Here is a 57,671-nt window from a genome sequence, read left to right on the forward strand (position 1 = left end):
CGTGGCCGATGAATGGTGTAACACCTATCAGGATATCGTCGACTTCACCGATGCGGGCAGTTGCCACATGGTGCAAATCAAGACCCCGGATCTGGGTGGTGTTCACAACATCGTTGATGCAGTGCTGTATTGCAACAAACACGGAATGGAAGCCTATCAGGGCGGCACCTGTAACGAAACCGAGATCAGTGCACGTACCTGCGTACACGTCGCGCTGGCCGCGCGTCCAATGCGCATGCTGATCAAACCGGGTATGGGTTTCGATGAAGGTCTCAACATCGTGTTTAACGAAATGAACCGCACCATCGCGCTGTTGCAGACTAAGGATTAAGAGATGGCACGCACATTTAAGATCTTATCGCCTACGGCTATCCTGGGTTATGGCTTCCCGGAAGAAAGTTTTCGTAAAGCCATGGAAGAGTTACCGGATCTTATTGCTGTTGACGCGGGTTCCTCGGATCCTGGCCCCCACTACCTCGGGGCAGGTAAACCGTTTACCGACAGGGCCGGCGTAAAACGCGATCTGCGCTATATGATCGTAGCAGGCGTTAAGAACAACATCCCGGTGGTCATCGGCACAGCCGGTGGTTCAGGTGCTGCTCCGCATCTGGAGTGGTGTCGCCAGATTATCCATGAGATTGCGCAGGAAGAAAAACTGTCCTTCTCTATGGCGCTGATCCCGTCTGATGTTGACAAAGAGGTCGTTCATCAGGCGCTGGATAACGGCAAAATCACCGCCCTGGATTTTGTCCCTGAACTGACTCACGAGGCGATTGAAGAGAGCACCTACATCGTCGCACAGATGGGCGTTGAGCCTTTCCAGCGTGCGCTGGAAGCCGGTGCGCAGGTGGTACTGGGCGGACGAGCCTACGATCCGGCCTGCTTCGCCGCACTGCCGATTATGCAGGGCTTTGATGAAGGTCTGGCGCTTCACTGCGGTAAGATCCTTGAGTGTGCTGCTATTGCCGCCACCCCGGGCTCCGGCTCAGATTGTGCGATGGGGATCATTGACGACAACGGCTTTACGCTGAAAGCGTTCAATCCAAAGCGTAAGTTCACTGAAACTTCCGCCGCAGCGCACACTCTGTATGAGAAGTCCGATCCGTACTTCCTGCCGGGACCGGGCGGCGTGCTGAACCTGAAGGCGTGTACCTTCACGCAGGTAAACGACGGCGAAGTGTATGTCAGCGGCTCACGTCATGAAGAGACGCCGTATGCGCTGAAACTGGAAGGTGCACGTCAGGTTGGCTTCCGCTGCCTGACCATCGCCGGGACACGCGACCCGATTATGATTGCCGGAATTGACACCATTCTTGAAGAGGTACAGGCAAGCGTAGCACGTAACCTTTCACTGAATGATGACAGTATCCGCATGACGTTCCACCTGTACGGGAAGAACGGTGTGATGGGCAATCATGAGCCGATTAAAACCGCCGGTCACGAACTGGGGATTTTACTGGACGTGGTCGCACCGACGCAGGATATCGCCAACAGCGTCTGCTCGCTGGTGCGCTCTACCCTGCTGCACTACGGCTATGAAAATCGCATTGCGACTGCGGGCAACCTCGCTTTCCCGTTCTCGCCATCTGATATTCAGAGTGGTCCGGTGTATGAGTTCTCAATCTATCACCTGATTGAAGCAAGCGATGCACTGCGTTTTGATTTCCACATTGAACAGGTCACGCCAGAAGGAGTTCAGGCATGAAACACTCAATTTGTTCACTGGCGCAGGTCATCCGTTCCAAAAATGCCGGACCGTACGAACTGGTTTTAGATATTTTATTTAAAACCAAGGAAGACTATCAACGAGTAAAAGCGTCCGAGCAATTAACACCGCAACTGATTGCTGGATTATATAATGTCGAGCCTGACTTTATTCATAACATTGTCTGGTTTGACCCGGCAAATGCGGTAAAGATCGTCATGCCTCGCGATATTATTTCCGGCAACGTCGGTGACAATGATGTTTATGGCGCGCAGCAACATGCTCCATTATTAAGTATTGAGTTCGATTTGTAATAAAAAACAAAATAACAACCATTGGAGCACAGAATTCAGCAGTATCACAGTGCTTCGAAGTATTCATGCGGTTGGTCACAACAGGCGTGCGCCTGAGCTACTGTTCCAGCTCAGGTGCCCGCCACCCTACACAATTTTCATTACCAGCCTTTATCCGATGGAGTACACATGAAGAAAATTAGTTTAACGAAGATGATCATATTAGGCCTGATACTCGGCATGATTGCCGGGGTGGCCATAAATAATATGGCCGCGGCTGAAACAGCAAAATCTTATGCAGCGGATATTTCTATTTTCACCACTATATTCTTACGTATGGTGAAAATGATTATCGCGCCATTGGTTATCTCCACACTGGTTGTTGGTATTGCCAAAATGGGCGATGCCAAAACGCTGGGACGTATATTTTCTAAAACCTTTTTCCTGTTTATTTGCGCCTCTCTGGTGTCAATTGCGCTGGGTCTGGTTATCGTTAACATCTTCCAGCCAGGTGCGGGCATCAACTTTGTTCCGCATGACGTCGGTGCTGTCGCAGCCGTTAAGTCAGAGCCGTTCACGCTGAAAGTATTTATCTCGCACGCGGTACCGACCAGTATCGTTGACGCGATGGCACGTAACGAAATCCTGCAGATCGTGGTGTTCTCAATTTTCCTCGGTTGCAGCTTGGCCGCCATTGGCGAAAAAGCCGATCCTATCGTGAAGGTACTGGACTCGCTGGTACACGTGATGCTGAAGCTGACTGGCTACGTCATGCTGTTCGCACCGCTGACCGTTTTTGCTGCGATTTCCGGTCTGATTGCCGAACGTGGTCTGGGTGTGATGGTGAGCGCCGGGATCTTCATGGGTGAGTTCTACCTGACGCTGGGTATGCTGTGGGCCATCCTGATTGGCCTGTCGACAATGATTGTCGGCCCATGCATCAGCCGCCTGACTAAATCCATTCTTGAACCGGCTCTGCTGGCCTTTACCACCTCCAGTTCTGAAGCCGCCTTCCCAGGCACGCTGGACAAACTGGAGAAGTTTGGCGTCTCTTCCAAAATTGCCAGCTTCGTACTGCCTATCGGTTACTCGTTTAACCTGGTCGGCTCCATGGCCTACTGCTCCTTTGCCACCGTCTTTATTGCCCAGGCATGCAACATCGAACTGAGCATGGGTGAGCAAATCACCATGCTGTTGATCCTGATGCTGACCTCTAAAGGGATGGCGGGTGTACCGCGTGCGTCCATGGTAGTTATCGCCGCTACGCTGAACCAATTCAACATTCCGGAAGCCGGTCTGATCCTGCTGATGGGCGTCGATCCGTTCCTCGATATGGGTCGTTCTGCCACTAACGTAATGAGTAATGCCATGGGTGCTGCCATCGTGAGCCGTTGGGAAGGTGAACACTTCGGCCAGGGTTGTCGCGGAACTGCACCAGTGAAAACCCCGGAACAGGATCGTCCGGTTACTGAAACGGAAGTTGCTTTGTCTTAATCATTTGATAACTGCGATCTGTAGACCGGGTAAGGCGTTTACGCCGCTATCCGACAAGAGAGCCACACCTGATGGCGACGCGAAGCGTCTTACCAGGTCGATAAGGTTTTTCCGGTCTACGGATCTTTTTTCACAACACCACCAGGAAAACACAATGAATAAAACACTTCTCGGCGTAAGTCTCTTTTCTTTCAGCGTCTTGTTTAGCGCAACCACGTTCGCGCAAACCACGCCGGATTACGCCAAACTGATCGAACAGGCACACCAGAAATTTAAAAGTAACAATGACGGAAAAGTCGCCGACTATATCCCTGCTCTGGCGACCTATAGCCCGAAAAATTTTGCCATCACCATTGCCACCGTTGACGGCAAAATCTACCAGGTTGGCGATGTCAACAAACCCTTCCCGATGGAATCCCTGAGCAAAGTCTTCACCATGGCATTGGCTATGGAGCAGCATGGCCCACAGGTGGTTCTGGATAAACTCGGCGCCAATGCCACCGGCATGCCATTCAACTCAGGCTTAGCCGTTGAACTGACCAAAGGCGCACCGGAAAACCCGCTGGTTAATGCCGGCGCAATGAGCACCGTTAGCCTGATTGAAGCCAAAGACAAAACCGATCGCTGGAACAAAATCCTCGATAACCTGAACGTCTGGGCAGATGCCAAACTGACCGTGAACGAACCGGTGTTCAAATCTGAAATGGATACCAACCAGCACAACCAGGCGCTGGCGAAGCTGATGGAATCCTACAACAGCTTCTATGGCGACACCGACGAAGCCGTTGAAATTTATACCCGTCAATGCTCAGTCGATATCACCGTTGAGCAACTGGCCAAAATGGGTGCTGTCCTCGCCAACAAAGGAAAGTCTCCGTTTAACGGCAAGCAGTTGTTGAACGAAAAATATGTGCCGCAAGTATTGGCTGAAATGGCGATTGCCGGGTTGTACGACGGCAGTGGCAAGTGGCTGTATACCGTCGGCCTGCCGGCGAAAAGCGGCGTTGGCGGCGGAATGGTTGCTGTTGTCCCGGGTGAATATGCGATAGCTGTTTATTCTCCGCCGCTGGATGAAGCCGGTAACAGCGTTCGTGCCCAGAAAACTATCGAATATGTCGCCGAAGCGACAAAAGCCAACATCTTTTTAGCGAAATAAGCCCGTGCCGGATAGCGCTAACGCGTATCCGGCCTCCTCGCTAAAACTTCTCCGGCCAGCAAAGTTTGCTTTTTTGTTGGCCGGAACCGACGTTACCTAAAAACCTAAAGGTGAGAAGTAAAAATGTCTAAACCATTTGTCTGGCAGGAACTCTTTGTTCAGAGTAAAGATAATACAGAATATGAATTACTCACTAACCAATACGTTACGGTAACTGAGTTAGACGGAGAGGAAGTGATCAAGGTGGCGCCTGAGGCGTTAACCTTGTTGGCACAGCAGGCATTTTATGAAGCGTCCTTTTTCCTGCGCGCCGGACATTTGAAGCAAGTAGCCAGCATTTTGCACGACCCGCAGGCCAGCAGTAACGATAAATATGTCGCACTTCAACTGCTGCGCAATGCGGAAGTTTCCGCCAAAGGCGTACTGCCCAACTGCCAGGATACCGGCACCGCAACGATTGTTGCCAGCAAAGGACAGCAGGTCTGGACCGGCGGCGATGACGCGGAAGCATTAAGCAAAGGCGTGTATACCACCTTCACGGAAAATAACCTGCGCTATTCGCAAAATGCCCCGTTGGATATGTACACCGAGGTCAATACCCAAACGAACCTGCCTGCGCAAATCGACATCAGTGCAACTCCGGGTAACGAATACCGCTTCCTGTTCGTCAATAAAGGCGGCGGCTCGGCCAACAAAGCGGCGCTGTATCAAGAAACCAAGTCCATTCTGCAGCCAGAAAAACTCACCGCCTTCCTGATCGAGAAAATGAAATCACTGGGCACCGCTGCCTGTCCGCCGTATCACATTGCGTTCGTCGTGGGCGGGCTCTCTGCCGATCAATCGCTGAAAGTGGCTAAGCTGGCTTCAACAAAATATTACGATAACCTGCCAACCAGTGGCAACGAACTGGGTCAGGCGTTCCGCGATACCGCACTGGAGACGGCGTTGCTCAATGCCAGCCGCGAGTTTGGTATTGGCGCACAGTTTGGCGGTAAATACTTCGCGCACGACATTCGCGTCATTCGCCTGCCACGCCACGGTGGCTCCTGCCCTATCGCCATGGCCCTCTCCTGCTCTGCAGACCGCAATATTAAAGCCAAAATTAATAAGCACGGTATTTGGCTGGAGAAACTTGAACATAATCCGGGAAAATTTATTCCCGATTCTCAGCGCGTAGAAAACAGCGGTCAGACCGTACAACTGAATCTGGATCGTCCGCTGCGCGAGATCATGCAGGATCTGTCCGTACTGCCGATTGGCACCCGACTGTCACTCAGCGGCCCAATTGTCGTTGCCCGCGATATCGCCCATGCCAAGATCAAAGAACGTCTGGATAACGGCGAACCGATGCCGGAATACATGAAAAATCACATTGTGTATTACGCCGGTCCCGCCAAAACGCCTAACAATCTGGCCTGCGGTTCAATGGGCCCCACTACCGGCGGGCGCATGGACGGTTATGTCGATGCTTTCCAGGCAGCAGGCGGCAGTTTGATCATGTTGTCAAAAGGCAATCGCAGCAAGCAGGTGACCGATGCTTGTCAGAAGCATGGTGGATTTAACCTTGGCAGCATCGGCGGCGCAGCGGCCCTGCTGGCCCAGCAGTATGTGAAGAGCCTGCATTGTCTTGAATATCCTGAACTGGGTATGGAAGCGGTGTGGATGATGGAAGTGAAAAATATGCCCGCCTTTGTATTAGTGGATGACAAAGGCAACAACTTCTTTAGTCAGTTTGAGCAGCAGCATCGCTGCACAACCTGCCCTGCAGGACATTAAGGAGCAACAATGGAAGTGCGAGCCAATGACGACAGGCACCGCCAGCGTCAGCAGAAACTGAAAGATCAGGTTGATACCCGCGTGGCGGCGGCAACGGAAAAGAAAGGGATTTTGATTGTCTTCACCGGCAACGGTAAAGGAAAATCCACTGCCGCCTTTGGTACCGCGACGCGCGCGGTCGGCCATGGAAAAACCGTTGGCGTCGCGCAGTTTATTAAAGGCCAGTGGGATAATGGCGAATACAACACGTTACAACCGCTCGGCGTTGAATTCCATATTATGGGCACCGGCTTCACCTGGGAAACCCAGAACAAGGAAGCGGACATTGCGGCAGCAACGGTGGTCTGGCAGGAAAGTAAGCGCATGCTCGCCGATGCGCACTACGATCTGGTCGTACTGGATGAACTGACGTATATGTTGGCGTATCACTATCTGGATACTCAGGAAGTGATCGCTGCCATCGAGAATCGTCCAGCCGAACAGAGCGTAATTGTCACGGGCCGCGGATGCCACACGCTTTTACTGGAACTTGCCGATACGGTCAGTGAGATGCGTCCGGTCAAGCACGCGTTTGATAGCGGTATTCAGGCACAAGTTGGGATTGACTGGTAGGAAAAACACGCTGGCCTACAATATTGTAGGCCGGCGTTGTCATCACGTCACTGACACCACAGATTTACCGAGTAACCAGTTACGGAAAGTCTGTAAATGCGGAGATTCCGCCTTCTCTTCACGCCACGTCATAATGAACCGGTTGCCGGTACGCATCGGGACATCGCAGGGAATCACCATATCACCGCAGTCCAGATCGTGCTGAATAGCAAATCGGGGTAACAACGCGACGCCCAAATTCGAGCGTACCGCCGCGATCAGCATCGAGAGCAAATCAAAGCGCGGACCTTTATTGACTAACGGACTGCTGACATCAGACAACGCAAACCATTCCTGCCAGCCTTTGATACGCGTACTTTGGTGCAACAGAGGAAACTCATTCAGCAGATCGGTTACCGCCAGCTTGCGATCGGCTTCGTTCAGCAGGCATCTGCTGCATACGGGTAAAATTTCCTCTTCGAAAAGGTACTCGACCCCAGACCATGGCGAGTAAAAATCTTCCCGCATGATTGCCGCGTCGTATTCGCGATTGAGAAAATCGCCGATATTCGCCAAAGAGTGAATATTAACGATAATATCAGGGTTAAGTTTATTGAACTCACGTAAGTTAGGAATCAGCCAGTGCGTACTAAACGTAGGATTAACCGCCAACTCAATAACCTGCACGGTCGGTTGCCAGGTCATTATGGTGGTGGTGTCACGTTCCAGTTTGTTAAGCGTTTCCTTGACGATAGTTAAATAATGCTTCCCTGCCGCATTTAAGAAAATTCGCTTTTTGGCATGATTAAATAGCGCTGTATTTAGAAAGTCCTCCAGCGCATTCACCTGGCGAAAAACAGCACTTTGTGTCAACGCAAGCTCTTCTGCTGCCCGGGTATAACTTTCGTGACGCGCAACTACTTCAAAAGTTACCAGCAACTCCGTCTTCGGTATTTTTCCTCTCATAACCTCTTCCATATGCAGCGTACAAAATAAGTTTAATTTATAAAATAAATTTCATTACACCCAGACAAGCATCGAAAGTTATATTTTATTTTGTCCATTGATGTCATTGATCCAATCCATGATTTACTCACACTGAGGCGGATAAATATTAACCAATAATACGCAAGCCGGGCAGTAAACACAATTTAAATAAGGTTAAATATGGGCAAATAGTGCTTATAAGTTCTTAATAATTTTTCAAATGATCTTGTTTATTGCAGAAAAAACTATGCGAGTTTAATCAATATTATTGCTGCGATATTTTAGGATAATTTAGTGTTATAACCACCCGGCAAACGACTGCTTTTAATCATTCCTTGATGTAGTTTCTGCCATTCTAATGTTAGACGTGATAAAGGACACAATGTGAAAACTTTCGGAAAGGTCTGGCTCGTTGGCGCCGGTCCCGGTGATATATCGTTACTCACCCTCAAAGCAATGATGTGCATTAAGCAAGCCGATGTCATTATTTACGACAGGCTGGTCAATCCTAAAATTTTGGAATGGGCGGTACCTGATTGCAAGCTCATCAATGTCGGCAAAAATCCGGGCTTTCATTGTGTGCCACAGGATGAAATCAACGCGCTGCTGGTCCAGTATGCTGAAACCCATCACCATATCGTGCGCTTAAAAGGCGGCGATCCTTACGTGTTTGGCCGGGGGGCTGAAGAAGTTGAGGACCTCGTGGAAATCGGCATACCTTTTGAAGTCGTACCCGGCATCAGTTCCACTATTGGCGGCCTGACCTGCGCCGGTATTCCAGTCACGCATCGCGATTATGCTTCAGGATTTCACGTGGTCACCGGTCATACGCGTGAAGGAAATCAGCAGCAGGACTGGCGTCAGCTGGCCAAACTCAACGGTACGCTGGTTATCGTGATGGGGATCGCCAATCTGGCGTTTATTTGTGAAGAGTTGCTCATGGGGGGAAAATCTGCCGACACCCCCGCCGCTATTATCATGTCCGCTACGCGGGAGAATCAGCGCCGACTGACTTGTACATTGGGGTCATTACTGAACAAAGCGCAGGAAGCGAACATCGTGCCACCCGCGCTGATCGTTATCGGTGAGGTTGTGACCCTAAGCGACAGACTGTCTTTTATTCCTGCAGCCCTCGCGCTACCGGAAAGCTTCTACTGCGAAAGTCTCGCGTGACGAAAAGACTGGGGTGACGTTTGATGCGCCGCCCGGAAAACACGGCAAAAGTAACTAGTTTGCGCGTACTGAAGTTTCCGGGCAATGCTGTCTATTGAATGCACAGGATCATGCAATAATTCGCCCGCTTTTTGCATTTTCTTCTGATTCACCCATGTTTTAAAATTCACTCCCTGACGTTTCTTAAAGAAGCGGCTAAAATAGTTAGCACTCAAACATACATGCGCTGCCACGGATTCAAGAGATAGCTCACTATATAAATTCTCATCAATATAACGTAGCGCTTCCATGAGTTTCTTTTCATGCCGGGAAAGCTCAGTAAAATAAATCTGCGGGGCGCTTACTTTAGGGTTATTAACCATTTCATCTACCGTATTCTTTCGTTCATAATTATTAACAATAAAGTTCAGTAAGTTTGCCGACGCGGTCAATATATTATTATCCACAACAATCACGCGATCCCATGCAGCCTTTATTTCAGGGTCGTTCATCCATTGTGATTGCTCATCTATAACTATCGTTTTATATTCCTGATATTTGGCTCGTACTTGGCCACAGATAATAAAACCGCAAAGATTCCCTTCATTAATGAGTGGCATTGAGAAGAGGCTTAATCCTGCATAACAGCAGAGTATTCTTGGTTTTAGCTGTTTTAACCCTTCAAAAGCGCAATACTTATCACACTTTTGACAACTCGCTCGGTACTGTTCATTGGTACGCATGAGTGTACAGAATGCGTTAAAATTATGGCAATCCGATATCACCTTGCCTGTAACATCAATCACTACCGTCGCTAATCCTGTCGCTCTGGCAAAAACATCGGCGATGGAGAAAAAACACTGTAAGTCGTCATCCTTAATTTTCAGCGGCACGCCATCCTCCGGCAATGTTGATATTAAAGCCGGTAATATGCAGAATTTAGTCTAAAGAAAGAATGATGCTGACCGCAAAAAATAATCTCATTTGTGAAGATGATTGTGATCAAATTTCAAGATAGTGGATTGCAGAAAATAAAAAAGGCCATCATCAGATGGCCAACCATGTCGAAACGGGAACAGCCCTTGACCATATTGATAGTCAGGGCTGTTTTTTTACTTATTACTTAATCACGGTCTTCAGCGCTTCGCCGATATCAGCCAGGCTGCGTACGGTTTTCACACCAGCGGCTTCCAGTGCAGCGAACTTCTCATCCGCTGTCCCTTTACCACCAGAGATAATCGCGCCCGCATGACCCATACGTTTACCTTTCGGCGCGGTCACGCCAGCGATGTAGCCGACAACCGGTTTGGTCACATGATCTTTAATGTAGGCTGCGGCTTCTTCTTCCGCGCTGCCGCCGATCTCACCGATCATGACGATCGCTTCGGTTTGCGGATCTTCCTGGAACAGCTTCAGAATGTCGATAAAGTTAGAACCAGGGATTGGATCCCCACCGATGCCCACACAGGTGGACTGGCCGAAACCGTAGTCAGTGGTCTGCTTAACCGCTTCATAGGTCAGCGTACCGGAACGGGAAACGATGCCCACTTTGCCCGGTTTGTGAATGTGACCCGGCATGATACCGATTTTGCATTCGCCCGGGGTGATAACGCCTGGGCAGTTCGGGCCAATCATACGCACGCCTGCTTCATCCAGCGCTACTTTCACGGTCAGCATATCCAGCGTCGGAATACCTTCGGTGATGGTGATGATCAGTTTGATGCCCGCGTTGACAGCTTCCAGAATGGAGTCTTTGCAGAACGGTGCCGGTACGTAGATAACTGACGCAGTCGCGCCGGTCGCTTCTACCGCTTCACGTACGGTGTTGAACACCGGCAGACCCAGATGGGTGGTGCCGCCTTTGCCCGGCGTAACGCCGCCGACCATTTGTGTACCGTAAGCAATCGCTTGTTCTGAGTGGAATGTCCCCTGGCTGCCGGTGAAGCCCTGGCAGATTACCTTGGTATCTTTATTAATTAAAACGGACATTATTTCCCCTCCACTGCGGCAACAACCTGCTGAGCTGCATCCGTCAGACTTTTCGCTGCAATAATATTCAGGCCGCTGTCAGCCAATTTTTTCGCGCCGAGTTCGGCATTGTTGCCTTCCAGACGGACAACAACAGGTACGTTAACGCCCACTTCCGCTACCGCGCCGATGATACCGTCAGCGATCAGGTCGCAACGTACGATACCGCCGAAGATGTTAACCAGAACGGCTTTAACATTGTCGTCAGAAAGGATGATTTTGAACGCTTCGGTCACGCGTTCTTTGGTCGCGCCGCCGCCAACGTCGAGGAAGTTAGCCGGTTCGCCGCCGTGCAGCTTAACGATGTCCATGGTGCCCATCGCCAGGCCCGCGCCGTTAACCATGCAACCGATGTTGCCATCCAGCGCAACGTAGTTCAGCTCCCACTGTGCTGCCTGCGCTTCACGCGGATCTTCCTGAGACTGGTCGCGCATTTCGCGCAGGTCAGCCTGGCGGAACAGTGCGTTGCCGTCAGCACCCAGTTTGCCGTCGAGGCAAATCAGGTCGCCTTGCTTGGTGACAACCAACGGGTTGATTTCGATCAGCGCCAGGTCACGCTCAAGGAAGATGGTCGCCAGACCCATAAAGATTTTGGTGAACTGCTGAACCTGTTTACCTTCCAGACCCAGTTTGAATGCCAGCTCACGTCCCTGATACGGCATTGGGCCCGCCAGCGGATCCAGTGCGACTTTGTGGATCAGGTGCGGGGTTTCTTCCGCGACTTTTTCGATTTCCACGCCGCCTTCGGTAGAGGCCATAAAGACCACGCGACGGGAGCTACGGTCAACCACAGCGCCGAGGTAAAGTTCTTTACCAATATCGGTCGCAGCTTCAACCAGAATCTGATTTACCGGTTGGCCATTGGCGTCCGTCTGGTAAGTGACCAGACGTTTACCCAGCCAGTGTTCAGCAAAAGCGCGAATGTCTTCTTTGCTGTTAACGACCTTCACACCGCCCGCTTTACCGCGGCCACCAGCGTGAACCTGACATTTTACTACCCATGGACCTGCGCCGATTTTAGAGGCAGCTTCTTCGGCTTCACGCGGAGTAGTACAGGCATAACCCACCGGTGCCGGTAAGCCATAGCGGGCAAAAAGTTGTTTTGCCTGATATTCATGTAAGTTCATGTGTTCTGTCCATCCTTCAGGTAATCGTTATCTTATAACCCGTAGGCCTGATAAGGCCGCAGACCTACGGGGCAGGTGATACTCTTTATAGTTACACGTCTAACAGCAGACGCGTTGGATCTTCCAGCAACTCTTTAATGGTCACCAGGAAGCCCACTGACTCACGACCATCGATCAGACGGTGGTCATAAGACAGCGCCAGATACATCATCGGCAGGATTTCAACCTTGCCGTCTACCGCCATCGGCCTGTCTTTGATGGCATGCATACCCAGGATGGCGCTCTGCGGCGGGTTGATGATCGGCGTAGACATCAAGGAACCGAACACACCACCGTTAGTGATAGTGAAGTTCCCGCCCGTCAGATCCTCGACCGTCAACTTGCCGTCGCGACCTTTCACTGCCAGTTCTTTGATATTTTTCTCGATGTCAGCCATACCCAGCAGGTCAACATTGCGCAGAACCGGAGTCACCAGGCCGCGCGGCGTAGAGACCGCCATGCTGACATCAAAGTAGTTGTGATACACCACGTCATCGCCATCGATAGAGGCGTTGACTTCCGGGAAGCGTTTCAGCGCTTCAACCACGGCTTTCACGTAGAACGACATAAAGCCCAGACGGATACCGTGACGTTTTTCAAACGCATCACCGTACTGCTTACGCAGATCCATGATTGGCTTCATGTTGACTTCGTTGAAGGTCGTCAGCATCGCGGTGGAGTTTTTCGCTTCCAGCAGACGCTCGGCCACGCGTTTACGCAGACGGGTCATCGGAACACGTTTCTCACCACGCGCACCCAGTGCAGGTTGAGCGGCAGGTGCGGCTGCCGGTGCTTTGGCTTCCGCTTTCGCTGCCGGAGCTTTAGCCAGATGTTTTTCAACATCTTCACGAGTGATGCGGCCGCCGACGCCGGTACCATTAATGGCGCTGGCTTCGAGGTTATGCTCACCCAGCAGGCGACGAATCGCCGGGCTCAGGGCATCGTTATTCTGCTCGGAGAGCGAGGCCTGCTGGCGCTGCGCCGGAGTAGAATCTTTTTCTTCAGACTTGGCGCTGGTCTCTTTCCCGGCGCTGTTACCTTCACGCAGGCGACCGAGGATCTGGCGAGACGTGACGGTTGTCCCTTCATCTTCCAGAACCGCATCAAGAATACCGTCCGCTGATGCCGGTACTTCCAGTACCACTTTGTCAGTTTCGATTTCTACCAGCACTTCATCGCGCTTAACGCTATCGCCCGGTTTTTTATGCCAGGTCGCTACGGTTGCGTCAGCCACAGATTCAGGCAGGTCGGGAACAAGAATATCTACGCTACTCATTATTTATCCTTTATTTAATCGACGTTCAGCGCGTCATTTACCAGATCTTGTTGCTGCTTCTGGTGAACGGACATATACCCTACTGCCGGTGAGGCAGAGGCCGGGCGACCTGCGTAACGCAGAGCAGACCCAAATGGAATCACTTCACGGAAATGATGCTGGCTGCAGTACCATGCGCCCTGGTTGAGCGGCTCTTCCTGGCACCAGACAAAATCATGTACGTGAGCGTACTGTTTCAACACGTCCTGCATCGCTTTATGCGGGAACGGATAAAGCTGTTCGATGCGCACAATGGCAACATCTTTCTGACCATTCTTGCGGCGTTGCTCCAGCAGGTCGTAATAAACCTTACCAGAACACATTACAACGCGCTTCACGCCTTTCGGATCCAGTTCATCAATCTCGCCAATGGCTGGCAGGAACGCACCGTTAGCCAGTTCGTCCAGCGTGGACACCGCCAGCGGATGACGCAGCAATGACTTCGGTGACATCACCACCAGTGGACGGCGCATACCGCGCAGCGCCTGACGACGCAGCATGTGGTACACCTGAGCCGGGGTAGACGGGACGCAAACCTGCATGTTCTGCTCGGCGCAGAGTTGCAGATAACGTTCCAGACGCGCGGAGGAGTGCTCCGGACCCTGACCTTCATAGCCGTGCGGCAGCAGCATCACCAGACCACACATGCGGCCCCATTTCTGCTCGCCAGAGGAGATGAACTGGTCGATAACCACCTGTGCGCCGTTGGCGAAGTCGCCAAACTGTGCTTCCCAGATGGTCAGCGTGCGCGGCTCAGCCGTGGCGTAGCCGTATTCAAATGCCAGCACTGCTTCTTCAGACAGAACGGAGTCCCATACGCGGAACGTGCCCTGACCGTTATGCACGTGCTGCAATGGGGTGTAGGTTGAACCGTTCGCCTGGTTGTGGATCACCGCATGGCGGTGGAAGAAGGTCCCGCGACCGGAGTCTTCGCCCGACAGACGAACCGGAATGCCTTCGTCTACCAGCGTGGCGTAGGCCAGATTCTCAGCGCCACCCCAGTCGAACAGCTTCTCGCCGGCAGCCATTGACTGACGGTCACCGTAAATCTTGGCGACGCGCGACTGCATTTCAACCGCTTCAGGTACGGTACTGATGCGTTTTGCCAGTTCCTGCAAACGCTTCATTTCAACCTTGCTCGGGTAGTTCTCATCCCAATCGTGGTTGAGGTACGGTGACCAGGTGAAGGAGTGCATGTTCATTGGACGCCACTCTTTCACCACGCATTCACCCGCATCTAACGCATCACGATACAGGTTGACCATTTCGGTCGCGTCTTCCAGCGTAACAACTTTATCGGTTTCCAGTTTGTCAGCGTAGATTTTGCGCGGCGTCGGGTGTTTTTTGATTTTCTGATACATCAGCGGCTGGGTTGCGCTCGGCTCGTCGGCTTCGTTATGGCCGTGACGGCGGTAGCACACCAGATCAATGAACACATCGCGTTTAAAGGTATTACGGAAATCCAGCGCCAGACGCGTCACGAAAGCGACCGCTTCCGGGTCATCCGCATTGACGTGGAAAATCGGCGCCATCACCATCTTACCAATGTCGGTGCAATACGGCGTGGAACGCGCATCCAGTGGGTTAGAGGTGGTGAATCCGACCTGGTTGTTGATAACGATACGAACGGTGCCGCCGACTTCGTAGCCGCGCGCTTTCGACATGTTCAGGGTTTCCTGAACCACGCCCTGCCCGGTTACCGCTGCGTCACCGTGAATGGTGATCGGCAGAACTTTATTGCTGCTCGGCTCATCCAGTCTGTCCAGACGCGCACGAACGGAACCGATAACCACCGGGCTGACGATTTCCAGGTGCGACGGGTTAAACGCCAGCGCCAGGTGAACGAGACCGCCTTCGGTTTCGATATCCGATGAGAAGCCCATGTGGTACTTCACGTCACCGGTACCGAGGTGTTCTTTATGTTTGCCCGCAAATTCGTCGAACAGTTCTTGTGGACGTTTACCCAGCACGTTCACCAGCACGTTCAAACGACCACGGTGCGCCATGCCCAGAACCACTTCACGCGTGCCGCTGTTGCCGGCATGGCGAATCATCTCTTTGAGCATCGGAATTAACGCATCGCCGCCTTCCAGCGAGAAGCGTTTAGCACCCGGGAACTTGGCCCCCAGGTAGCGCTCCAGACCTTCTGCTGCGGTCAGTTCACTGAGGAAACGTTTTTTCTCTTCGCCACTGAACGCCGCGCGACCGGATTCGATACGCTGTTGAAGCCAGCGTTTCTCTTCGGTGCTGGTGATGTGCATGTACTCGGCGCCAATCGGGCCGCAGTAAGTTTGCTTCAGTGCTTCCAGTAACTCGCCCAGCTTCATCGTATCTTTGCCACCGGCAAAAGAACCGACGTTAAAGCTTTCCTGAAGATCGGCTTCGGTCAGATCGTGGAAAGACGGATCCAGATCGGCCACGTTTTCTTGCTGCCACAGTCCCAGCGGATCGAGATTCGCATGCTGATGGCCGCGGAAACGGTATGCGTTGATGAGCTGCAGGACTTTAACCTGCTTCACATTGGCATCAGGGTCGGAAATAGAAGAAGAGTAACGTGGGGTAGCCAACGCCTGACGACGGAAATAATCACGCGTTTTTGAATGGAGTTGATCCGGTTTGACTCCGGTACCAGGTAACTGCTGGAACGTCGAACGCCAGTTAGCATCTACCGAGTCAGGGTCGGTTAAGAAGTCTTCATAGAGCTGTTCTATCCAACTCTGGTTCGAACCAGAGAGGTAAGAAGAGTCCAACCAGGCTTTCAAAGCGCTGTTCTGCATCGTGATCCCTTAAGCATCTTTTCTGCTTATTTAATACTCTAAATAGTTCACGTTTCAGGAAGGCGGCAAGCTTGCGAATCCCTGGGAGCTTACAGCCAGTAAGTGACCGGGGTGAGCAAGTGCAGCCAACGCACATGCAACCTGAACTATGACGAGTATTTCGCCGTGGATACTACCACGCATACGCGTATGCGTGCCGGGGTTCACTTGCGAGCTCTTTTTGTTTGGCTCGCGAAGGAACCTTTAAAAACTGTCAGAGATAAGAGGCAGTTTTTAGAGGTTTCCTGCATTAACGATTTGCCTGATGGCGCTTCACTTATCAGGCCTACAGGTACAATCCCGTAGGCCGGATAAGACGTTTACGTCGCCATCCGGCAACAACGACTTATGCACTACGCTTCAGCAGCATCGACTTAATATGGCCGATAGCGCGCGTCGGGTTCAGCCCCTTAGGACATACACTGACGCAGTTCATGATGCTATGGCAGCGGAATACGCTGAAAGCGTCACTTAAACCTTCCAGGCGACTGTCGGTCTCGGTATCGCGACTATCAATCAGGAAGCGATACGCAGCCAGCAGACCCGCCGGGCCAACAAACTTGTCCGGATTCCACCAGAATGACGGGCAGGACGTTGAGCAGCATGCACATAAAATACATTCATACAGCCCATCGAGCTTCTCACGCTGCTCAGGCATTTGTAAATGCTCACGAGCCGGTGGATTTTTCCCATTATTCAACAAGTAAGGTTTAATCTTCTCATACTGTGCGTAGAATTGCCCCATGTCTACCACCAAATCGCGCACCACCGGTAAACCCGGCAACGGGCGGATGACAATTTTTTTGCCCGGCTGATTCAGCGCAGAAATAGGTGTGATACAGGCCAGACCATTTTTGCCGTTCATGTTCAGGCCGTCGGAGCCACAAACGCCTTCACGGCAAGAGCGACGGAACGACAGTGACGGGTCTTTTTCCTTCAGCTGCATCAACGCATCCAGCAGCATCATGTCGCGACCTTCTTCCGCTTCCAGGGTGTAATCCTGCATATGCGGAGCATCGTCTACGTCTGGGTTATAACGATAAACTGAAAACTCGAGTTTCATTGTCCTGTCTCCGCATTAATAAGTACGAATCTTCGGCGGGAATGCCGGGCGCAGTTTCGGTTCCATGTTGACCTGACGTCGTGTCATGGATTCCGATTCTGGCAGGTACAGGGAATGGCACAGCCAGTTTTCATCGTCACGTTCCGGGAAGTCGAAGCGGCTATGCGCGCCACGGCTTTCGGTACGGAAGTTTGCAGACACCGCCGTGGCGTAAGCAGTTTCCATCAGGTTATCCAACTCCAGACACTCAACGCGCTGGGTGTTGAACTCGCTGGAGGTATCATCCAGACGGGCATTTTTCAGGCGCTCACGAATCACCTTCAGCTCTTCAAGACCCTTCGCCATCGCGTCACCTTCACGGAATACCGAGAAGTTATGCTGCATACATTCCTGCAGCGCTTTACGGATGACCACAGGATCTTCGCCGTCACGGTTGCCGTTCCAGCGGTTCAGTCGTTCCAGAGAAGCATCAATCTCGTCTTCTGTTGCATCGCGAAGGTCACCCTGCTCGGCGATAGATTCCTGCAGATGCAGACCCACCGCACGACCGAACACCACCAGATCCAGCAGCGAGTTGCCGCCCAGACGGTTGGCGCCGTGAACCGATACGCAGGCGATTTCGCCCACCGCAAACAGCCCAGGAATCACTACGTCTTCGCCCTGCTCGTTCACGGTCAGCGCCTGGCCGGTCACTTTGGTCGGCACGCCGCCCATCATGTAGTGGCAGGTTGGGATAACCGGAATAGGTTCTTTCACCGGGTCAACGTGAGCAAAGGTACGGGAGAGTTCAAGGATGCCCGGCAGACGGGACTCAAGAACCTCTTTACCCAGATGGTCGAGTTTCAGCTTGGCGTGTGGGCCCCATGGACCGTCACAGCCACGACCTTCACGGATTTCGATCATGATAGAACGCGCCACCACGTCACGACCCGCCAGGTCTTTCGCATTCGGGGCATAACGCTCCATAAAGCGCTCGCCGTGTTTGTTCAGCAGGTAACCGCCTTCACCACGGCAACCTTCAGTGACCAGAACCCCTGCCCCGGCGATACCGGTTGGGTGGAACTGCCACATTTCCATATCCTGCACCGGTACACCGGCACGGATTGCCATGCCAACGCCGTCACCGGTATTGATATGCGCGTTGGTGGTGGACTGGTAAATACGGCCTGCGCCGCCGGTCGCCAGCACGGTGGCGCGGGCTTTGAAGTAAACCACTTCACCGGTTTCGATACACAGGGCGGTACAGCCGACCACTGCGCCATCGGCGTTTTTCACCAGATCCAGCGCGTACCACTCAGAGAAAATGGTGGTATGGTTTTTCAGGTTCTGCTGATACAGCGTGTGCAACAGCGCATGACCGGTACGGTCAGCTGCTGCTGCAGTACGTGCCGCCTGCTCGCCGCCGAAGTTTTTCGACTGGCCACCAAACGGACGTTGATAGATAGTGCCATCGTCAAGACGCGAGAACGGCAGGCCCATATGGTCCAGTTCCAGAATCGCTTCCGGGCCGGTCTTACACATATATTCAATCGCGTCCTGGTCACCAATGTAATCCGACCCTTTAACGGTGTCGTACATGTGCCATTCCCAGTTATCTTCATGGGTATTACCGAGCGCAACGGTGATGCCACCCTGCGCGGAAACGGTATGGGAACGGGTTGGGAACACTTTGGAGAGCAGCGCACAGGTCTGGCCGCTCTGGGAAATTTGCAGCGCCGCGCGCATACCTGCGCCACCGGCACCAATCACAACAGCATCAAATTCTCTGACTGGCAGTTTCATTACACACCCCACACCACAACGAATCCATAAATGACGTAAACCACCAGTGCAACGACAATCGCCAGTTGCAGAATCAGGCGCACGGCCAGTGGTTTAACGTAGTCGGTCAACACCTGCCACATGCCGATCCAGGCATGAATCAAGATAGAAAACAGTGCCAGCAGGGTGAAGACTTTGGTGAATGCCGATGAGAAAAAACCGGTCCAGATTTCCCAGGTCAGCGTGCCACTGGTGGCGAAGAAGCCGACCATATAGATGATGTATAACGTCAGAACGATAGCGGTAGCACGGACCAGAATGAAGTCATGTACGCCGTTGCGTCCTAATGCGGAGGCGTTGCTTACCATACGAGGACTCCTGCGAGAAGTGAAAGCACGACAATGATAACAAAAGAAATTTTGGCAGAACGCGTCCCTGCTTCGAGGGTTTCTTCGATGTAGCCAAAATCCATCAACAGATGGCGAATGCCCATGACGGCGTGGTAGGCCAGCGCTATCAGAATTCCCCACAGAATTAACTCCACAAAGAAGTTATTCATAATGGAAGACGCCGCGAGGAAACCTTCAGGGGAGGAAAGGCTGGTACCCAATAACCACAACAGTATCCCGACCGCCACGAAGGTGATCACTCCAGATACGCGATGGAGAATGGACGCTATCGCCGTGATTGGGAACCGAATCGTTTGCAGATCCAGATTGACAGGTCTTTGTTTTTTCACATTTCTTATCATGAATAACGCCCACATGCTGTTCTTATTATTCCCTTTAGACTTCGGGTACAGAAGATGAAGACTCCTGTTGCCTGAAAGACGACGGGATTTCCTTCCTCCGGTCTGCGTGCGGGTCAGACAGCGTCCTTACTATAACTACGCGTCATATAAAACACTGCTTCCAGTTGCTAAAACGACACGTTACAACGCTGGTTGGCTCGGGATTGCAGGGTATTCCGGAGACCTGGCGGCAGTATAGGACGTTCACAAAATCATTACAATTAACCTACATATAGTTTGTCGGGTTTTATCCCGAACAGTGACATAGGTCACGATAACAACATTATTTTAATTTTTAATCATCTGATTTGACAATCATTAAACAAACTTGTTACAAACGACACCAGAAAAAGCATATAATGCGTAAAAGTTATGGGGTCACTCTTTCACCGATGAGTAAGTTATGTAACAGTGTGGAAAGGTTGACCAATGAATTCAGGACAGTTATTAGTGTAGACAGGTTTAATAATTCGGATTGCTAAGTTGTTGATTTGTTGCTAATTCACCATGAGTTAACTGATTTACCTGCAAGCGCCCATTGCTCTGTACCCTGGTTTTCTCCTCTTCGCAGAGCGGCGAGCCGAATAACAAAGTGGTAACGGTTAATTGATGAGTTGAAACAGATCTCACCTGAGTAGTCTTAAGCAATAAGGCGCTAAGGAGACCGTAAATGGCTGATACTAAAGCAAAACTCACTCTAAACGGTGATACTGCTATCGAACTGGATGTGCTAAAAGGCACGCTCGGTCAGGACGTTATTGATATTCGTAGCCTTGGCTCAAAAGGCATGTTTACTTTTGACCCAGGTTTCACCTCTACCGCATCCTGCGAATCCAAAATTACGTTCATCGACGGTGACGAAGGTATTTTGCTGCATCGCGGCTTCCCGATTGACCAGTTGGCAACCGAATCTAACTATCTGGAAGTGTGTTATATCCTGCTGTACGGTGAAAAACCGACGCAGGAAGAGTACGACGAGTTCAAAACCACGGTCACTCGCCATACCATGATCCACGAGCAGATCACCCGTCTGTTCCACGGTTTCCGCCGCGACTCCCACCCGATGGCCGTGATGTGCGGTGTCACCGGGGCGCTGGCTGCGTTCTACCACGATTCTCTGGACGTGAATAATCCGCGCCATCGTGAAATTGCCGCCTTCCGTCTGCTGTCCAAAATGCCGACCATGGCCGCAATGTGCTACAAATACTCCATCGGCCAGCCGTTTGTTTACCCGCGCAATGACCTGTCTTACGCCGGTAACTTCCTGAACATGATGTTCTCCACGCCGTGCGAAAAATACGAAGTGAATCCGATTCTGGAACGCGCAATGGACCGTATTCTGATCCTGCACGCCGACCACGAACAGAACGCCTCAACCTCTACCGTACGTACCGCGGGCTCTTCTGGCGCTAACCCGTTTGCCTGTATCGCTGCCGGTATTGCTTCCCTGTGGGGACCGGCACACGGCGGCGCAAACGAAGCCGCACTGAAGATGCTGGAAGAAATCAGCTCGGTTAAACACATTCCTGAATTTGTGCGCCGCGCGAAAGACAAAAATGACTCTTTCCGCCTGATGGGCTTTGGTCACCGTGTTTACAAAAACTATGACCCGCGCGCCACCGTGATGCGTGAAACCTGCCATGAAGTGCTAAAAGAACTGGGCACTAAAGATGATCTGCTGGAAGTGGCGATGGAGCTTGAGCACATCGCGCTGAACGACCCGTACTTCATCGAGAAGAAACTGTACCCGAACGTCGACTTCTACTCCGGTATCATTCTGAAAGCGATGGGCATTCCGTCTTCCATGTTCACCGTGATCTTTGCCATGGCGCGTACCGTTGGTTGGATTGCTCACTGGAACGAAATGCACACCGACGGCATGAAAATCGCCCGTCCTCGTCAGCTGTACACCGGCTACGACAAGCGTGATTTTAAGGCTGATATTAAGCGCTAATTCTCTGCCGGATGGCGCTATCGCTTATCCGGCCTACGTTTTTATTTCCGTAGGCCGGATAATCCGCATCTTGCTATGCCCGGCACATTCTTTCTTTTTCTTGACTCCCGTTGTTTTCATCCAGCTTTCTCTATGATTTACTGAGTGTTACTTAATTATACTCAGGAGCATGGGATGCCTGTTTTGCAGTGGGCCGCATTGTTTGTGCTGTCATTACTTCTTTCCCTGCTCTTTCTGTTTATCCATCTCCCGGGACCGCTACTGCTCGGTTCAATGATCGTTGGCATATTGTTCAGTTTGCGTGGCATTGCCCTGCACCCGCCTCGCTGTACCTTTCTTGCTGCACAGGCCATTCTCGGCTGCATGATTGCGCAAAACCTCACCGGCTCCATTTTTACAACGCTGGCGGCACACTGGCCGGTGGTGATTGCCATCCTGCTGGCGACCCTTATCTCCAGCACCGCAATAGGCTGGCTGTTGGTTCGCTACAGTAAGCTGCCGGGCAATACCGGCGCGTGGGGATCTTCACCCGGCGGTGCGGCGGCAATGGTTGCGATGGCCCAGGAATATGGCGCCGATATCCGTCTGGTGGCGTTTATGCAGTATCTGCGCGTGCTATTGGTGGTTGGCGCTGCGGCACTGGTCACCCGACTGGTAATGGGCGATCGGGCGCAAGCGGTCAGCGAGCAAATGGTCTGGTTTCCGCCGCTGAGCAGCAATTTGTTCAGCACCCTGTTGCTGGCCGTGGTGGCTGGTACTGCCGGACGCTTACTGCGTATACCTTCAGGCGTGATGCTGCTGCCGATGCTGGCTGGCGCGCTGCTGAACGCAGGCGGCGTGATGGTGATTGAACTGCCGGAATGGCTGCTGGCGATAGCCTATATGGCCATCGGTTGGCAAATTGGTCTCGGTTTTGACAAGCAGATCTTTTTTATGGCGCTGCGCCCGTTGCCACAGATCCTGTTGTCCATTTTTTCACTGATGGCGATTTGCGCCGCCATGGCGTGGGGACTGGCGCATTACATGCAAATAGATTTTCTCACCGCTTATCTGGCGACCAGTCCTGGTGGCGTGGACTCCGTCGCAGTGATTGCCGCAGGAAGCCACGCCGATATGGCGCTGATCATGGCAATGCAAACCCTGCGGCTGTTCAGCATTTTGCTCACCGGGCCGGCCATCGCCCGCTTTATCTCGGCACATGCGCCGAGAAAACCGCCGTCTTAACGCGGGGCGTTAATCCGGGTGACCAATCTCCGTCACGGTCGTTCCGGATTTATCCACGGTAAACATAAACTCGGTCATACCACCCGGAAAATTCTGCGTAATATGCAGATTGTTTTTGCCTTTCCAGACATATTCCACGAGATCCGTATCCCCAAGATTTTCTATTTTACGATCCTTGCCTGGGGTCAACGTGGGTGTCAGGTTTTGACGGTCCGACCGTGCTTTTCTCAGTGCCTGATACGTTTCTTCCAGCGTCATGGCAGGGTAAAAACAACGAGTCTGGGCTCCGTGTTCATAAATATATTCCATATCCCGCGGCCCGGACTCACATTGAGGGGCTACCGATTCAGCAGCACTGGCCGACGTGGCAAAGAAACCGGCTGTTGCGATAAGTAAGGCGGTACAAAAAAAACGATTAACATCCATATTCCACTCCTGCTCATCACCTTGAGAGATTCAGGTGACCTTATTCGACATATCCCTCTGCATCACCGGGACCGCGTCATGTTATGTTATTTCTGACAACCCGGACACCAGTAAAATGGTCTTGACGACAGCATCGTTTTTTCAATAATCCCGCCGCATCGCTCGCAGGCTTCACCGTCGCGGTGAAAGACTTTAAAGCGAAACAGCGCCCCGTGATGCTTATTCTCATCAGCCAGTCCACGAGTGTTATAGGATAAACGCGGAATATCGAGCAGCGCCTGCGCCAGCGCGTCCAACTGTTGTTCGCTTAGCTGCGACGCTTTATGTTGCCCCGTCAGCCCAACCTGCCAGAGGATCTCTACCCGCAGGTAGTTACCCAATCCCGCGAGAAACGCCTGATCCAGCAGCAGGCCGGAAAACTGCCGATTGCGAAAGCGCGGTGACAGCAGACGCGTTTTGACTTCAGCGGGTGTTAAGTGCAGATCCAGCACGTCCGGTCCTACCCGCTGCAGGAAAGGGTGGGTAGTGAGCTGTTCTGGCGTCAGTATTTCGATATCCGACGCGCTATAGAGCAGGATAGTTTTATCGGCGGTTTGCAACCTGACGCGCAACACGCGGGTAGTCTCCGGGATATTCCCCGTGTCCACTACCCGCCAGACGCCGTACAGTTGATTATGGCTATATAACGTCAGACCATTGGAAAAATGGGTGAGTAAGGCTTTACCCCGCGTTTCGAGCTGGGTAATACGCTGCCCAATCAGTTGAGATTGATACGGTTTTAACTGCTCAAAGGCAAACCAGACATCCGTCAACGGTTTGCCTTTGACTGCCGCCTCCAGGGTATCCGCCGCGCGGCGGATCTCCGGACCTTCAGGCATAATACTGTCCTTTGTTAATGTGTTGCACCGCCCGTCACGGCGATATCGCGCTCCACCTGTAACGCCGTGACGATGGCAATTTCCAGCGCGCGACGCACCGTATCACTCGCCATACTTGGCGCACCGGGATGGGCTGCGGCCTGCTGTGGAAGATAAGGGATATGAATGAATCCCCCCTTCACCGTCGGCGTATCTCGCAGTTTGTGCAGCAGCCCATACATCACGTGGTTACAGACGAAGGTACCTGCGGTTTGCGAAACCGATGCCGGAATACCAGCGCTGCGCATGGCCGCCACCATGGCTTTGATCGGCAGTGTGCTGAACCACGCCGCCGGGCCATCGGCCACAATCGGTTCATCTACCGGTTGCTGGCCACGGTTATCCGCAATACGCGCATCGTCCACGTTGATAGCAACGCGTTCAACGGTGATGTCTGTACGACCTCCGGCCTGACCGACCGCCAGCACCAGCGACGGTGACAGCGTATCAATCGCACTATTGAGCACTGCCAGAGATTCACCAAATACGCACGGCAGTTGGCGCGCCACGACGCGGCATCCAGCGATGATAGCATTGTCGAGCCCCGAGACCACTTCCCAGGAAGGGTTAACTGACTCGCCGCCAAAGGGTTCAAATCCGGTGATTAATACCGTTTTCATCCTTCCTCCTTACAGGAACATCAGGAAATACATCAGGAACACATTCACCAGCAACAGCAGGATGCCGGTCGGCACCTGCGCTTTAATCACCGCGTTTTTATCCGGCAGCTCCAGCAGCGCCGCTGGCACGATGTTAAAGTTTGCCGCCATCGGCGTCATCAGCGTTCCGCAATACCCGGAGAACATACCAATTGCCGCCATCACCGCCGGATTGCCGCCGTGCTGCAAGACGAGGATTGGAATCCCAATCCCGGCGGTCACAATCGGGAAGGCGGCAAAGGCGTTACCCATAATCATGGTCAGCAACGCCATACCGATGGTATACACCGCCACCGCAATAAAGCGGCTGTCCACCGCCAGATATTCCTGCGTCAGATACGAAATGCCGCTGCCGACGCCCGCCGCCGTAAACAGCAGTCCGAGCGTGGCAAGAATTTGCGGCAGAATGAACGCCCAGCCGATGGAGTCCAGCAGACGACGCGCTTCCTGAATCGGCTGATGTGCCCGCTCATGGGTCATTTTAACCGCCATTGCCAGACCAATCAGCGAACCGGCGGTCATGGAAAATAGCGTCACCAGCGTGGCGTGATTCCCCGGCCCAAACAGCGCATTCTGTAAACCCGGAATATGATTGAACATCAGCACACCGACAACAGTGACCACCGGGATCGCCAGCGCCGGGAAAAACAGCCGGTTGCCCAGTCGACTGGCGCTTTCTTCACGCTGTTGTTGCGTACGTTGATGGTAGCTGCCGAGCTTCACGCCGCCAAAACCGGCGATCAGCGCCAGTACGACCACCGCGATACCCACCGCGATATGCACCGTACGTTTATCGCCAAACAGTGAATAGGTCCAGTCACCCAGCAAAAACAGTAGACCATACACGCCCCAGAACAGACCGGTGGTTAAACGCCGGGGGTTCGCTTTGTCCTGCCAGGACATCACGGCCACAATCAACAAGACCGCACCCGCCAGCCAGTAGAGATAGCTTTGCTGAAAATTCATTTCGCTTCTCCTTTCGCTGCGGCATTCGCTTTCGCGACTTCTCGTTGCAGATAGCTATCCAGCCGCCACAAGCGCGCACCGTGGATCAGGAAGGCACAAATCGCCGTTGGGATCCCCCACAGGGCAATGTGCAACGGCTCGGTCTGGATCCCGCCGGACTCCAGCATAAAGTTGTGCATGAAGATGATTGCCCCAAAGGCAACAAAGATATCTTCGCCGAAAAACAGCCCAACGTTATCGGTCGCCGCTGACATCGCACGCAGGCGATAGCGTACAGAGCCTGGCAGTTCACCGTGATTTTTCTCAGCGGCCCCTTCTGCCATCGGCGCCAGCAGCGGACGCACCATTTGCGGATGCCCCCCCAGACTGGTTAGTCCCAGCGCGGCGGTCGCTTCACGAATAAACAGATAGACAATCAGCAAACGGCCGCTGGTGGCGCTACGGATTTTCGCGATCCACGCCTGGGCGCGTTCTTTCAGGCCATGGCGCTCCAGCAGGCCGATGACCGCCAGTGGAATCAATAAGATAAACGGCAGGTTGCGGGTGTTGAGAAAACCTTCACCCAGTTTTTCGAGGATAGTGGCGATCGGCATATGCGCCGCCAACCCGGTGACGATCCCGGCAATGATAACCACCAATACCGGGCTAAAACGTAAAAGAAATCCGACCACGATGACGGCGATCCCCGTCAATGGCCAAAGAGAAATTACCTCTTCCATAATTCATTCCTGTTAAAACTCGTCATACTTCAAGCTGCAGGTGCGTTGACTGCCTTCGTTCACCCCAGTCACTTACTTCTGTAAGCGCCTGGTAACTCACTCACTGGTCATCTTCCTGCAACTCGAATTATTTAGAGCTTATGTTGTTGTGTAATATGTTATTGTTTTGTATGGTAAATCTTATGCGCTAATTTCAATATTGCATGCATTAAACGCGCTGCGCAAACGGCGGGAAAAAGCGAGTGCGTGCTCACCATCACCATGAATACAGACCGTCTGTGCCGTGACGTTGGCCCATTCTCCGGTTTGGCTTTTTACTCTCCCGGACTGCACCATTTGTAAGGTTTGCGCCAACGCCTGCTCTTCGTCTTCAATCAGCGCCCCCGGCTGACTACGCGGAACCAGACTGCCATCCGCCTGATAGCCGCGATCGGCAAACACCTCCTGACGCGTCTGCAGACCATAATGCTCGCCGGCCCGAATCAGTTCGCTACCCGCCAGCCCCACCAGCACCAGCGACGGATCGCAGGCATGCACCGCCCTGGCGATGGCATCGGCTAACTGTGGATCCCTGGCGGCCTGGTTGTACAACATGCCGTGCGGTTTGACGTGGCGCATCACGCCACCTTCCGCCCGGGTTATCGCCGCCAGCGCACCGATTTGATACAGCGTCTGGGCGTAAACCGTATCGACGGGCAGGGTCATGGCGCTACGGCCGAAGTTTTCCCGATCCGGAAAACTGGGATGCGCCCCCACTGCCACGTCATTTTTTAACGCTTCACGCACGCTTGCCAGCATGGTTTGCGCATCGCCGGCGTGAAATCCGCAGGCAATGTTGGCAGAAGACACCAGTTGCAGCAGCGCGGCGTCATTTGCGCAGCCTTCACCGAGGTCTGCATTCAGATCAATTTTCATCGTTAAGTCGCCATGTTAATTGTTCCAGATAACGCTGCTGGTCGTGACGCGCCTTTAGCGCTTCCTCCAGCGAGCACTGAACAAAATGAATTGGCTGGCCGAGGGGAATTTGCGCCAGATGGTACATATCCGCCTCAATGATACAGGCGATACGTGGATAGCCCCCCGTGGTCTGGGCGTCGTTCATCAGCACAATAGGCTGGCCGTTATGCGGCACCTGCACCACGCCGGGAAGCAGACCGTGCGACAACAGTTCTCGATCGGTAGTGCGCGTTAGCGGTTGTCCCTGCAGGCGATACCCCATGCGGTTACTCTGCGGGCTGAGTTGCCATGGCGAACGCCAGAATGACGCCTGCGAAGCTTCATCAAACTCATGATACTCAGGTCCGGGTAACGCACGAATGCGGTTCCCCCACATGAGCTGTTTTACCCCCTGCGGTCCGCTGAACCGTCGCGTGGAAACGCCCACCGCCAGCCTGTCTCCATCGCGTAACAGACGCCCTTCCAGACCACCGATGCCGACTTTCAGGTCGGTGCTGCACGACCCCATGACCTCGGGAACATCAATGCCACCCGCTATCGCCAAATAACTGCGCATGCCATGTTGCGGACGTTTTAGCGTCAGGCGTTGCCCAGCCTTCACCGGAAGTCGCCATCCGCTCCACACCGGGTTACCGTCTAAATGTGCATCACACCCCGCGCCGGTCAAGGCAAACCAGCTATCTGCGTTAAACTCCACAACCAACTGACCGAGCGTTATCTCCAGCGCGGCGGCATTTGCATCATTGCCCACCAGCAGGTTGGCAACGTTCAATGCGGGCTTATCCAGCGCCCCACAGTGGCTGATTCCTGACTGGCGAAAACCGTGACGACCGCCGTCCTGGACGGAAGTGTACATACCGGCACGAATGATAGTTAACATACTCCCTCCTTCTGCGGTACAAAGCGCACGGTATCTCCTGGTCGTAACAGGATGGGTTCATCCCGGCGGGGATCAAACAACTTAATGGCGGTATGCCCTATCAGCTGCCATCCCCCCGGTGTGGCGAGCGGATAGATACCGGTTTGTGAGCCGCCGATACCGACCGAACCTGCTGGAACAATCAGACGCGGTTCCGCACGTCGTGGAGTATGCAGTTGTTCCGGTAAGCTCCCGAGATAGGGGAACCCTGGCTGAAAGCCTAAAAACCAGACCACATAGTCAACAGATGCATGCAATTCAACGGCCTGCTTTTCGCTTAATCCACTGTGTTGTGCGACATCGGCCAGATCCGGTCCCTGCTTTCCGCCGTAGGTCACCGGAATTTCAATAAAACGCGACTCCGGCTCCAGTGCTTCACTCTCCTCCCACCAGCGTTGCAGACGTTCAATGGCATCCAGCGCCAGGGTTTGCGGATTACGCAGCGTCACCGTGATATTGTTCATACCCGGGATCACTTCAAGCACATTCGGGGCATCAACCAGGCGCTGAGCCAAACCCCAAATACGTTTCTGGGTCGCCAGCGTAATGGGGGGTTCCAGTTCCAGAACCACCGCAGTTTCACCTAACAGATAACAACGCGCTCGCTGCACTTTCGTCCCTCTTTTTACAACCTGATTCATTAGGCGGGGTTAGGAATATCGATAAACGATACATCCAGCTCGGTATTTTCATTCAGCCATTCACTTAACGCGCGGATACCGCCGCGTTCGGTGGCATGGTGTCCGGCGGCATAGAAATGCAGCCCCTGCTCACGGGCTGAGTGAATAGTTTGCTCTGAGACTTCGCCGGTAATAAATGCATCAACACCAAAACGGGCCGCGCTATCAATGAAGCTCTGCCCTCCCCCGGTGCACCAGGCAACGCGCTGAATTTTTTCCGGCCCGCTATCGCCACACCACAATGGTTTACGCCCTAAACGCGCCTCAATCCACGAGGCAAATTCTAGCCCCGGAACCGGCATGGCAAGTTCACCCCACGGTACCAACAGCTCGATTTCACCCATCACGGTAATGCCCAACAGCGCCGCCAGCTGTGCGTTGTTACCCAGCTCCGGGTGAGCATCCAACGGCAGGTGCCAGCCATACAGGTTGATGTCATTTTCCAGCAGCGTTTTCAGACGATGGCGCTTCATGCCACGAATTACCGGAGATTCGCCTTTCCAGAAGTAACCGTGATGAACGATGACCGCATCAGCGCCCAGGCGCACAGCCTCATCCAGCAATGCCTGGCTTGCGGTCACGCCGGTCACGATTTTATGCACCGTCTCTTTGCCCTCAACCTGCAAACCATTCGGCGCATAGTCGCTAATCGCGGCACTGTTCAGTTTGTCGTTGATCAGTTGTTCCAGCTCGGTGTTTTTCATCATCGCCCTCGTTGTCATAATTTCTGCCTGTCCAATCAGCAATACTGCTTATGTAAAATAGCGTCCCCGCCTCCATTCGTCGATAACCATTTCACTGACACATCAAGAAACACTCACTCGCCGTTTGAACGTAAATTGCTTACCACTACGTGATTTTATTCATGTATATTTATGCAATCAGACAGCATATTGCAAAAATAATCAGATCTGTATCAAAGTTATAACTTCAAGGAAACACGCTCACGCAGTACGTTCATCCTGGCGTGAGGCATTTACTTCGAGAATAGAATGAATAAACACGCATCTCAGCCACGCGCAATTTATTACGTCGTCGCGCTGCAAATTTGGGAATACTTCAGTTTTTACGGCATGCGCGCCCTGCTGATCCTGTATCTCACCAACCAACTCAAGTACAACGATACTCATGCGTATGCGTTGTTCAGCGCTTACTGTTCGCTGGTGTATGTCACGCCTATTCTTGGCGGATACCTGGCGGATAAGGTCCTTGGTAACCGTATGGCGGTGATGATTGGCGCATTGTTAATGGCGGTTGGACATCTGGTACTGGGTGCCAGTGAAATGGCGCCAGCGTTCCTATATTTATCTTTGGCGATCATTGTCTGCGGCTACGGTCTGTTTAAATCCAACATTAGCTGCCTGCTGGGTGAGCTGTATCACACCGACGATCCGCGCCGCGACGGCGGGTTCTCACTGCTCTACGCCGCCGGAAATATTGGTTCGATTATCGCCCCCATTGCCTGTGGCTATGTGCAGGAAGAATACAGCTGGGCGATGGGCTTCGCGCTGGCCACAATTGGTATGCTGGCAGGACTGGTGATTTTCTTGTGCGGCAACCGGCATTTCGCCCATACAACCGGCGTCAACAAAACGGTCCTGTGTGCCAGAACGTTTGTTCTGCCAAACTGGGCCTGGCTGTTAGTGCTGCTGGTCGCCGCACCGCTGCTAATTACCGTTCTGTTCTGGAAAGAGTGGTCCGTATATGCGCTAATCGTCGCCACCGTCATTGGTCTGGTCGTTCTGGCAAAAATTTACCGTCAGGCACAAACGCAAAAGCAGCGCAAAGAACTGGGGCTTATCGTCACGCTAACGTTCTTCAGTCTGTTATTCTGGGCCTTTGCACAGCAAGGCGGCAGCTCCATCAGCCTGTATATCGACCGCTTTGTGAATCGCGATATTCTGGGATATTCCATTCCTACCGCCATGTTCCAGTCGGTTAACGCCTTTGCCGTGATGCTGTGCGGCATCGTGCTGGCCTGGGTAGTCAAAGAAAGCGTCAGTGGTAATCGTACCGTGCGCATCTGGGGAAAATTTGCCCTCGGCCTGGGGTTGATGAGCGCCGGATTCTGTATTCTGACCTTAAGCGCCCGCTGGTCCGCCGCTTACGGCCACTCCTCGATGCCGCTGATGGTGTTGGGGCTGGCGGTAATGGGATTTGCCGAACTGTTTATCGACCCGGTCGCCATGTCGCAGATTACGCGCATTGAGATCCCTGGCGTCACCGGCGTGTTAACCGGAATCTATATGCTGCTGTCCGGCGCTATTGCCAACTATCTGGCGGGGGTGATTGCCGACCAGACGTCACAAGGTGCGTTTGATGCCTCCGGGGCCATCAACTATTCCATCAACGCGTATATTGACGTCTTTAGCGAAATTACCTGGGGTGCGTTGGCCTGCGTGGCGCTGGTGCTGCTGATTTGGCTGTATCAGTCACTTAAATTTAAAAAACGCGCGCTGGCGCTAGAGTCCTGAGTTAACAGGCCCGATGATGTCATATGGGTCGGGCCTGTTTTTTATCAGACGGTTACGCATTATTCGCTGCCAAATCCTCTTCAGCCAAACCGGTAATCAGTAATACCATTTCGCGATCTATTCCTTGTGCCAGCATGGTTAGCGCAATACGCAACGCGGCTTCTTGCTTACCTTGCTGTAGTCCTTGTTGCAGTCCTTCCTGTACTCCATCTAACCGTAACCGCTCCGCAATAGTCATCAGCCTCTCCTTGTGTTGGGGGATCCGTTGCGTCATCTCTTGCATAAATTCAGTGAAACGAGATTCATCGCCGGATTGCAGAATGTAATTAAACATCGCCTGTAGCTGCGTGTCATTAGTGCAACCTGTTAGTAGCAGTGTGCTCAGTTGCTCTACCAGCCCCATCAAATCCCGCTGACGGATATGCTTTTGCATCAGTTCCAGCAACGCCATTCGCCTGTGAGCCATGATGTCGTCATCTGGCACAACCGTTATATCCACCAGCGGAAATGCGCTGGCATAAAGTTGCTTTGCCGCCACGGGATCGGCGAACGCATCCAGCCAGCATAGTGAATACGGGTACGGGCTTCGACAGCCATGATAAAACAACATCGGAATAACCAGCGGTAATTCCTTGTACCCGGCAGCAACGCATTCATGCTACCGGATGGTAGTACGCAGAAATAAACCGCACTCTCACCCTTTGCGTGCCGCCTCGTAGGCCGCCAGCGTCGCTAGCCTGGCCTGTTTATGATCTACAATCGGACGGGGATAATCGAGGGTAACCTGCGCTTTTTCTGCCCACGTCCACGGATCGTGGATTGCTTTACCAGGTACCTCGTGCAACTCGGGAACCCACCGGCGGATAAACTCACCGTCGCGGTCGAATTTCTCCCCCTGAGTTGTAGGGTTAAAAATGCGGAAATACGGTGCAGCATCGGTTCCGGTAGACGCAGCCCATTGCCAGCCACCGTTATTGGCCGCCAGGTCGCCGTCGATCAGTTGCGACATGAAGTACTGCTCCCCTTTACGCCAGTCAATCAGCAGATCTTTTACCAGGAAGCTGGCGGTGATCATGCGTAAACGGTTATGCATCCAGCCGGTAGCGTTAAGCTGGCGCATCGCGGCATCAACAATGGGGTATCCCGTATTTCCCGTCTGCCACGCCTGAAGATGCGCCGCGTTGTTCTGCCATTGCACGCGGTCAGTCCAGCGAATAAACGGTTGATACCGACACAGCGCCGGATACCAGGTCATTAAATGTCGGTAAAATTCACGCCAGATAAGTTCATTTAGCCATACGCTCCCGGCACCGCCCTCTAGCGCCTTCGGCTGTTCGGCTAACAGACGGTTCAGGCATTGACGCGGCGACAACCCGCCCGTGGCCAGACTCGCAGACAAGCGACTGGTGCCTTCAATGGCCGGGTAATCACGCTGTTGTTCATAGTCACTCGCGGCCTGCTGACAAAACTGGCGTAACTGCGCGATAGCCCGTTTTTCTTGCGCCGGGAAAAGTGCTGCATCAAAATCCTGCTGCGGATAATTCAGCGTGAGTGGCGTTAACGGCGCGGTGAGCGCCCCACTATCCCGCACCATTGGCGCGCGAACACATTCCGGAATGCCGTCTTTAATTCGCTTCAGCCAGGCATTTTTAAACGGCGTAAAGACTTTATACATTTCGTGATTGCCGGTCATAACCGCGCCCGGGGGTAAGATCACACTGTCGTCAAAGCCTTCGCACACGACGTCAGGCAACTGCTTCTCGACCCTTGCATCACGCTGCCGTTCATTGATTTCATACTGATAGTTATAAAACAGTCGGCTGACGTCATGCTGCGCGCAAACACGTTTTACTGTCTCCACGCTGGCAGCAAAATCGGCAACTTCATGAAACAGCAGCGGGATCCCTTTTTCTGCCAACGCCGCATGTAGCGCATTCAACTGCACGCTGATAAACGCCGCCTGACGCGCAGACATATCATGCGCCGCCCATTGTTCTGGGGTGGCGATATATAGCGCCAGCACCCGGGCTGAACGATCCCGACACGCCGCCGCAAGAGCAAGATTGTCATGCAGGCGCAAATCACGCCGAAACCAGACCAGATGCGTGGTCATAAAACTCCCGCAGATAAATTAATTTTTGCCGCGCAAATCCAGAATTGCCGGCCAGAGTTCAAAATAACGTTGCCCGGACAGCCAGGTGTTCGGATGCTCGGCCATATAGTGTTTGATGAGCATTAACGGTGCAAGCAGTGGCTGCGCTTCACGTCGATAGCTATCGATTATCGAGGTCAGTTCCTGACGTTGATGCAGATCGAGTTGATTGCGGAAATAACCCTGAACGTGCATCAGGACATTGGTGTGATTACGTCGGGTTGCATTATTGAACAGCAAATGCGTCAGTCGTAAGCGGTACTCATTAAAAAACGCCTCAAGACTTTGCCATTCGTGGATGGCCGCAACGAAGGGGCCAAGTTCACGATACTCTGGCTGGGAATGCGCCAGCAGGATCAGTTTGTAGCGGGTGTGATAGTCAATCAACGCTCCGCGCGTTAGCCCCCGCTGGTGAAGCTTATACAGTTCATGCAATGCATAAATACGCACCAGGGTACTGTCGTCAAACGGGCAGGCTTCTCTGGCAGAACAACCAACCGCAGGTGCCGTAACACAGGTGTGGATACCCACAGGAATTCTCTTGCTCATCACGACTCCTTATCCGTTATTCGGGTAAGTGTAGACGTCCGTGCATAAAAAAACCGCCACATTGCTGTTGGCGGTTTTTTTAGCAATTACGATGACTTAATAGAAATCGCAGGTCGCTTTTTCAGCCTGATCCATCCACACCGGTTTATCACTGGTTTTCGACCAGACGCGGTGCAGGTAGCTGTAAAAACGGGCACGGTCTTTCCAGAACAGCATGACCGGCAGCGCCAGCACGCCCGCCACGACGGCGAAAGTACGGCGTAATAAGACAATGTGCGCTGGATATTCTTTATACAAGTCCATAATCCTCTCCCCTATATCTGTTCGGTGAATAGCACCGGAAAATAAATTTGGTTAACTGATGAAAATAATACCGCCTTGTGTGTAATTTTGCTACTCATCCGACCACTTATTTTTATCTATTGATGCTCCGTTTAGCCTGAAACTGTAATTAGGTTACATAAAAGTTAAATTAATACTAATCATTAGTTAAATAACGGTCTTTGCCATTTTTATACTTTTTTTACACCCCACCCGCCAATTTTTGCGAAATCTTTGCAACCAAAAACCTACGCTCTGGTTATCACATTGATGTCACAGGAGGTGCACCGTGAGTGCAGGCGTGATAACTGGCATTGTGCTGGTTTTTTTATTACTCGGTTATCTGGTGTATGCCCTGATTAAGGCGGAGGCGTTCTGATGGCGGCACAAGGATTTTTACTCATCGCCAGTTTCTTACTGGTGTTATTTGTCATCGCCAGACCGCTGGGTGCCGTGCTGGCACGACTCATCACCAACATCCCCCTTCCGGGCGTAACCGGTGTTGAGCGTATTCTCTGGCGCGGGTTAGGCGTTTCACAACATGAGATGAACTGGAAACAGTACCTGCTGGCGATCCTGATGCTCAATATCCTGGGTCTGCTGGTGCTGTTTTCCCTGCTGATGGCGCAAAACTTGTTACCACTGAATCCTCAGCAGCTACCGGGGCTGTCATGGCATCTTGCGCTGAATACCGCCGTGAGCTTTGTCACCAATACCAACTGGCAGTCTTACAGTGGCGAAACCACCTTAAGCTACTTTAGTCAGATGGCTGGCTTAACCGTGCAGAACTTCCTGTCTGCGGCGACCGGTATTGCGGTGATTTTTGCCCTAATCCGCGCCTTTACGCGCCAGAGTATGAATACCCTGGGCAATGCGTGGGTGGATCTGGTGCGCATTACGCTGTGGATCCTGCTCCCTCTTTCTCTGCTTATCGCCCTGTTCTTTATTCAGCAAGGCGCGCTGCAAAACCTGCTGCCCTATCAGTCATTTACTACCCTTGAAGGCGTAAAACAGCTGTTACCAATGGGACCGGTTGCCTCACAAGAGGCCATTAAAATGCTCGGTACCAACGGCGGCGGCTTCTTTAATGCTAACTCATCGCATCCGTTTGAAAACCCAACCGCCTTGACCAATATGGTACAGATGTTGGCTGTCTTTTGCATTCCTGCCGCCCTGTGCTTTGCCTTTGGCGACGTCGTAGGCGATCGCCGTCAGGGACGCACCTTACTGTGGGCCATGTCGCTGATTTTTGTCATCTGCGTGGCGATTGTGATGTGGGCGGAAGTTCAAGGAAACCCGCATCTGCTGGCATTTGGCGCAGACAGCAGTCTCAATATGGAAGGGAAAGAGAGCCGCTTTGGCGTACTGGTCAGCAGTCTGTTCGCGGTCGTCACAACGGCGGCCTCCTGTGGGGCGGTCATCGCGATGCACGACTCCTTCACCGCACTGGGCGGGATGGTACCGATGTGGTTGATGCAGATTGGCGAAGTGGTGTTCGGCGGCGTGGGCTCCGGTTTGTACGGCATGCTGCTGTTCGTCCTGCTGGCGGTGTTTATCGCCGGACTGATGATCGGGCGCACGCCGGAATATCTGGGTAAGAAAATCGACGTGCGGGAAATGAAAATGACCGCGCTGGCGATTCTGGTGACGCCTGCGCTGGTGCTGCTCGGTACAGCGATAGCCATGATGAGCGACGCCGGACGCAGCGCCATGCTCAACCCCGGCCCGCATGGTTTCAGCGAAGTACTGTACGCCGTGTCATCTGCCGCCAACAACAACGGCAGCGCCTTTGCCGGGTTAAGCGCTAACAGCCCCTTCTGGAACTGCCTGCTGGCGTTGTGCATGTTCTTCGGCCGCTTTGGGGTCATTATTCCAGTGATGGCAATTGCCGGTTCGCTGGTGGCTAAAAAGAGCCAACCGGCAAGCCAGGGGACGCTCCCCACTCACGGCCCACTGTTTGTCGGGTTGTTGATCGGTACAGTGTTACTGGTTGGCGCCCTTACCTTTATTCCTGCACTGGCGCTTGGCCCGGTCGCAGAATACCTCTCTTTACGTTGAGCGATACGGAGCACATTGTTATGAGTCGCAAACAACTGGCACTGTTCGAACCGTCTCTGGTCGCACACGCGCTGATGGACGCAGTCAAAAAGTTAAGCCCACATACTCAGTGGCGCAACCCGGTGATGTTTATCGTCTGGCTGGGCAGCCTGCTGACAACCTTGTTAACCGTTGCAATGGCAACCGGGCACATGACAGGCAATCCCCTGTTTACCGGTGCGATAAGCCTCTGGCTGTGGGTCACCGTCCTTTTTGCCAATTTTGCCGAAGCGCTGGCGGAAGGACGCAGTAAAGCTCAGGCCAACAGCCTGAAAGGCGTTAAGAAGACAGCGTTTGCCCGTAAATTGCGTGAACCGAAATACGGTGCAGAAATGGATCATGTTCCCGCAGAGGAACTACGCAAAGGCGATATCGTACTGGTGGAAGCAGGCGATATTATTCCCTGCGACGGCGAGGTGATTGAAGGCGGCGCATCGGTGGACGAAAGCGCCATTACCGGGGAATCTGCGCCGGTTATCCGTGAGTCCGGCGGTGATTTTGCTTCCGTAACCGGCGGGACCCGCATTCTTTCCGACTGGCTGGTTATCGAATGCAGCGTGAACCCCGGTGAAACCTTCCTCGACCGGATGATCGCCATGGTTGAAGGCGCCCAGCGGCGTAAGACGCCCAACGAAATCGCGCTGACAATCCTGCTGATAGCCCTGACCATCGTCTTTTTACTGGCAACCGCCACCCTGTGGCCGTTCTCCGCCTGGGGCGGCACTGCAGTTAGCGTCACGGTGCTGGTTGCCCTGCTGGTGTGCCTGATCCCGACAACTATTGGTGGGCTACTCTCGGCGATTGGCGTGGCCGGTATGAGCCGAATGCTCGGCGCGAACGTGATCGCCACCAGCGGGCGGGCGGTCGAAGCAGCAGGTGACGTCGACGTACTGTTGCTGGATAAAACCGGCACCATTACGCTGGGTAACCGTCAGGCATCAGATTTTATTCCCGCCCACGGTGTCGACGAAAAAACGCTGGCCGACGCGGCGCAGCTTTCATCACTGGCGGATGAAACGCCGGAAGGTCGCAGCATCGTGATTCTGGCAAAACAGCGCTTTAATCTGCGCATACGCGATGTGCAATCGCTGCACGCCACGTTTGTGCCGTTCACCGCGCAAAGCCGGATGAGCGGCATTAACATCGACAACCGCATGATCCGTAAAGGCTCGGTCGACGCCATTCGTCGTCACGTTGAGGCCAACGGCGGACACTTCCCTGCAGATGTCGAACAGAAAGTGGAAAACGTTGCCCGTCTTGGCGCGACGCCGCTGGTGGTTGTCGAAGGTTCGCGCGTTCTGGGCGTCATTGCCCTGAAAGATATCGTCAAAGGCGGGATCAAAGAACGGTTTGCCCAGCTACGCAAAATGGGTATCAAAACGGTGATGATTACCGGCGATAACCGTCTGACTGCCGCCGCGATTGCAGCGGAGGCCGGGGTTGACGACTTTTTAGCCGAAGCCACACCGGAAGCTAAGCTGGCGCTGATTCGTCAGTACCAGGCGGAAGGCCGTCTGGTGGCAATGACCGGTGACGGCACGAACGACGCCCCCGCACTGGCGCAGGCAGACGTTGCGGTCGCCATGAACTCCGGGACCCAGGCGGCTAAAGAAGCGGGCAACATGGTGGACCTTGATTCTAACCCCACCAAGCTTATCGAAGTGGTCCACATTGGCAAACAGATGCTGATGACGCGCGGTTCACTGACCACCTTCAGTATTGCCAACGACGTCGCCAAATATTTTGCCATTATTCCGGCGGCGTTTGCCGCCACCTATCCGCAGCTCAACGCGCTTAACGTGATGCGTCTGCATTCGCCGGATTCGGCAATCCTCAGCGCGGTTATCTTCAATGCGCTGGTGATTGTCTTTCTGATCCCACTGGCACTGAAAGGGGTGAGCTACAAACCGTTGTCCGCCTCCGCCATGTTACGCCGCAATCTGTGGATTTACGGCCTCGGCGGCCTGGTCGTGCCATTTATCGGCATTAAAGTGATTGATTTACTGCTGACCCTGCTGGGTCTGGTGTGAGGTTTCAGATGAGTGGATTACGTCCTGCATTATCAACATTATTTTTCCTGATGCTTATTACCGGCGGGGTCTACCCGCTGTTGACCACCGCACTGGGGCAGTGGTGGTTTCCCCATCAGGCCAACGGGTCGCTCATCCGCGAAGGTCAGACGATCCGCGGTTCTGAACGCATCGGGCAACACTTTACCGCCGCCGGATATTTTCAGGGACGCCCGTCAGCAACGGCGGAAATACCCTATAATCCAATGGGTTCGGGTGGAAGTAATCTGGCCGCCAGCAACCCGGAGCTGGATAAGCAACTGCAAAGCCGGATCGCCGCGCTGCGTGCCGCCAACCCGCAGGCCAGCCCTGTCGTTCCTGTGGAGTTAGTAACCGCATCCGCCAGCGGGCTGGATAATAACCTGACGCCAGAGGCCGTTGCCTGGCAGATTCCACGCGTGGCACATGCGCGCAACCTCAGCGTTGAAGAGGTTACGCAGTTGGTTGCACAATACACGCAAAAGCCGCTGGTCAGTTTTATCGGTCAACCGGTGGTGAACCTGGTGGAACTTAATTTAGCGCTGGATAAGCACTGAGACAAAGGACATGCATAGCGAACCCTTACGCCCCGATCCGGACCGTTTACTGGAACAAACGACCGCCCCGCATCGTGGAAAACTGAAAATTTTCTTCGGTGCCTGTGCCGGCGTGGGTAAAACCTGGGCCATGCTGGCAGAGGCCCAGCGGCTGCGGGCGCAAGGCCTGGATGTGTTGATCGGTGTGGTGGAAACCCACGGACGCAAAGAGACCGCCGCGCTGCTGGACGGTCTCGCCGTGCTGCCGTTAAAACGTCAGACTCACCGCGGGCGACGCATCAGCGAGTTCGATCTTGATGCGGCCCTCGCCCGCCGCCCGGCGCTGATATTAATGGACGAACTGGCGCACAGTAATGCGCCAGGCTCGCGCCATCCCCGCCGCTGGCAGGACATTGAAGAGTTGCTGGAAGCGGGCATTGATGTCTTTACTACCGTTAACGTGCAGCATCTGGAAAGCCTGAACGACGTGGTCAGCGGCGTGACCGGTATCCAAGTGCGTGAAACCGTCCCCGATCCCTTTTTCGATGCCGCCGATGATGTGGTGCTGGTCGATCTGCCGCCTGACGACTTACGCCAGCGCCTCAACGAAGGCAAGGTCTACATCGCCGGTCAGGCGGAACGGGCAATCGAACATTTCTTTCGCAAAGGTAATTTAATCGCCCTGCGCGAACTGGCCCTACGCCGTACCGCCGATCGAGTAGACGATCAAATGCGCGCCTGGCGAGGACGACCGGGAGAGGAAAAAGTCTGGCACACCCGCGACGCTATTTTGCTGTGTATTGGACACAATACCGGCAGTGAAAAGCTGGTACGCGCCGCCGCACGTCTGGCTGCTCGCCTTGGCAGCGTGTGGCACGCGGTGTATGTCGAAACCCCGGCGCTGCATCAGCTCCAGGAAAAACAGCGCCGTGCGATCTTAAGCGCGCTACGGCTGGCACAGGAACTGGGTGCGGAAACCGCCACCCTTTCCGATCCCGCCGAAGACAAGGCGGTGATTCGCTACGCCCGGGAGCATAACCTGGGAAAAATTGTGCTGGGACGGCCAACCACGCGCCGCTGGTGGCGCAGCGATTCCTTTGCCGACAAGCTGGCTCATCGTGCACCAGATCTCGATCTGATGATTGTCGCGTTGGACGAGCCTCCACCACGCGCGGCAGCCCAAACCATGGATACCCGCACCTTTAAGGATAAATGGCGGGTACAAATTCAGGGCTGTGTGGTGGCCGCCGCGCTGTGCGCCATCACCACGCTGATTGCCATGCAATGGCTGGTTACCTTTGATGCCGCCAATCTGGTGATGCTCTATCTGTTAGGCGTGGTGGTTATCGCCCTGTTTTATGGTCGTTGGCCCTCGGTAGTGGCGACCATGATCAACGTCGCCAGCTTCGATCTGTTCTTTATTGCGCCACGCGGGACGCTTGCCGTCTCAGACGTCCAGTATCTGCTCACTTTTGCGGTCATGTTAACGGTTGGTCTGGTTATTGGGAATCTGACCGCAGGCGTGCGCTATCAGGCGCGGGTCGCGCGTTATCGGGAGCAGCGAACGCGTCATCTGTATGAGATGTCCAAAGCGCTGGCCGTGGGACGTAGCCAGAAAGATATCGCCACCACCAGCGAACAGTTTATCGCCTCCACCTTTCAGGCCCGCAGCCAGGTGTTATTGCCGGATGAGCACGGAAAGCTGGCACCGCTGACAGAGCAGCAGGGCATGACGCCGTGGGATGACGCCATTGCCCAATGGAGTTTTGATAAAGGACAACCGGCAGGTGCCGGCACCGATACCCTCCCCGGCGTGCCGTATCAAATCTTGCCGCTGAAAAGCGCTGACAAAACGCACGGGCTGCTGGTAGTGGAGCCGGGAAACCTGCGTCAGTTGATGATCCCGGAGCAGCAGCGTCTGCTGGAAACCTTTACCCTGCTGGTTGCCAGTGCGCTCGAACGCCTGACGCTGACCGCCAGCGAAGAACTGGCGCGATTGGCCAGCGAACGAGAGAGCATCCGCAATGCCCTGCTGGCGGCCCTCTCCCATGATTTACGCACGCCACTCACGGTGCTGTTCGGTCAGGCGGAGATTTTAACGCTGGATCTCGCCAGCGAAGGTTCTCCCCACGCCCGCCAGGCCAGCGAAATTCGCCAGCACGTGCTCAATACCACCCGGCTGGTCAATAATTTGCTGGATATGGCGCGGATCCAATCTGGCGGCTTTAATCTTAAGAAGGAGTGGTTAACGCTGGAAGAAGTAGTAGGTAGCGCCCTGCAAATGCTGGAACCCGGCTTAGCCGCGCCGATTAATCTGTCGCTTCCGGCGCCGTTGACGCTGATTCACGTTGACGGTCCACTGTTTGAACGGGTGCTGATTAACCTGCTGGAAAACGCCATTAAGTACGCAGGTCCACAGGCACAAATCGGCATTGATGCGCAGGTAGAAGGTGAGCATCTGTTTCTGGATGTATGGGATAATGGCCCCGGCATTCCAGCGGGCCAAGAACACGCTATTTTCGACAAGTTCTCCCGGGGAAACAAAGAATCCTCTGTACCGGGCGTAGGGCTGGGACTGGCTATTTGTCAGGCGATTGTGAACGTACACGGCGGGACGATTACCGCCCACAATCGACCGCAGGGTGGCGCATGCTTCCGTGTTACACTCCCGCAGGAAACGCCCCCTGAACTTGAAGATTTTCATGAGGATATGTGACAAACGTACTGATTGTTGAAGATGAACAGGCCATTCGCCGCTTTCTGCGCACCGCGCTGGAAGCCGATGGCCTGCGCGTTTACGAAGCAGAAACGCTGCAACGTGGCCTGCTGGAAGCGGCCACGCGAAAACCCGATCTCATCATTCTCGATCTCGGCCTGCCGGACGGTGACGGCATCGATTTTATTCGCGACCTGCGACAATGGAGTGCCATCCCGGTGATTGTGCTTTCTGCCCGCAGTGAGGAGAGCGACAAAATCGCCGCGCTGGACGCCGGTGCCGATGATTATCTCAGCAAACCGTTTGGTATTGGCGAGCTGCAGGCGCGTTTACGCGTGGCCTTACGCCGCCACGCAACCGGGCAAACGCCCGAACCGGTGGTTCAATTCTCAAACATTAAAGTGGATATTGCCGCGCGGCTGGTACACCGTGGTGAAGAGGAAATACATCTGACGCCGATTGAGTTTCGCCTGCTTGCGGTCCTGCTGAACAACGCGGGTAAAGTGCTCACCCAACGCCAGTTGTTAAACCAGGTATGGGGACCCAATGCCGTCGAGCACAGCCACTACCTGCGAATCTATATGGGGCACTTGCGCCAGAAGCTCGAGCTGGACCCGGCCCGTCCACGTCACTTTATTACCGAAACCGGGATCGGCTATCGATTTATGCCGTGAACAGATGCTGAATAAAAAAGCCGGATCAGCATATAAGCTATCCGGCTTTTATAATTCATGCCGGATGGCGACGCGAGCATCGTCATCCGGTCTACGCCTTATGCGTTTTTCAGCACTTCGCTGACAATCTCAACCGCTTCTTTCTCAATCTGCTGGCGATGCTCAGCGCCGAGGAAGCTTTCACAGTAAATCTTGTAGGCGTCCTCGGTGCCGGACGGGCGTGCGGCAAACCAGCCGTTGTCGGTCATCACCTTCAGACCGCCAATGGAGGCACCGTTACCTGGTGCAGCGGTCAGACGTGCAGTGATCGGGTCACCGGCAAGCGTACTGGCGCTAACCATTTCCGGAGACAGTTTAGACAGCGCAGCTTTCTGCGCAGACGTCGCGGGAGCCTGTAAACGGTTGTAGCTTGGCGCACCAAAGCGCGCGGCCAGTTCATTATAGTGTTCCTGCGGATTTTTACCGGTAACCGCGGTAATTTCCGCCGCCAGCAGGCACATGATGATCCCGTCTTTGTCCGTCGACCATGGCGTACCGTCGAAACGCAGGAATGACGCGCCCGCGCTCTCTTCACCGCCAAAGCCAAAGCTGCCGTCAAACAGACCGTCAACGAACCATTTAAAGCCAACCGGCACTTCCACCAGCTTGCGACCCAGGTCATTCACCACGCGGTCAATCATCGCGGAGGACACCAGCGTTTTACCGACAGCAACCTCTTTGCCCCACTGCGGACGATGCTGGAACAGGTAGTTGATTGCCACCGCCAGATAATGGTTCGGGTTCATCAACCCAGCCGGGGTAACAATGCCGTGACGGTCGTAGTCCGGATCGTTGGCAAACGCCAGATCGAACTTATCACGCAGCGCCAACAGACCCGCCATGGCACACTCAGAAGAGCAGTCCATACGGATGGCGCCATCTTTGTCGAGATGCATAAAGCGGAAGGTCTGATCAACCTGATCGTTAACGATGGTCAGATTCAGTTTGTAGTGCTCAGCAATACGCTTCCAGTATTCGATACCGGAGCCACCCAGCGGATCAACACCCAGCGTCAGGCCCGCTTTCTGGATCGCGGCCATATCGACGATGTCTGCCAATCCTTCAACGAACGGTTGCACCAGATCCTGTTCTTTCACGTGACCCGACGCCAGCGCCGCATCCAGTGAAATACGTTTCACGCCGTTAAGGTCATCGGCCAGTAGTGCATTGGCCCTGTCTTCCACCACTTTAGTGACGTTAGTATCTGCCGGACCACCGTTTGGCGGGTTGTATTTAATCCCGCCATCTTCCGGCGGGTTATGGGACGGTGTGATCACAATACCGTCAGCCAACGGGCCGCCTTTTTTGTTGTGGACCAGGATAGCGTTAGACACGGCGGGCGTTGGCGTATAGCCGTTATTTTCCTGCACGATGACATCAACACCGTTTGCCGCCAGCACTTCCAGTACAGAGATAAATGCCGGTTCAGACAGCGCGTGAGTGTCCTTGCCCACATAACAAGGGCCAGTAATTCCGTTTTTCGCACGTTCTTCAGCAATCGCTTGAGCGATAGCCAGAATGTGCGGTTCGTTAAAACTGTGACGACCTGCACTGCCGCGATGCCCGGACGTACCGAACTTAACGGCGTGCTCTGCATTCCCTGCTTCTGGTTTCAGTACATAGTACTGTGCCGTCAGTTGGGCGACGTTAATCAAATCACTCTGTTGTGCAGGTTGACCTGCACGATTGTGGATTGCCATTGCCTGGTCCTTCTAATGCAAGGATTAAATTGTTCCGCAAACCTTTTCAATCAATTCCGCAGGGAATTGCATTGACTGCATGATGTGTTCAACCATGCTGCATTTACGGCCGGTATTCGTGTTGGTGATCACCCAATACGGCGTGCCTGGCACGTGTTTCGGCTTGGTTTGATTACCATTTTTCAGCAGCGTCTGTTCATCCGCTGCAAAATAGACGCGCGTGCGACCATGCAACGATTCTGTTGCCTCGGCAAACGCGTGTTGATCCAGTGAATAGAGTGTAGACAGCACCAGCATAAAGCGATTCACTGCTTTTTTCTGTTCCGCATATTCATCGGAAAGCAGCAGTTCACGCATGGCGCGCACTTTGTCTTTTACAGGGTTAACCGGCTTGGCTTCCACGACAGGTTGCACGGCGCGGACGTCTTTCACCACCGGCGTGGCAGGCTGTGATGCAGCGGAAAACTTCAACATACGCCGTAAAATGTCGGATGCGCTCTCGCCGATATGCTTGGTATGGCTGGCAATATAGCTATAGAGTTCATCATCAACTTCAATCGTTTTCATCTTAATCCAGTGCGGTGTTTAGCTGAATACAAGTTGTTGGGACTGTACACGCGTAGTGTAAAGGCAAATCCCAACAGCGGATAGCGTCAAGCCCGATGGCCGGAAAAACTCGGAGTAACCGTAGTTGTTGCAGCCGTGTGGCAGAATGGTCAACATGATACCCTAACCCGCTAGCGTGAAAAAAAGAACTTTGCCATGAAATTGAATATCCGAGCGCAATCTGCACAAAACCTGCACAATAATTCTCCCATCGTCCTGGTGCACGGGCTGTTTGGCAGCCTGGACAATCTGGGCATACTGGCCCGCTCTCTGGTTGTCGATCACAATATCATCCAGGTTGATATGCGAAATCATGGCCTCTCCCCCCGTTCTCCGGAGATGAACTACCCGGCGATGGCGCAAGATCTGCTGGATACGTTGGATGCCCAACAGATAGAAAAAGCCACCTTTATTGGCCATTCAATGGGGGGCAAAGCCGTGATGGCGCTAACCGCCCTGGCACCGGAACGTATCGATAAGCTGGTGGCTATCGATATTGCCCCGGTTGATTACCAGGTCCGCCGTCACGATGAGATATTTGCGGCGATTAATGCGGTGACGGATGCAGAAGCCGCGTCGCGCCAGCAGGCGGCTAGCGTGATGCGCCAACATCTTAAAGAAGAAGGCGTGATCCAGTTTCTGCTGAAATCATTTATAGACGGTGAATGGCGCTTTAACGTCCCGGTATTGTGGGATCAGTATCCGCATATTGTCGGCTGGGAAACCATTCCGGCCTGGGATCACCCGGCGCTGTTCATCCCTGGGGGGAACTCACCGTACGTTACTGAAGCGTATCGAGCCCCATTGCTGGCGCAATTTCCCCAGGCACGGGCACATGTTATTGCCGGCGCGGGCCATTGGGTGCATGCAGAAAAACCCGAAGCCGTGCTGCGCGCCATCCGTCGTTATCTGACAGAACAGGCTAACTGATTAAAAACTCAGCGTCCGCGCGCGATTACGTGCGTGGGCGTTGGCGCGCCTCCCCTGCTGATGTATGATGGCGCGCTATCCATCCGGGCAGACGCCTGGCTGATTGTTTCCCCGAAGTCACCAAGATCATGGCCAAAGAACAAACGGACCGTACGACATTAGATCTGTTCGCGCAGGAGCGTCGCCCGGGACGACCCAAAACCAATCCGCTTTCGCGTGATGAACAGTTACGTATTAACAAACGTAATCAGCTTAAACGCGACAAAGTTCGTGGGCTTAAGCGTGTCGAACTGAAACTGAACGCCGACGCCGTTGACGCGCTGAATGAGCTGGCTGATGCGCGTAATATGAGCCGCAGTGAACTCATTGAAGAAATGCTGATGATCCAACTCGCCACATTGCGTGGTCAGGCATAGTCTGAAATTCTGCTCTATACCCTAAATAATTCGAGTTGCATCAAGGCGGCGACGCAGCGAATCTCCAGGAGTGTACATAAGTACGTGACTGGGGTGAGCGAGGAAAGCCAACGCACATGCAGCTTGAAGTATGACGGGTATAAATCATAAATCGTGTAGCACAGAGTGCAGTCCAGCGTGTTTGCTGTTTCCGCATGCCTGACTGTTCTGCTATGATTGCCCTTATCCGTGGGCAATGCGCCACCACCATTTCAATAAGTTTCAAGAGGTTATTTTACTCATGGCAATCACTGGCATCTTTTTCGGCAGCGACACCGGTAATACCGAAAACATCGCAAAAATGATTCAAAAACAGCTTGGTAAAGACGTTGCCGATGTACATGACATTGCAAAAAGCAGCAAAGAAGACCTGGAAGGGTATGACATTCTGCTGCTCGGCATCCCGACCTGGTACTACGGCGAAGCGCAGTGTGACTGGGACGACTTCTTCCCGACCCTCGAAGACATTGATTTTAACGGTAAACTGGTTGCTTTGTTTGGCTGTGGCGATCAGGAAGATTACGCAGAATATTTCTGCGATGCGTTAGGCACGATTCGCGACATCATCGAACCGCGCGGCGCAACCATCGTCGGTCACTGGCCAACGGCGGGTTACCACTTTGAAGCATCCAAAGGTTTGGCTGACGACGACCACTTTGTCGGCCTGGCTATCGATGAAGATCGCCAGCCTGAACTGACCGCAGAACGCGTTGAAAAATGGGTTAAGCAGATTTCAGCGGAACTGCATCTCGACGAGATTATTAACGCCTAATTTCGTGCGGCGCAGATCTTCATCTGTGCCGCATCAATAGATAAAACCAATCAAAATAATTGCTACAAATTTGTAACTTTCTCGCCTGACCCTGTACAATGGCTGGATGCCAATCGGGTATTGCACAGTGTGTTTGTTGGCGATACCACGTTTTGATTAACAATATTTGCCAGAGGCTTGCAGTTTTCATTTAGGCGTGGCAGTTCTATAATGATACGCATTATCTCAAGTGCATTTTCTGTCACTTCTTTTAATGAAGTGAACCGTTTAGCTACAGGACAGATTCCGCATGACTGACAACAATACCGCATTAAAGAAGGCTGGCCTGAAAGTAACGCTTCCTCGTTTAAAAATTCTGGAAGTTCTTCAGGGACCGGATAACCATCACGTCAGTGCGGAAGACTTATATAAACGCCTGATCGACATGGGTGAAGAGATTGGTCTGGCGACCGTGTATCGCGTGCTGAACCAGTTTGATGATGCCGGTATCGTAACCCGCCATAATTTCGAAGGGGGCAAGTCCGTCTTCGAACTGACTCAACAGCATCATCACGATCACCTGATTTGCCTCGACTGTGGCAAAGTGGTCGAATTCAGCGATGACTCTATCGAAGCGCGCCAGCGTGAGATTGCCACTAAACATGGTATTCGTTTAACGAATCATAGCCTCTATCTTTACGGCCACTGCGCTGAAGGCGATTGCCGCGAAGATGAGCATGCGCACGACGGTGTTGCAAAATAAGTTTTGAATCACGTCAGTCCCCCGCTCAACGTTGAGCCGGGGATTAACGTATCAGTAAAATTTAAGTACGAAATAGTCACAATCACCGCCAACCATCCGCCGACTATCCGCAAAATGTGATAACCTCCCCCGCGGTTAAATCAAAATAACACGCGTAGAAAACGTGATGGCTCAAAAACTCCAAATGAGCCATGATGTCCCACAACATTTTATTTTTGTTACTATTATATGCGCACCAGACGTTAGAACCCGCATGGAACAGTTAAGAGGCTCACGGTGTTAAAAGAAGAGATCTTTGCATTTTTGGCAGAAGAGACCCGTCATTTTTCTTTTGACTCGCTGGACGACTTTCATACGGCCCAAACGATGGCAGAACACTTCAATGTGAAGCGTAATACCATCAGCCACTATCTGAATCAGCTCATTGACGATAATCTGGTCATAAAACTGAATACCCGGCCCGTCTATTTTCTGCACAAAGCCGTTTTTGAAGAACAGTTTTTTCGTGTCAGTCAGTCCGTCTTCTCAGGCGCCGCTGAGCTAAAAAAGCATCAATATAAACAACAAGACACGTTTGCCGGATTGATCGGTTCCCAGGGAAGTTTAGTCCCCGTTATAGAAAAATTGAATACCGCGATCTGTTATCCCCCTCACGGTCTGTCAGTAATGCTGTATGGCCCGACCGGCAGCGGTAAGAGCATGCTGGCACAATTATCCTGGCAGCGAGCTGTGGAGAAGAAAATCCTGCCCCCCACCGCGCCATTTATTGCGTTCAATTGTGCTCAATATGCCAACAACCCTGAATTACTTTCGAGTCACCTCTTTGGCTATATCAAAGGTGCATTTACAGGGGCAGATAAAACCAGCGAAGGACTTCTGCAAAAAGCCGATGGAGGGGTGCTATTTCTGGATGAGATCCACCGCTTACATCCGGAGGGTCAGGAAAAGTTATTCACCTTTATGGATACCGGGCGTTTTCGTCGCATGGGGGAAAGCGAAAAAGAAATCAGCGCTCAGGTCAGACTGGTTTTCGCCACAACCGTCTCGCCCAAAGAGTATTTTCTGGACACGTTTATACGTCGTATCCCGCTGAATATTGCCATTCCTTCGTTGGAACAGCGCGGTGAAGCGGAAAAAATCCAGTTTATTTATGCCTTTTTCCTGCATGAGTCGAAACTGCTCAAGCGCAATATCAAACTGTCCCCACAGGTGCTGAACGTCTTAAAACGACACATCTACAGCGGAAATATCGGTGAATTAAAAAATACCATCACCTGCCTGAGTGCCACGCGTTTTGCAAAGTCTCAAGCAGATCAGTGCCTCTCTTTACACTTAGACGATCTACCAGACAGCTTTATGCCGCATGGTGTGCAAATTAATCACCAGGTTGTAGGAACCGCTGTCGTATTTACCCCTTCGATGACGCTACAGCAATTGGTTCTCCCTGTAGTACCGTTGAACTATTTTATTAGTGAATTCTGGGATAAGATCTTCAGCCTGTTTCAGCAAAATAGCGAAAATGTACTGCTCCCAGAAGTCTCTCGTGAAATCGATACGCTGTTCGATAAGATCATATTTAACCCAACGGCACAAAACGATCACCCGGCCATTTATTCACATCTCAATACTATCCAGGATATTGTTCAGCAGATAGAAAGCAAACATTCGGTCCAATTTAACGGTAATCGACTGTACGGCTTAGCATGGTATTTATTTACTAAAAATAAGCAGGGTAATGACGGCATCCTGGCGCATAAAAAAACGCTCAAAAATTTACATCAGTATATTAGCCAACATTTGGCAGAAGAGAACCTGATTGCGAGTATGTTATCAACACAGATCGCCCAGCGATTTGATCTCAAGATTACCCAGGAAGATGACGTTTTCTTCACGCTATATTTGAAAAGTATGAAGATGGTGACCGTTGCACCACGAACCAAAGCGGTCATTCTGGCACATGGCTATGCAACGGCCAGCAGTATTGCCAATGTCGTGAACCGCATGTTGGGTGAAACCCTTTTTGCCTCCTTCGATATGCCTATCGACACGGCCATCAAAGATATCGCCAGTAATATACTGCAGTACATTAATGATAATGATATGTCCAATGGGCTGGTCATTCTGGTAGATATGGGGTCGTTAACGGATATTTACTCTGAGTTCAATAAAAGCATCCATTTCCCTGTCGCCATTATTAATAATGTCTCCACGGCAATGGCGCTACACGTCGGTGAGTTATTATTAGATAACGCTCCGCTGGAAAGCATTGTTGAGAACGTCACCTCTTACCAAAAGAATGACAGTAAAATCATCTATTCAGAGCAGGTCAAACGTCCAGTAATCATTACCAGCTGCTATACCGGAATGGGTACGGCGCAGCGAATACAGACATTGCTGGAAGACAGTATTCCGAAAGAAGCAGGGGTGGATGTTATCGCCTATGACCACCAGCTACTGCTTTCAGAGTCCTCCCGCCAGTCACTGTCTCAGTTCTATGACATTATTGCTGTTGTCGGAACAGCTAATCCGGATATCCCCTTTATTCCCTATATTTCATTGGATGACCTGATCAGCGGCCGGGGTGATGTTCGCCTGGAAACGGTTTTCCAGGGCATTGCTGATACCGATATGATTCAGACCATCAACGACAGATTGGTACATAACTTTTCGCTCAAGCGGGTCATCGCTCAGTTGACGATTCTGGATACCGGAAAAATCCTTGAGCACCTTGATATCTGTATCAGTACTCTCGAAAGATTACTCAAAAAACGCTTAGCCAATGAGACGAAGATTAACCTGTATGTCCATGCCAGCTGCATGCTGGAACGTTTGATTCGTCAGATTCCTCTTGAGAACTACCCGGCACAGCAGACGCTTAGTCAAAGTGATAAAGAAACACTGTGCATGATTCAGGATGCCTTTAGTGTCATAGAAGATACCTATAGTGTCACCATTCCGTTCAGCGAAATCGGCTATATTTACGATATCATAAAATCAAATTAATCCTTTAAAATCATAATGATGGATTAACCCCCCCCCCATCTCACCTCCTTCCGCTTTGACATTAGCTGGCATGATTCCTGCTATCTCAATTCAGTCTCATCATTTATGGCGACACCTGTAGTGTCGTCACTCATTGTGGAGCATGGAGCGGTATGCGTAAGTTTTTGTTCGCCAGTCATGGCAGATTTGCTGATGGAATCAGGGATTCACTGGAAATGGTCGTGGGTAAAAATGAAGATATTTCCACGCTGTGTGCCTACACCGAGGATGTGCCTGATATCAAACTCAGCGTACAAAAATTCATGAGCACGTTGGGCAGCCAAGATGAAGCCATTGTGATCACCGATATCTCTAAGGGAAGCGTGACTAACGAGTTTATTACTCATCTTGACGATCCGCGCCTGCATTTAATCACTGGACTCAATTTACCGTTACTGATTGCATTGATTCTGGAAAACCCCGATACCGACGACACCCAAGCGCTAATTAGAACCGCCGTTCTGGAATCCAAAGAAACCATCCAGTACTGCAATGATGTGTTATTCAACAGCACCCCAAAATCAGATGATTTTTAATGCCAGGAGCGAACATGAAAAATAAAGTTGAAACGTTATTTGGTGACAATAAATTCATTCTTGCCATGCTGCATTTGAAAGGTGAAAACGACCGTGATGTCCTCGAAAATGCAAAAAAAGAGATCGCTATCTATCAACAAAATGGCGTAGATGCGGTGATTGTTGAAAACTATTTTGGCACCCCTGCACAAGTTGAAAGCGTGCTGCATTACCTCGACAGCACTCAACCGGGTATTACCTACGGCGTCAATCTGTTAGACGATGATAAGAAAGGGTTTGAGTTAGCCAAAAAATATCACGCCAGCTTTATCCAGTTAGATTCTGTTGCCGGACATTTGCCTGTCGATGAAGACCTCTCATTTGCCCAATTTATTGAGGAAAATCGTCGCAATGCTTCTTTTGCCGTATTCGGTGGTGTACGTTTCAAGTATCAACCCTACAAATCTGGACGCAGCTTGCAGGAAGACCTGACGCTAGGGATGCAACGCTGTGACGCCATTGTCGTCACCGGTGATGCCACCGGACAGGAAACAGATGAAGATAAAATCCGCGAATTCAGGGCCATCATTGGTGACTTTCCATTAATTATTGGTGCCGGGATCACCCTCGACAATTGTCAGCATCAGTTGACCATGGGTTCAGGTGCAGTGGTAGGAAGTTATTTCAAAGATACCTATAAAGACACCGGCGATGTCTGTGCCGAACACGTTTCACAGCTAATGCAAAAGGTTAAACAAAATGATTAAATTATTACGTGTAGACCATCGCTTATTACATGGCCAAGTAGCTTTTGCCTGGACTGCGGCGCTGCAGGCCGATTGCATTCTTATTGCCAATGATGACATCATCAATGATGAGTTAAAAATGACGGCCATGCGCCTGGCGCGACCGAATAACGTTAAATTGGTTATTAAAAATATTGCAGATTCGATCAAAGCCTTACAAAGCGGCGCGACAGAAAAATATAACCTCTTTATTGTTGTTGCATCGATTAATGATGCACACGCGTTGGCAATGGAATACGAAAAAATTGTCAGTATCAATCTGGGTGGGATTAAATCTGCACCGGGCACGCGTCAAATATCAAAAGCCATATTTATTACCGACCACGACGTTACACAATTAAAAGAACTGGATAACAAAGGTGTCGAACTTGAGATCAGGCAAGTACCGAACGATACCCGACTGAAAGCTATCGCCTTACTGGGATGAGGTAGTGGATATGAGCTTACTAATGCAATCCTTTTTATTGGGTGGTTTATCCTGTGTCGGTTACCTGGACTCCATCTTCGGTACCGCCATGCTCCGACGTCCGATCGTAATGGGGCCGTTGGTGGGGCTAATTATGGGCGATCTCACCAATGGCATCATTATTGGTTCGGCCATTGAACTTGTGCTGTTAGGCGCATTCCAGATTGGCGCATCTAATCCCCCTGATGTGACGTCTGGCGGTATTTTAGGCACCGCCTTTGCCATTGCCTCTGGGCAAAACGTGGCCACTGCCGTAGCTCTTGCGGTACCTATTGCTACGTTGGTATTGGTATTACAAAACGCCGTGTATATCTTTGTCTTGCCGATATTTTGCCGTCGCGCAGACAAACATGCGTTAAATGCCAATATCAGCGGCGTAGTCCGCATGCATATTTACTCTACCCTCGCCTGTTCCGTGCCGTTTGCGATTCTGGTTGGTTTTGCTTTTTATGTTGGGACGCCGGTGGTTAATGCCATTCTCGAATCGATCCCCAAAGATATTATGACGGGAATGACTATCGCCACGGGCATCTTACCGGCGCTCGGTTTTGCCATGCTGGCGAGAATGATCATCAACAAAAAAGTATTCCCCTATTTCTTCTTTGGTTTTCTACTAGCGGCATATTTAAAACTACCGCTGGTCGGGATCGCCCTGTTTGGCCTGTTCCTCGCAATCGTACTCGTTAATAACGAAGCAAAAAAACAAGAGGTCATCGATGACAACGAATTCTGATGTCAAAATTACCAAACGCGATCTCTGGAGCGTCTATTTCCGCTCATTGACCATGGAATCGTCATGGAACTATGAGCGTATGATGCATATGGGTTATACCTTTTCGATGGTGCCCATTATCCGTAAAACGTGTAAAACCGACCAGGAAATCTCCGACGCGCTGGTCCGGCATTTGGAGTTTTTTAATACCACGCCTCACTTGTCGACGCTGCCGCTGGGGATTACGTCCGCCATGGAAGAGCGCCGGATGCTCGACGATGACTTCGACGCCAGCTCAATCAACGCCGTGAAGGCATCGCTGATGGGTCCATTAGCGGGTATTGGTGATTCATTCTTCTGGGGAACGCTGCGTATTATCGCCGCGGGGTTGGGGATTTCATTAGCATCATCCGGCAATATTCTGGGACCGCTACTGTTCCTGCTGGTGTTTAACATTCCCCACTACTTTATCCGCTACTTCTGTTTGATGGGCGGTTACCGACTGGGTGCTGATTTCTTCAAAAAAATGGAGGAGTCGGGAATGATGCAGAAAATCACCTACGGTGCGGCAATATTGGGGCTGATGGTCATAGGAGGAATGACCGCCACCATGGTCTCATTGAACGTTCCCTTTGTGATTGGCGAAGGTGCTTATGCCGTGCCGTTACAAAAGATTTTAAACGATATTATGCCGTGTCTGTTACCGATGGGGGCATTTGGCGTAATGTATTATCTGTTAGGGAAGAACATCCAAATTTCCCGCATTCTTATTGGCATCGTTGTCGTATCAATACTGGGTGCCTATTTGAATATTCTGGGTTAACAAAAACAGCAACGGGCGGAGACTATCCGCCCGTTTTTTACCTGTCATTTTACTGCGCTGTGTTCTTGCTGCGGATTTCCCGCCATACCTTGTCGCAATCAGCCGAAACGGCCTGATCGTTGCCCGTACGCGTCGCCTGGATACACTGCTGATAATCCAGTACGCGAACACTTTCTTCATTGGCAAACTGCTGGTGCTGCTTTTCTTTCTTCAGCACGTTTAACACGCTTTGGCAGGCCTCGATTTTCTCTGGCGATCCCTGTGCGGTGTTGATGCAGGCGCTGTAAGCTTCTTTCAAACGGCTGTCTTCTTTTGGCGCCGGAGATTGTGCGCAGGCCACCAGCCCAGATGCCATGACGGCGATGAGTATCAGTTTTTTCATAGAACAGTCCTCAACGTTGCGGCAGGCACCTGGCCTGCCGCGGTTGGCATTAGAAGATGGTGAATGGTGCAATCACGATGAACTTCACGTCGCGCTCATCCTGGAAGATGTTTCCGTAACCACCACTCCAGCTCGGGATGTCTGAATGGTTGTCGTATTGGGTGAAGTGCAGTTTAAACATCGTGCCTTTCGCACGACCGTCCTGCAGGGTGTAGACCGCATCCAGGCTGTAAGACGATTCTTCGATGGTACGATTTTTGTCGTAGTATGCATCCGGGTTAGTCTGCCAGGTCGATGGCTTAGCGTCCCAGGCGTAAACATAGGAGGCACCCACAGCCCAACCCGGCAGGTTCCAGTTTTTCAGGTCATACATTGCGCCAAAGAAAACCGCTTTTTCGCCGTTGGCGTTGAAGTCAGAGCGGTTATCCCACCACACGTCCAGACGACCGTTTGAGGAGGCATAGGTTGGCGTCATACGCTGCAGGAAATAGCCCTGCTGTCCGTCCGCTTTCACCCAGGTACCTTCCAGACGCAGATCAACCACTTCTGCCACTTTGTAGCCAAAGGTCAGCGCCTGCAGCCAGGCGGTACCGTCATAAATATTGTTAACGGTACGGTCATCAACCTTATCGCGTGCGCCGTAGAACTGATAGCTGGTGGTGAATGGATTGCCGCCTAAATCAAATTTGTAACTGGCTTTCGCGAAGTATTGATCGACATAGCCTTCGGACTGACCAAATGCCGCTTCCAGCAACAGGTTGTTTTTGAAGTCATATTTCGCGCCGACCGAATGAAGGTAATCTACCTTGGTCTTTTTATCGGCCTGATAGAATTTATCGACTTCGATGTGCCACGGTGCTTTATATTCGTTAGCCCACATGTAGGAGAAGCTCAGCGCACCGGCATCACCATAGTCAAAGTTAGCACCGGCTTCAGCACCCTGATAAGTACCCGGCATAAAGCTCCAGTGCGGAGCCAGCAACGTCTGCCCGGTGGGTTGAATATAACCAGCGCGCGCCCAGGTTGGGCCGTATTTGAATTTAGCTGCTGCTTTATAAAGGCTAATCCCGCTCTTATCGCCGGAGTAATCTTCGTCATAGCCTTTATTTTTGGAAGAGAATGCGATTTCGTTTGGATGACCGCTTTCGCTACTTTCGTTCATTTCAATAGCGGTAAATGCAGCGATATCAATACCAAACATATCAGCCGCGTAACCGGACTGGAAGTCGAGGTTGGCGTTCCAGGTGGAGTGCGAAAGGTTGGTTTTGTATTTGTCATGATCGGTCACATCTTTACGGTCACGCTCACGCTGCCAGTAATAGATGCCGCCGGTTAAGGTTGAGTCATCAATAAATCCTTCGGCATGTACCTGGGGAGCGACAACAAAACCCGACATTGCTGTGATACCGGCGATAGCAAGCGCCAGCGTACTACGTTTGCCACTAAACGTACGCATATGTTAATCCTCTTTGACGTATAACCCTTCGTCTTTCAAGCCGCATCTGCGTTGGCGTTCCTCGCTCATCCCAGTCACGTACTGATGTACGCTCTTGGGAATTCGCTGCGTCGCCGCCTTGATGCAACTCGAAATCCATTGGGTATAAAATGCTGCCGGTAAAAGCGGTCAGCGAAAAAACAAAAAGTAAAAAAAGTAGCGCTGAGAAAACCTCATTGACTACAATGAATAGACTATTTTTCGCGACGCGAATTATCAATCTCTTTTTGTAACCAGTATGTAAGAATATGAGCAACCGCACATATTTGATTGCTTTCTGTTACATTTTCATGTGCAGATATAAAAACGTTGAAAAATGAAAAAAATGCTTGTTTTCCATATGGATGAAAGCGGTTACAGTCAGAGTCGTCCTCGGGCATAAGGTTTTGATAGGTAATTAACTAATTCTCAGGACACGACGTAATAATAATTAATTCGCTCTGCAAACAGAGCCAGTAATGCAGGATGTCGAGATAAAAAAAACGCCGCAGAGCGCGGCGTTTGACAGGGGGTATTGCAGCTTACTCGCCCACTTTAGCCCACGTATCACGCAGACCCACAGTACGGTTAAACACCAGCTTATCCGCCGTTGTATAGCGGCTATCGAGGCAGAAGTACCCTTCACGTTCAAACTGGAAGGCTTTACCCGCAACGGCAGCCTGCAGCGATGGTTCGCCATAGCCCTGTTTGATAACCAGTGAATCCGGGTTAATAACGGACAGGAAGTCATCCGCCGCCCCTGGGTTCGGCACGCTGAACAGACGATCGTACAGACGGATTTCAATTGGCAGTGCATGTGCCGCACTGACCCAATGAATAACGCCTTTGACTTTACGCCCATCGGCCGGATCTTTGCTCAGCGTGTCAGCGTCATAGGTGCAGAAAATAGTGGTGATATTGCCTTCTGCGTCTTTCTCAACACGCTCGGCTTTAACAACATACGCGTTGCGCAGACGCACTTCTTTGCCCATCACCAGACGCTTGTACTGCTTGTTGGCTTCTTCGCGGAAATCTGCGCGATCGATCCAAATCTCACCGCTGAACGGCACTTCACGGCTGCCCATTTCCGGTTTATTCGGATGGTTCGGCATAGTAACCAGTTCGC

The 57,671-nt window shown here is 52.3% G+C and carries 56 protein-coding genes and 1 pseudogene (2 of these 57 running past the window's edge); 29 read left to right on the top strand and 28 right to left on the bottom strand.

The window, feature by feature from the left end; all coding sequences use genetic code 11:
- The 7 genes from AC3ITF_RS15520 to cobO all read left to right on the top strand — a co-directional run.
- Window positions 1–331, top strand: the end of a protein-coding gene (locus AC3ITF_RS15520) for a methylaspartate ammonia-lyase (protein WP_117342261.1). The gene continues 911 nt to the left of window position 1, outside the view; 331 of the gene's 1,242 nt are visible here — the last part of the coding sequence; its start codon lies beyond the left edge, outside the window; its stop codon occupies window positions 329–331.
- Window positions 332–334: 3 nt separating this feature from the next.
- Window positions 335–1,705 (top strand): acyclic terpene utilization AtuA family protein, encoded by a 1,371-nt coding sequence (locus tag AC3ITF_RS15525; RefSeq protein ID WP_489175815.1) that lies wholly within the window; start codon window positions 335–337, stop codon window positions 1,703–1,705.
- Entirely contained in the window at window positions 1,702–2,019 is a 318-nt protein-coding gene (locus AC3ITF_RS15530; RefSeq protein ID WP_115259037.1) for a DUF4387 domain-containing protein, read from the top strand. Before AC3ITF_RS15525 ends, AC3ITF_RS15530 begins: the two co-directional genes overlap by 4 nt.
- 168 nt (window positions 2,020–2,187) lie before the next feature.
- Entirely contained in the window at window positions 2,188–3,492 is a 1,305-nt protein-coding gene (locus AC3ITF_RS15535) for a dicarboxylate/amino acid:cation symporter (protein WP_489175816.1), read from the top strand.
- Between the two features lie 154 nt (window positions 3,493–3,646).
- Complete coding sequence (gene glsA, locus AC3ITF_RS15540) at window positions 3,647–4,648, top strand: glutaminase A (protein ID WP_117342259.1); 1,002 nt, start codon at window positions 3,647–3,649, stop codon at window positions 4,646–4,648.
- A gap of 123 nt (window positions 4,649–4,771) precedes the next feature.
- Window positions 4,772–6,424, top strand: a complete 1,653-nt coding sequence (locus tag AC3ITF_RS15545; RefSeq protein WP_181625122.1) for a class I fumarate hydratase — start codon at window positions 4,772–4,774, stop codon at window positions 6,422–6,424.
- A gap of 9 nt (window positions 6,425–6,433) precedes the next feature.
- The gene (gene cobO / locus AC3ITF_RS15550; RefSeq protein WP_137362413.1) at window positions 6,434–7,036 is read left to right on the top strand and encodes a cob(I)yrinic acid a,c-diamide adenosyltransferase; all 603 of its coding nucleotides are present in this window, start codon (window positions 6,434–6,436) and stop codon (window positions 7,034–7,036) included.
- 42 nt (window positions 7,037–7,078) lie between these two features.
- Here the strand turns inward: cobO and AC3ITF_RS15555 are convergent, their stop codons facing one another.
- Window positions 7,079–7,981 carry a LysR substrate-binding domain-containing protein gene (locus AC3ITF_RS15555; RefSeq protein ID WP_117342257.1) on the bottom strand — a complete coding sequence of 301 codons (903 nt, stop codon included), beginning with the start codon at window positions 7,979–7,981 and terminating at the stop codon, window positions 7,079–7,081.
- Between the two features lie 405 nt (window positions 7,982–8,386).
- Between AC3ITF_RS15555 and cobA the strand changes: the two genes are divergently transcribed.
- Window positions 8,387–9,175, top strand: a complete 789-nt coding sequence (cobA, locus tag AC3ITF_RS15560; RefSeq protein ID WP_146717153.1) for a uroporphyrinogen-III C-methyltransferase — start codon at window positions 8,387–8,389, stop codon at window positions 9,173–9,175.
- Here cobA and AC3ITF_RS15565 read toward each other — a convergent pair.
- From AC3ITF_RS15565 to sdhC, 9 genes are all read right to left on the bottom strand, one after another.
- Window positions 9,154–10,047: a PocR ligand-binding domain-containing protein gene (locus AC3ITF_RS15565; protein WP_174360651.1), complete on the bottom strand. Its 894-nt coding sequence runs from the start codon at window positions 10,045–10,047 to the stop codon at window positions 9,154–9,156. The genes cobA and AC3ITF_RS15565 overlap by 22 nt on opposite strands.
- A gap of 226 nt (window positions 10,048–10,273) precedes the next feature.
- Window positions 10,274–11,143, bottom strand: a complete 870-nt coding sequence (gene sucD / locus AC3ITF_RS15570; RefSeq protein ID WP_115259045.1) for a succinate--CoA ligase subunit alpha — start codon at window positions 11,141–11,143, stop codon at window positions 10,274–10,276.
- Window positions 11,143–12,309: an ADP-forming succinate--CoA ligase subunit beta gene (gene sucC / locus AC3ITF_RS15575; protein WP_096757838.1), complete on the bottom strand. Its 1,167-nt coding sequence runs from the start codon at window positions 12,307–12,309 to the stop codon at window positions 11,143–11,145. The genes sucD and sucC overlap by 1 nt, the downstream gene beginning before the upstream one ends.
- Before the next feature lie 91 nt (window positions 12,310–12,400).
- Entirely contained in the window at window positions 12,401–13,624 is a 1,224-nt protein-coding gene (gene odhB / locus AC3ITF_RS15580; protein WP_117342254.1) for a 2-oxoglutarate dehydrogenase complex dihydrolipoyllysine-residue succinyltransferase, read from the bottom strand.
- 14 nt (window positions 13,625–13,638) lie between these two features.
- A complete protein-coding gene (gene sucA / locus AC3ITF_RS15585; RefSeq protein WP_117342253.1) occupies window positions 13,639–16,440 on the bottom strand; it encodes a 2-oxoglutarate dehydrogenase E1 component in 2,802 nt (933 codons plus the stop codon).
- Window positions 16,441–16,825: 385 nt separating this feature from the next.
- Entirely contained in the window at window positions 16,826–17,542 is a 717-nt protein-coding gene (gene sdhB, locus AC3ITF_RS15590; RefSeq protein ID WP_115259048.1) for a succinate dehydrogenase iron-sulfur subunit SdhB, read from the bottom strand.
- A 15-nt stretch (window positions 17,543–17,557) separates the two neighbouring features.
- Window positions 17,558–19,324 carry a succinate dehydrogenase flavoprotein subunit gene (sdhA, locus tag AC3ITF_RS15595; RefSeq protein ID WP_115259049.1) on the bottom strand — a complete coding sequence of 589 codons (1,767 nt, stop codon included), beginning with the start codon at window positions 19,322–19,324 and terminating at the stop codon, window positions 17,558–17,560.
- Window positions 19,324–19,671: a succinate dehydrogenase membrane anchor subunit gene (gene sdhD, locus AC3ITF_RS15600; protein ID WP_115259050.1), complete on the bottom strand. Its 348-nt coding sequence runs from the start codon at window positions 19,669–19,671 to the stop codon at window positions 19,324–19,326. Before sdhD ends, sdhA begins: the two co-directional genes overlap by 1 nt.
- Window positions 19,665–20,069, bottom strand: coding sequence for a succinate dehydrogenase cytochrome b556 subunit (gene sdhC / locus AC3ITF_RS15605; RefSeq protein WP_161959010.1), 405 nt, complete (start codon window positions 20,067–20,069; stop codon window positions 19,665–19,667). Before sdhC ends, sdhD begins: the two co-directional genes overlap by 7 nt.
- Before the next feature lie 416 nt (window positions 20,070–20,485).
- On the opposite strand from sdhC, the gene AC3ITF_RS15610 reads away from it, so the two are divergent.
- From AC3ITF_RS15610 to AC3ITF_RS15620, 3 genes are all read left to right on the top strand, one after another.
- Window positions 20,486–20,575: a hypothetical protein gene (locus AC3ITF_RS15610; protein WP_423250628.1), complete on the top strand. Its 90-nt coding sequence runs from the start codon at window positions 20,486–20,488 to the stop codon at window positions 20,573–20,575.
- A gap of 188 nt (window positions 20,576–20,763) precedes the next feature.
- Window positions 20,764–22,047 carry a citrate synthase gene (locus tag AC3ITF_RS15615; protein WP_115259051.1) on the top strand — a complete coding sequence of 428 codons (1,284 nt, stop codon included), beginning with the start codon at window positions 20,764–20,766 and terminating at the stop codon, window positions 22,045–22,047.
- Between the two features lie 174 nt (window positions 22,048–22,221).
- Window positions 22,222–23,271, top strand: coding sequence for an AbrB family transcriptional regulator (locus AC3ITF_RS15620; protein ID WP_135912381.1), 1,050 nt, complete (start codon window positions 22,222–22,224; stop codon window positions 23,269–23,271).
- Window positions 23,272–23,280: 9 nt separating this feature from the next.
- Here AC3ITF_RS15620 and AC3ITF_RS15625 read toward each other — a convergent pair whose 3' ends face one another.
- From AC3ITF_RS15625 to ybgI, 9 genes are all read right to left on the bottom strand, one after another.
- Complete coding sequence (locus AC3ITF_RS15625) at window positions 23,281–23,697, bottom strand: hypothetical protein (RefSeq protein WP_181596913.1); 417 nt, start codon at window positions 23,695–23,697, stop codon at window positions 23,281–23,283.
- Between the two features lie 86 nt (window positions 23,698–23,783).
- Window positions 23,784–24,575 carry an endonuclease VIII gene (nei, locus tag AC3ITF_RS15630; protein WP_174360650.1) on the bottom strand — a complete coding sequence of 264 codons (792 nt, stop codon included), beginning with the start codon at window positions 24,573–24,575 and terminating at the stop codon, window positions 23,784–23,786.
- 14 nt (window positions 24,576–24,589) lie between these two features.
- Window positions 24,590–25,234: a pyroglutamyl-peptidase I gene (gene pcp / locus AC3ITF_RS15635; RefSeq protein WP_117342247.1), complete on the bottom strand. Its 645-nt coding sequence runs from the start codon at window positions 25,232–25,234 to the stop codon at window positions 24,590–24,592.
- 9 nt (window positions 25,235–25,243) lie between these two features.
- The gene (locus tag AC3ITF_RS15640; protein WP_096757849.1) at window positions 25,244–26,239 is read right to left on the bottom strand and encodes a DUF979 domain-containing protein; all 996 of its coding nucleotides are present in this window, start codon (window positions 26,237–26,239) and stop codon (window positions 25,244–25,246) included.
- Window positions 26,236–26,958 (bottom strand): DUF969 domain-containing protein, encoded by a 723-nt coding sequence (locus tag AC3ITF_RS15645; RefSeq protein ID WP_489175817.1) that lies wholly within the window; start codon window positions 26,956–26,958, stop codon window positions 26,236–26,238. Before AC3ITF_RS15645 ends, AC3ITF_RS15640 begins: the two co-directional genes overlap by 4 nt.
- Before the next feature lie 180 nt (window positions 26,959–27,138).
- Window positions 27,139–27,873, bottom strand: coding sequence for a 5-oxoprolinase subunit PxpA (gene pxpA, locus AC3ITF_RS15650; protein WP_489175818.1), 735 nt, complete (start codon window positions 27,871–27,873; stop codon window positions 27,139–27,141).
- Complete coding sequence (pxpC, locus tag AC3ITF_RS15655) at window positions 27,863–28,795, bottom strand: 5-oxoprolinase subunit PxpC (RefSeq protein ID WP_489175819.1); 933 nt, start codon at window positions 28,793–28,795, stop codon at window positions 27,863–27,865. The genes pxpA and pxpC overlap by 11 nt, the downstream gene beginning before the upstream one ends.
- On the bottom strand, window positions 28,789–29,445 hold the full coding sequence (gene pxpB / locus AC3ITF_RS15660; protein ID WP_096759448.1) for a 5-oxoprolinase subunit PxpB: 657 nt from the start codon (window positions 29,443–29,445) through the stop codon (window positions 28,789–28,791). The genes pxpC and pxpB overlap by 7 nt, the downstream gene beginning before the upstream one ends.
- Before the next feature lie 29 nt (window positions 29,446–29,474).
- Complete coding sequence (ybgI, locus tag AC3ITF_RS15665; RefSeq protein ID WP_489176449.1) at window positions 29,475–30,218, bottom strand: radiation resistance protein YbgI; 744 nt, start codon at window positions 30,216–30,218, stop codon at window positions 29,475–29,477.
- Between the two features lie 288 nt (window positions 30,219–30,506).
- On the opposite strand from ybgI, the gene dtpD reads away from it, so the two are divergent.
- Complete coding sequence (gene dtpD / locus AC3ITF_RS15670; RefSeq protein WP_489175820.1) at window positions 30,507–31,988, top strand: dipeptide permease DtpD; 1,482 nt, start codon at window positions 30,507–30,509, stop codon at window positions 31,986–31,988.
- Between the two features lie 52 nt (window positions 31,989–32,040).
- Here the strand turns inward: dtpD and AC3ITF_RS15675 are convergent.
- The 4 genes and pseudogenes from AC3ITF_RS15675 to AC3ITF_RS15690 all read right to left on the bottom strand — a co-directional run.
- Window positions 32,041–32,631: pseudogene (locus tag AC3ITF_RS15675) on the bottom strand (Rpn family recombination-promoting nuclease/putative transposase); the annotation flags it as partial.
- A gap of 51 nt (window positions 32,632–32,682) precedes the next feature.
- On the bottom strand, window positions 32,683–34,101 hold the full coding sequence (phrB, locus tag AC3ITF_RS15680) for a deoxyribodipyrimidine photo-lyase (protein WP_489175821.1): 1,419 nt from the start codon (window positions 34,099–34,101) through the stop codon (window positions 32,683–32,685).
- An 18-nt stretch (window positions 34,102–34,119) separates the two neighbouring features.
- Window positions 34,120–34,689, bottom strand: a complete 570-nt coding sequence (locus AC3ITF_RS15685) for a DUF1722 domain-containing protein (protein ID WP_137400299.1) — start codon at window positions 34,687–34,689, stop codon at window positions 34,120–34,122.
- 96 nt (window positions 34,690–34,785) lie between these two features.
- Window positions 34,786–34,992 carry a YbfA family protein gene (locus AC3ITF_RS15690; protein ID WP_096757857.1) on the bottom strand — a complete coding sequence of 69 codons (207 nt, stop codon included), beginning with the start codon at window positions 34,990–34,992 and terminating at the stop codon, window positions 34,786–34,788.
- Window positions 34,993–35,299: 307 nt separating this feature from the next.
- Here AC3ITF_RS15690 and kdpF point away from each other — a divergent pair, with 307 nt between their 5' ends.
- From kdpF to kdpE, 6 genes are read left to right on the top strand one after another with little or no spacing between them, the layout of a single operon-like run.
- Complete coding sequence (kdpF, locus tag AC3ITF_RS15695) at window positions 35,300–35,389, top strand: K(+)-transporting ATPase subunit F (RefSeq protein ID WP_008456132.1); 90 nt, start codon at window positions 35,300–35,302, stop codon at window positions 35,387–35,389.
- On the top strand, window positions 35,389–37,068 hold the full coding sequence (gene kdpA / locus AC3ITF_RS15700; RefSeq protein WP_137362424.1) for a potassium-transporting ATPase subunit KdpA: 1,680 nt from the start codon (window positions 35,389–35,391) through the stop codon (window positions 37,066–37,068). The genes kdpF and kdpA overlap by 1 nt, the downstream gene beginning before the upstream one ends.
- Before the next feature lie 20 nt (window positions 37,069–37,088).
- Window positions 37,089–39,137 carry a potassium-transporting ATPase subunit KdpB gene (kdpB, locus tag AC3ITF_RS15705; RefSeq protein ID WP_117342241.1) on the top strand — a complete coding sequence of 683 codons (2,049 nt, stop codon included), beginning with the start codon at window positions 37,089–37,091 and terminating at the stop codon, window positions 39,135–39,137.
- Window positions 39,138–39,145: 8 nt separating this feature from the next.
- Complete coding sequence (kdpC, locus tag AC3ITF_RS15710; RefSeq protein ID WP_115259069.1) at window positions 39,146–39,712, top strand: potassium-transporting ATPase subunit KdpC; 567 nt, start codon at window positions 39,146–39,148, stop codon at window positions 39,710–39,712.
- 10 nt (window positions 39,713–39,722) lie between these two features.
- Window positions 39,723–42,407, top strand: coding sequence for a two-component system sensor histidine kinase KdpD (gene kdpD, locus AC3ITF_RS15715; protein ID WP_489175822.1), 2,685 nt, complete (start codon window positions 39,723–39,725; stop codon window positions 42,405–42,407).
- Window positions 42,404–43,081, top strand: coding sequence for a two-component system response regulator KdpE (gene kdpE / locus AC3ITF_RS15720; protein WP_115259071.1), 678 nt, complete (start codon window positions 42,404–42,406; stop codon window positions 43,079–43,081). Before kdpD ends, kdpE begins: the two co-directional genes overlap by 4 nt.
- Before the next feature lie 98 nt (window positions 43,082–43,179).
- On the opposite strand, the gene pgm is transcribed toward kdpE, so the two are convergent.
- Entirely contained in the window at window positions 43,180–44,820 is a 1,641-nt protein-coding gene (gene pgm / locus AC3ITF_RS15725) for a phosphoglucomutase (alpha-D-glucose-1,6-bisphosphate-dependent) (protein ID WP_146717162.1), read from the bottom strand.
- Window positions 44,821–44,844: 24 nt separating this feature from the next.
- Window positions 44,845–45,387 (bottom strand): replication initiation negative regulator SeqA, encoded by a 543-nt coding sequence (seqA, locus tag AC3ITF_RS15730; RefSeq protein WP_096757864.1) that lies wholly within the window; start codon window positions 45,385–45,387, stop codon window positions 44,845–44,847.
- A gap of 195 nt (window positions 45,388–45,582) precedes the next feature.
- Between seqA and ybfF the strand changes: the two genes are divergently transcribed.
- The 11 genes from ybfF to AC3ITF_RS15785 all read left to right on the top strand — a co-directional run bounded on the left by ybfF (window position 45,583) and on the right by AC3ITF_RS15785 (window position 54,689).
- The gene (gene ybfF, locus AC3ITF_RS15735) at window positions 45,583–46,356 is read left to right on the top strand and encodes an esterase (RefSeq protein WP_096757866.1); all 774 of its coding nucleotides are present in this window, start codon (window positions 45,583–45,585) and stop codon (window positions 46,354–46,356) included.
- A 128-nt stretch (window positions 46,357–46,484) separates the two neighbouring features.
- The gene (ybfE, locus tag AC3ITF_RS15740; protein ID WP_096757867.1) at window positions 46,485–46,772 is read left to right on the top strand and encodes a LexA regulated protein; all 288 of its coding nucleotides are present in this window, start codon (window positions 46,485–46,487) and stop codon (window positions 46,770–46,772) included.
- A gap of 280 nt (window positions 46,773–47,052) precedes the next feature.
- Window positions 47,053–47,583 (top strand): flavodoxin FldA, encoded by a 531-nt coding sequence (gene fldA, locus AC3ITF_RS15745; RefSeq protein WP_167456047.1) that lies wholly within the window; start codon window positions 47,053–47,055, stop codon window positions 47,581–47,583.
- A 210-nt stretch (window positions 47,584–47,793) separates the two neighbouring features.
- Window positions 47,794–47,880 carry a ryhB-regulated fur leader peptide gene (locus tag AC3ITF_RS15750; RefSeq protein WP_117342237.1) on the top strand — a complete coding sequence of 29 codons (87 nt, stop codon included), beginning with the start codon at window positions 47,794–47,796 and terminating at the stop codon, window positions 47,878–47,880.
- The gene (gene fur, locus AC3ITF_RS15755) at window positions 47,873–48,325 is read left to right on the top strand and encodes a ferric iron uptake transcriptional regulator (protein WP_117342236.1); all 453 of its coding nucleotides are present in this window, start codon (window positions 47,873–47,875) and stop codon (window positions 48,323–48,325) included. The genes AC3ITF_RS15750 and fur overlap by 8 nt, the downstream gene beginning before the upstream one ends.
- 276 nt (window positions 48,326–48,601) lie before the next feature.
- A complete protein-coding gene (locus tag AC3ITF_RS15760) occupies window positions 48,602–51,328 on the top strand; it encodes a sigma-54-dependent transcriptional regulator (protein ID WP_181694896.1) in 2,727 nt (908 codons plus the stop codon).
- Window positions 51,329–51,480: 152 nt separating this feature from the next.
- On the top strand, window positions 51,481–51,903 hold the full coding sequence (locus AC3ITF_RS15765) for a PTS sugar transporter subunit IIA (RefSeq protein ID WP_115259080.1): 423 nt from the start codon (window positions 51,481–51,483) through the stop codon (window positions 51,901–51,903).
- 14 nt (window positions 51,904–51,917) lie between these two features.
- Window positions 51,918–52,649, top strand: a complete 732-nt coding sequence (locus AC3ITF_RS15770; RefSeq protein WP_197970841.1) for a BtpA/SgcQ family protein — start codon at window positions 51,918–51,920, stop codon at window positions 52,647–52,649.
- Window positions 52,642–53,115, top strand: a complete 474-nt coding sequence (locus AC3ITF_RS15775) for a PTS sugar transporter subunit IIB (protein WP_115259083.1) — start codon at window positions 52,642–52,644, stop codon at window positions 53,113–53,115. The genes AC3ITF_RS15770 and AC3ITF_RS15775 overlap by 8 nt, the downstream gene beginning before the upstream one ends.
- A gap of 10 nt (window positions 53,116–53,125) precedes the next feature.
- Window positions 53,126–53,887, top strand: coding sequence for a PTS mannose/fructose/sorbose/N-acetylgalactosamine transporter subunit IIC (locus AC3ITF_RS15780; protein WP_115259084.1), 762 nt, complete (start codon window positions 53,126–53,128; stop codon window positions 53,885–53,887).
- Window positions 53,871–54,689 (top strand): PTS system mannose/fructose/sorbose family transporter subunit IID, encoded by an 819-nt coding sequence (locus AC3ITF_RS15785; protein ID WP_115259085.1) that lies wholly within the window; start codon window positions 53,871–53,873, stop codon window positions 54,687–54,689. The genes AC3ITF_RS15780 and AC3ITF_RS15785 overlap by 17 nt, the downstream gene beginning before the upstream one ends.
- Before the next feature lie 49 nt (window positions 54,690–54,738).
- Here the strand turns inward: AC3ITF_RS15785 and AC3ITF_RS15790 are convergent, their stop codons facing one another.
- From AC3ITF_RS15790 to glnS, 3 genes are all read right to left on the bottom strand, one after another.
- Window positions 54,739–55,071 carry a ChiQ/YbfN family lipoprotein gene (locus AC3ITF_RS15790; RefSeq protein ID WP_115259086.1) on the bottom strand — a complete coding sequence of 111 codons (333 nt, stop codon included), beginning with the start codon at window positions 55,069–55,071 and terminating at the stop codon, window positions 54,739–54,741.
- Window positions 55,072–55,120: 49 nt separating this feature from the next.
- On the bottom strand, window positions 55,121–56,527 hold the full coding sequence (gene chiP, locus AC3ITF_RS15795) for a chitoporin ChiP (protein ID WP_135912391.1): 1,407 nt from the start codon (window positions 56,525–56,527) through the stop codon (window positions 55,121–55,123).
- Window positions 56,528–57,087: 560 nt separating this feature from the next.
- A protein-coding gene (gene glnS / locus AC3ITF_RS15800; RefSeq protein WP_117342232.1) for a glutamine--tRNA ligase crosses the window boundary here: on the bottom strand, window positions 57,088–57,671 show its 3' portion. The gene runs 1,084 nt beyond the window's last position; the window shows 584 of its 1,668 coding nt (coding positions 1,085–1,668); its start codon lies beyond the right edge, outside the window; its stop codon occupies window positions 57,088–57,090.

The sequence above is a fragment of the Citrobacter sp. KH_055_1 genome (assembly GCF_057838705.1).

Bases quoted from the DNA above. Each gene is read 5' to 3' on its own strand.
- AC3ITF_RS15525 (WP_489175815.1), top strand. From the start codon at position 335: ATGGCACGCACATTTAAGATCTTATCGCCTACGGCTATCCTGGGTTAT.
- AC3ITF_RS15530 (WP_115259037.1), top strand. From the start codon at position 1,702: ATGAAACACTCAATTTGTTCACTGGCGCAGGTCATCCGTTCCAAAAAT.
- AC3ITF_RS15535 (WP_489175816.1), top strand. From the start codon at position 2,188: ATGAAGAAAATTAGTTTAACGAAGATGATCATATTAGGCCTGATACTC.
- glsA (WP_117342259.1), top strand. From the start codon at position 3,647: ATGAATAAAACACTTCTCGGCGTAAGTCTCTTTTCTTTCAGCGTCTTG.
- AC3ITF_RS15545 (WP_181625122.1), top strand. From the start codon at position 4,772: ATGTCTAAACCATTTGTCTGGCAGGAACTCTTTGTTCAGAGTAAAGAT.
- cobO (WP_137362413.1), top strand. From the start codon at position 6,434: ATGGAAGTGCGAGCCAATGACGACAGGCACCGCCAGCGTCAGCAGAAA.
- AC3ITF_RS15555 (WP_117342257.1), bottom strand. From the start codon at position 7,981: ATGAGAGGAAAAATACCGAAGACGGAGTTGCTGGTAACTTTTGAAGTA.
- sucD (WP_115259045.1), bottom strand. From the start codon at position 11,143: ATGTCCGTTTTAATTAATAAAGATACCAAGGTAATCTGCCAGGGCTTC.
- sucC (WP_096757838.1), bottom strand. From the start codon at position 12,309: ATGAACTTACATGAATATCAGGCAAAACAACTTTTTGCCCGCTATGGC.
- odhB (WP_117342254.1), bottom strand. From the start codon at position 13,624: ATGAGTAGCGTAGATATTCTTGTTCCCGACCTGCCTGAATCTGTGGCT.
- sucA (WP_117342253.1), bottom strand. From the start codon at position 16,440: ATGCAGAACAGCGCTTTGAAAGCCTGGTTGGACTCTTCTTACCTCTCT.
- sdhB (WP_115259048.1), bottom strand. From the start codon at position 17,542: ATGAAACTCGAGTTTTCAGTTTATCGTTATAACCCAGACGTAGACGAT.
- sdhA (WP_115259049.1), bottom strand. From the start codon at position 19,324: ATGAAACTGCCAGTCAGAGAATTTGATGCTGTTGTGATTGGTGCCGGT.
- sdhD (WP_115259050.1), bottom strand. From the start codon at position 19,671: ATGGTAAGCAACGCCTCCGCATTAGGACGCAACGGCGTACATGACTTC.
- sdhC (WP_161959010.1), bottom strand. From the start codon at position 20,069: ATGTGGGCGTTATTCATGATAAGAAATGTGAAAAAACAAAGACCTGTC.
- AC3ITF_RS15610 (WP_423250628.1), top strand. From the start codon at position 20,486: ATGAGTAAGTTATGTAACAGTGTGGAAAGGTTGACCAATGAATTCAGG.
- AC3ITF_RS15615 (WP_115259051.1), top strand. From the start codon at position 20,764: ATGGCTGATACTAAAGCAAAACTCACTCTAAACGGTGATACTGCTATC.
- AC3ITF_RS15620 (WP_135912381.1), top strand. From the start codon at position 22,222: ATGCCTGTTTTGCAGTGGGCCGCATTGTTTGTGCTGTCATTACTTCTT.
- AC3ITF_RS15625 (WP_181596913.1), bottom strand. From the start codon at position 23,697: ATGGATGTTAATCGTTTTTTTTGTACCGCCTTACTTATCGCAACAGCC.
- nei (WP_174360650.1), bottom strand. From the start codon at position 24,575: ATGCCTGAAGGTCCGGAGATCCGCCGCGCGGCGGATACCCTGGAGGCG.
- pcp (WP_117342247.1), bottom strand. From the start codon at position 25,234: ATGAAAACGGTATTAATCACCGGATTTGAACCCTTTGGCGGCGAGTCA.
- AC3ITF_RS15640 (WP_096757849.1), bottom strand. From the start codon at position 26,239: ATGAATTTTCAGCAAAGCTATCTCTACTGGCTGGCGGGTGCGGTCTTG.
- AC3ITF_RS15645 (WP_489175817.1), bottom strand. From the start codon at position 26,958: ATGGAAGAGGTAATTTCTCTTTGGCCATTGACGGGGATCGCCGTCATC.
- pxpA (WP_489175818.1), bottom strand. From the start codon at position 27,873: ATGAAAATTGATCTGAATGCAGACCTCGGTGAAGGCTGCGCAAATGAC.
- pxpC (WP_489175819.1), bottom strand. From the start codon at position 28,795: ATGTTAACTATCATTCGTGCCGGTATGTACACTTCCGTCCAGGACGGC.
- ybgI (WP_489176449.1), bottom strand. From the start codon at position 30,218: ATGAAAAACACCGAGCTGGAACAACTGATCAACGACAAACTGAACAGT.
- dtpD (WP_489175820.1), top strand. From the start codon at position 30,507: ATGAATAAACACGCATCTCAGCCACGCGCAATTTATTACGTCGTCGCG.
- phrB (WP_489175821.1), bottom strand. From the start codon at position 34,101: ATGACCACGCATCTGGTCTGGTTTCGGCGTGATTTGCGCCTGCATGAC.
- AC3ITF_RS15685 (WP_137400299.1), bottom strand. From the start codon at position 34,689: ATGAGCAAGAGAATTCCTGTGGGTATCCACACCTGTGTTACGGCACCT.
- AC3ITF_RS15690 (WP_096757857.1), bottom strand. From the start codon at position 34,992: ATGGACTTGTATAAAGAATATCCAGCGCACATTGTCTTATTACGCCGT.
- kdpA (WP_137362424.1), top strand. From the start codon at position 35,389: ATGGCGGCACAAGGATTTTTACTCATCGCCAGTTTCTTACTGGTGTTA.
- kdpB (WP_117342241.1), top strand. From the start codon at position 37,089: ATGAGTCGCAAACAACTGGCACTGTTCGAACCGTCTCTGGTCGCACAC.
- kdpC (WP_115259069.1), top strand. From the start codon at position 39,146: ATGAGTGGATTACGTCCTGCATTATCAACATTATTTTTCCTGATGCTT.
- kdpD (WP_489175822.1), top strand. From the start codon at position 39,723: ATGCATAGCGAACCCTTACGCCCCGATCCGGACCGTTTACTGGAACAA.
- pgm (WP_146717162.1), bottom strand. From the start codon at position 44,820: ATGGCAATCCACAATCGTGCAGGTCAACCTGCACAACAGAGTGATTTG.
- seqA (WP_096757864.1), bottom strand. From the start codon at position 45,387: ATGAAAACGATTGAAGTTGATGATGAACTCTATAGCTATATTGCCAGC.
- ybfF (WP_096757866.1), top strand. From the start codon at position 45,583: ATGAAATTGAATATCCGAGCGCAATCTGCACAAAACCTGCACAATAAT.
- ybfE (WP_096757867.1), top strand. From the start codon at position 46,485: ATGGCCAAAGAACAAACGGACCGTACGACATTAGATCTGTTCGCGCAG.
- fldA (WP_167456047.1), top strand. From the start codon at position 47,053: ATGGCAATCACTGGCATCTTTTTCGGCAGCGACACCGGTAATACCGAA.
- AC3ITF_RS15750 (WP_117342237.1), top strand. From the start codon at position 47,794: ATGATACGCATTATCTCAAGTGCATTTTCTGTCACTTCTTTTAATGAA.
- fur (WP_117342236.1), top strand. From the start codon at position 47,873: ATGACTGACAACAATACCGCATTAAAGAAGGCTGGCCTGAAAGTAACG.
- AC3ITF_RS15765 (WP_115259080.1), top strand. From the start codon at position 51,481: ATGCGTAAGTTTTTGTTCGCCAGTCATGGCAGATTTGCTGATGGAATC.
- AC3ITF_RS15770 (WP_197970841.1), top strand. From the start codon at position 51,918: ATGAAAAATAAAGTTGAAACGTTATTTGGTGACAATAAATTCATTCTT.
- AC3ITF_RS15775 (WP_115259083.1), top strand. From the start codon at position 52,642: ATGATTAAATTATTACGTGTAGACCATCGCTTATTACATGGCCAAGTA.
- AC3ITF_RS15780 (WP_115259084.1), top strand. From the start codon at position 53,126: ATGAGCTTACTAATGCAATCCTTTTTATTGGGTGGTTTATCCTGTGTC.
- AC3ITF_RS15785 (WP_115259085.1), top strand. From the start codon at position 53,871: ATGACAACGAATTCTGATGTCAAAATTACCAAACGCGATCTCTGGAGC.
- AC3ITF_RS15790 (WP_115259086.1), bottom strand. From the start codon at position 55,071: ATGAAAAAACTGATACTCATCGCCGTCATGGCATCTGGGCTGGTGGCC.
- chiP (WP_135912391.1), bottom strand. From the start codon at position 56,527: ATGCGTACGTTTAGTGGCAAACGTAGTACGCTGGCGCTTGCTATCGCC.